Below are 57,671 nucleotides of genomic sequence, written 5' to 3'. Positions count from 1 at the left end.
TTGATCAGCAGGTAGATGTACTGCTGGTTCATCACCAGATTCGTGGCGACGCCGTCGGCTTCGAAAACGACGATGATGCCGCCGTCGAAGGGACCCGGCCGGCCGTTGGATTCGACATGGGCGACCGCTGCGGCAAGATCGGCGAACGTCTCCTTCCGGTCGCCCCACGAATCGGTCGTATAGGCCTCTTTGAAGGCGCCCAGACCTTTGTCCGCGTAGTCGCGGGCGTATTCCTTCCAGATGGCCAGCTGCTTGTCGGCGTCGTTGCGGTCGGCGCTGACGTAGACGTCGATTTCGGAGATTTTCTCGCCGTTCTTGTCGGCGTGTACGTCGACGGTGAAGGTGTTGCCGGCGGTGTCCTTGGCATAGTAGAAGTAGACGTAGAGGTCGCCGAAGGCGTTGATCTTGTTGCCTAGAACGTAGTACTCCGCAGCGAAGGCGGCGTGGTCGCCGCCGAGCCAGCGGCGCATTGCGGGATAGTCCAGCTTAAGGTAGCTGTTCATGAGCCGGGCGGTGAAGGCCCCGTTGTCGAGTTGGAAGACGGCGTATGCGGCCTGTGGAACGACGCCGAAGATCGTGCAGGCGAGCGTTTCGGCGGTGCCGTGCTGGGCGATGTGGTTCAGGGTGTCGTCGATGGTCTGGAATACGCCCGACGAAGAGGGGCTTTTGTATTTGGTGCCGAGGAACGCGCCCAGACGGAGCGTTTCGGAGGCGGTCAGACCGTATTGCCAGACGTCGAGGGATTTGGCCGGATCTTCGGGTGCGACCGTGATCGTTTTCACGTTGTCGTAATCGTCCTTTTCGACGCAGAGGGTGAGCAGGATGCTGTCGGTCGGGGTTTTGAGGTAGCTGCCCAAGTAGAAGACGGAGGGCGGCTGGGGCATGTTCATGCTCGGAGCGGCGGACGACGGCCGCACGGAGAAGGCGTTTTCGGCGGGATCGGCGACGTATTCGGCATACTTACGGCAGAATGCCGTGAAGTCGGTGTTGAGTTCGGCCGCCAGTGCGGGGCCGTCGAAGGCTACCCGAAAATATTCGGGTGCGGGGTCAGGCTCTTTCCCCCCCCCTCGTTGTCGGAACAGGACGCCGCATAGAATCCTGCGCAGAGGAGCGTTGCGTAGAGTAAGGATTTTTTCATGGTATTAAAAATTTAAGTGGGATAAGGCGTCACCATAACGCCTTAAGTGCAAATATAACGAAAAAAAGGAAACGTGGTGCCGGGGCGGGGCGTTTTTGTGCCGGGGCGGGGCAGGGCCGCATGTGGTGGCTGGGTCGTGTAAGGGTGGCTGGGCCGTGTGAGGGTGATTGGCCGTGTGAGGGGCAGGGCGTGTAAGGGGGGTTGGGGCGTGTGAGGGTGGACGGCGGGAGCGGGGCGAGGAACGGGGGATTGGGGCGCGGGATGGGGCATGGCGACGGGGCGTGGCGGAGATGTCGGACCGTGCGCGGGAGGTCAGCCGGGGCGGGGACAGGGCGGCGGAGCAGGGGCAGGGCGGCGGAGCGGGAGAAAACCGGGGCAAGAAAAATCCGGAACGCATCGTGCGTTCCGGATTTGTGTTTGGGGGGGGGACGCTGCGGTCAGAGTTGGGCGATGACGTCGGTGATGCGGGCGAAGACGTCGTCCATCGTGCCTGTGCCGTTTACCGATGCGTATTTGCCCTGTGCGGCGTAGTAGTCCGACACGACGGCCGTCTGCTGGCGGTAGACGTCGAGACGGCCGCGGATGACCTCCTCGGAGGCGTCGTCCGCGCGGCCCGAATCCTTGCCGCGGAGCAGGATGCGCTGGATCAGCTCCTCTTCGGGAACGTGGATGTCGATCATGATGTCGACCTGAAGACCGTGTCCGGCGAGGATTTTGTCGAACTCCTCGGCCTGAACCGTAGTGCGGGGAAAACCGTCGAAAATGCAGCCCTTGGCGTGCTTGTGTTCGGCGACGTAGTTGGCGATCATGCCGATGACGATTTCGTCGGGGGCCAGTTTGCCCGCTTTGATGTAGGATTCCATACTGCGTCCGAGTTCCGTGCCGCGGCGGATCTCGTCGCGGATAACCTCGCCCGTCGAGACGTGCTCGATGCCGTAGTGTGCTTTCAGCCGTTGCGCCTGCGTGCCTTTCCCGCAGCCCGGCGCACCGAATAAGACGATGTTTATCATTATAGAAACCGTTTTTGGGATTTACCGGACAAAAATACGTTAAATTTTTGGGAAAGAGCAAAGATTCCCTAATTTTGTAAAAAAATTTATAATATGGAAAAGAAACGACGTACCGAAATCGCCGAATTGGGAGAGTTCGGCCTGATAGACCTGCTGACCAGCGGGTTCGAGCCGACGAACGACTCGACGCTGCGGGCCGCGGGCGACGACGCGGCCGTCATACTGCCTCCTGCGGGCGAAGCCGTGCTCTGTTCGACGGACCTGCTGACGGAAGGCGTCGATTTCGACCTGACCTATTTCCCGCTCAAACATCTGGGTTACAAGGCCGTGACGGTGGCCGGAAGCGATATTCTGGCGATGAACGCCCGGCCTTCGCAGCTGATGGTCTCGCTGGGCGTGTCGGCCAAGATGTCGGTCGAGGCGTTGCAGGAGCTTTACGAAGGGATCGCTTTCGCCTGCAGGGAGCAGGGGATCGATCTGGTTGGAGGAGACACGAAGGCTTCGGTGACGGGGCTGGTGCTGAGCCTGACGGCGGCAGGGCATGCCCCCAAGGAGCGGATCGTGTCGCGCGGCGGAGCGCAGCAGAACGACCTGATCTGCATTTCGGGCAACCTCGGAGCGGCCTACATGGGGCTGCGGCTGCTGGAGCGCGAGAAGCGCGTGTTGGCGGACGTGGAGAATCCCGAACCGAAGTTCGGGGGATATGAGTACCTGCTCGAAAAATACCTCAAACCCCGTCTGCGCAGGGACATTGTGGATGCGTTGGCGGAGGAGGGCATCGTTCCGACGTCGATGATCGACCTGTCGGACGGACTGGCCAGCGACCTGCTGCAGATTTGCAAGGCCTCGAAGTGCGGGGCGCGGATTTATCTGGACCGGATTCCGATCGCCAAGCAGACGTATGCGCTGGCCGAGGAGCTGCACGCCGATCCCGTGGTGGCGGCCCTGAACGGCGGGGAGGATCATGAACTGCTCTTCACGGTGCCGCTGGCGATGCAGGAGCAGGTGATGAAGATGGGGTGCGTCGATGTAATCGGCCACATTACGCCCGAATCGACCGGGGCCTATCTGGTGACGCCCGACGGGTCGGATATCCGGCTGCGGGCGCAGGGGTTTGCCGAGAAGGAGTAAACCGTGCGGGAATTTCCCGAAAGGGTTGGAGAACGGGCCGTCCGCAGGTGTGCGGGCGGCTTCTTTTTGACGGTGTATGTCGGGATGTCGGACAGCGGCGGTGTGGCGGCTGGACTACGGCGAGGGGGCGGGGTGTTTCCGGAAGCGGTGAGCCGAAAGGTTAGGTGGGGTGATGAAATGAAAAAGCCGCCTTCGTCGGGCGGCTTTGAATTTTGGGCGAAGTGGCTTAGAGCGCGTTCACGTGCAGCTGGATGGCGCTTTTGAGGTTGGCGGCCTTGTTCTTGTGCACGATGTTGTGCTTTGCAAGTTTGTCCAGCATGGCGGTTACCTTGGGAAGCAGGGCCTCGGCGGCGCTCTTCTCCGTGGTGTTGCGGAGCGCTTTCACGGCATTGCGTGCCGTCTTGTGGTAAAGACGGTTGTGGGCGCGCTTGGTCAGCGTCTGACGAATTCGCTTTTTCGATGACTTATGGTTTGCCATAATTCCAGTTTTTTATTTTTTACTTTTTCAGTTGCTAAATCGGTAAACAGCCGTGGCTGCGTGTGGATAGACGCTCGGTCCGCTCCTCGAAAAGTATCACCCGTAGAGATCCGCATGCCGCCGTCCGCCTTGCGGCTTTCCGAAGTTCTGGGATTCGCTTCCCCTCCCCTCGCTGGTTTCGTGCCGGCCCGCAGGTCTCCTCGTTAGTAGCCCATAGGAGAGTCGAACTCCTCTTTCAAGAATGAAAATCTTGCGTCCTAACCGATAGACGAATGGGCCTTTACCACTATTGCTGCCCCTTGTAAGGGTAACTTTAGCGGTGCAAAGGTAAACAAAAAAGTGAGTCGAACAAAAAAAAAGCCGAAAAATATTGAATTCGTTACTTTTTTGTGAGCCGGATCGTCAGCGTCGCGGGGTCGAACGAGATGCCGGCGCCGGCGAAAAGCCGCTCGATATGGCCGCTGGAGGCCATGTCGGAGGCGGGAAGGCAGTGCAGGTCGGGCGTGTCGATCAGCGCGACGGCGTCGCACAATCCCAGCGCGACGTCGAGGTCGTGCGTCGAGAAGAGGATGCATTTACCCTCGTCGTGGGCCAGACGGCGCAGCAGCGTCGCCAGTTCGTAACGGTTCGGAAGGTCGAGGAAGGCGGTGGGTTCGTCGAGCAGGATCACGGGGGTGTCCTGCGCCAGCGCACGGGCGATCAGGATGCGCTGGCATTCGCCGTCGGACATGCGGTCCATCGTTTTGCGGGCGAAAGCCTCCATGCCGACCAGCCGGAGCGAACGGGCCACGATGTCGCGGTCGGTCTCTTGCATGCGTCCGATCCAGTTGGTGTAGGGGGCGCGGCCGAGGGCCACGACGTCTTCGCAGGCGAGGTTGGCGATGCGCACCTTGTCGGTGGTGACGAAGCTGACGGTCGAAGCCCGCTGGAGCGGGGTGAGCGCTGCGAGGGGTTTGCCGCAGAGTTCGATCCCGCCGGACGCGGCGGCGCCCAGACCGGCGACGGCCCGCAGCAGGGTGCTCTTGCCGGTGCCGTTGCGGCCGATCAGGGCCGTGAGCGATCCCGGAGGGACCGAGGCCGAGACGTCGCGCAGCAGGATGCGCTGGCCGTAGGCGAGGGTGATATGGCGAAGGGCGATGCTCATTTCAGAAGAGATTGCGGTTGCGGACGACTACGACGATCACCACGGGGATGCCCATCAGGGCCGTGACGGTGTTGATCGGGAGGGCCAGCGATTTGGAAATAAGGTCGCAGACCAGCAGCAGGGCCGCGCCCGAAAGCATCGACGCGGGCATCAGGACGCGGTGGTCGGCGCTGGCGAAGAGCATGCGCGCGAGGTGCGGCACGGCCAGTCCGATGAATCCTACCGGGCCGCAGAAGGCCGTGACGGTGCCTGCGAGCAGGACCGTGGAGAGGAACAGCAGCGTGCGGGTGCGCTGGACGTTGAGACCCATCGTGCGGGCGTAGTTCTCGCCCAGCAGCAGCAGGTTCAGCGGCTTGATGACGGCGACGGAGAGCACGAGACCCGCGGTGATGACCGGGAGCATCAGGGCGAGGTTGCCGCCCGTGACGTCGCCCAGAGAGCCCATGGTCCAGATGACGAACGATTTGAGCGCCGCTTCGCTCGAAAGGTACTGGAGGATTTCGACCATGGAGCTGACGCCCGAACCGAACATCATGCCGAGGATCAGGATCACCATGATGTCTTTGATGCGGCGGCTGACGGCCATGACGATCAGCAGCACGAGGGCCGCGCCGAGCCACGCCGCGCCCGCGATGCTGAGCGACTGGACGAACGAGTGCGCCGAGACGCCCAGCAGGGGCGCGCCCAAGAGGAACAGCGCCACGCCCAGACCGGCGCCCGAACTGATGCCCAGCACGTAGGGACCGGCGAGCGGATTGCGGAAGAGGGTCTGCATCTGCAGGCCGCTGGCGGCGAGGGCCGCGCCGGCGAAGAGTGCCGTGACGGCTTTGAGCAGGCGGATCTTGAGGATGATGTCGCGCACGGCCGGGTCGCACGAACCGCCCGTGAGCGCGGCCCAGATGTCGTGCAGGGCCACTGCGACCGAGCCGATCAGCAGGTCGGCCGTGAAAAGCGCGGCGGTCAGCAGCGACAGAACGGTGAAAAGTATGGCGGTGCGGCGTCCGGACATTGCGAGCGGGGTGTTTGTTATTCCAGACGTTTGTAGTAGTGGAGTTCTCCCTCTTCGGCAGGCTTGCCGCCGAGGATCAGGCTCAGGTCGCGCAGCACCAGATCGGGGCGTATGACGCCCGATTCCCAGAAGTCGGAGCCGCCGGCCGGGGTCTGGCGGCGGTTGTTGTTGAAGACCATGCGGTTGCGGATGGCCGGGATGCCGGCGAATTTCGGGTTCTGGGCCGTCAGTTCCGCAAGGGTGTTGCACGGGCCTACGTTGAGCCAGACGTCGGCCGAGCTGGCCAGCAGATAGGCCTCTTCGAGGTCTACGGCGACGGAGGTGTCCGAGTCGTTCTTCGTGTAGACGTATTCACCCCCGGCGTCCTCGATCAGGCGGATCATGAAACTGCGCGACGAAGGCATGAACCAAGTGTCGCGATAAGGGGTGTTGAGCATCACTTTGGGGCGGACGGCGGGTGCGGAACCGGCGACGGCGGTTTTGATGGCTCCGTAACGTTCGGCGATGCCGCCGAAGGTTTCGGCGCCCCGGTCGCGGTCGTTGCAGAGTTCGGCGGCGACCATCAGCCATTCGGCTTTGCCCAGCGGCGATTCTTCCATGTAGTCGCCTACATATATATAAGGTATGCCCAGTTCGCGGAGTTTGCCCGTGACGACGGTATTTTCGCCCGTGACGCCGTACAGCAGCATCAGGTCGGGCTGCATGGCGGCGAGCCGCTCGAAGTTGAGATTCGTGTCGTAGCCCACGTCGAGGACTTCGCCGCAGCAGCGGTGTTCGTTGACATAGGCGTTGGAAATGTAGTCGATTCCGGAGACGCCGCAGACGCGGCGTATCTGACCGATGGCGTCGAACATGGCTACGTGGCTCGACGACATGCAGACCACATGGCGTACGGGGGCTTTCACGATCTGGCCGTCGAAACCGGCGGGAGGTTCGATGCCCTCGCGCAGAACGAGCAGATGCTGTTTGACGCCGCTTCCGCCCTGCCACGGGGTGCGGACGGTGACGAGCGTCGCCGCATTGCGTTCCGTGCCGCGGATGTCGAATCCCGAAGCGTATGCAGGGGTATAGACTTCGGTCGTGAAATCGGCCGGAGTGTAGCTCGCGGAGCCTCCGCAGGCGGTGCCGAGAAGCGCCAGCAGGAGCGGTATGAGGGGCGGGAATCTTTTCATCGAGGACAAAATTAGAAAAAAATCTTGCAGAAATGTGCCGGTTTGTGAAAAATATACTATATTTGCACTCCGAAACGCTACGGGGTGTAGCTCAGCCCGGTTAGAGTACGCGTCTGGGGGGCGCGTGGTCGCAAGTTCGAATCTTGTCACCCCGACAAGCTGAGAGTCAGCCGCTTATGTGAAAACATAGGCGGCTGATTTTGTTTTGGCGGCAGTGGCTGAAACGGGCGGCTGACGCCACGGCCGACGGGGAAAAGGGGCGGGGCCGTCGGACGCCGGGCCAGGGAATGTCGATTTTTTTTCGTATCTTTGCACAAAACCCCGTGTTGCGGCCGTTATTATTCATGTCGTGCAGACCGCAGATTTTTGCCTTTATACCCCTTCGATAGCAATTCTGGATGTTTGCGGCGGAAAAAGTGTCGATTTTCCCCGGAATGTTTTTCAAATGCGGAGGAATTTGCCGGGGTTTCTTGCGATCAGCGGATTTCTGCGATTTTTTTTCGCGCCGGGCCTGTCCCGCACTTCGTGAGACGACGCCCGCGATGCGGGATTGCGGCGGTCCCCTGTCAACAGATGCTTAACACGAAAAACAACAGCTTATGAAACAAAGAAAAATGCTTGCGCTCACGCTCTACCAGCTTGGACAGCTTTACCGTCACGAGTTACCCGAACTTGTCGCCGCCGCCGAGGCGAGCGGCGACGCCGCGCAGTTCCGAAGGCGTCTGGGCGAGTGGGTCTCCCGTTCGGAGTCCGCGCAGGGCGATGCGGGCGAGCAGATTCGGCTGCTGATCGATTACGACGGGCGGGAGGTCGATGAACTGTCTACCGGCGAGCGGATGCCGGTGCGGACGCTGACGCTGTTGTGGCAGTTTCTTACGGGCTGTCTGGAGAATGTGGAGATGCGCACGGACCTGTTTATCGACCTGTTCTACCTGTTCAAACGTCTCGGAGGAGCGGAACTGCCGCCGCTTTCGATGCAGCGTGTCCGCATCCGCTCCGAGCGCTGGCCTTCGGGACTCGATGCCGAGGTGCGGGAGATCAGGGCCGACAACAGGGAGCGCATGCTGCATCTGCTGGTGCAGAAGATCGAGAACCGCAAATCGACGCCCTCGCGGTTCCGTTTCGCGGAGGGGATGAGTTATGAAGACAAATACCGTCAGGTGGCCATCTGGTGGAACGATTTCAGGTTTCATCTGGCGATGGCGGTGAAAAGCCCCTCGGAGCTGAACCGCTTTCTGGGCAATTCGCTTTCGGCGGAGACCATGTACCTGCTGTCGAAGGCCCGCAAGAAGGGGATGCCGTTCTTCGCCACGCCCTATTATCTCTCGCTGCTGGACGTGACCGGAAAAGGATACGGCGACGAGGCGATCCGCAGCTATATCCTCTACTCGCCGCAGCTGGTCGAGACCTACGGCAGCATCCGCGCGTGGGAGAAGGAGGACGTCGTCGAAGCCGGAAAGCCCAATGCCGCGGGGTGGCTGCTGCCCGACGGCCACAATATCCACCGCCGCTATCCGGAGGTGGCGATCCTGATTCCCGACACGATGGGACGCGCCTGCGGCGGGTTGTGCGCGTCGTGCCAGCGCATGTACGATTTTCAGAGCGAACGGCTCAACTTCGAGTTCGAGAGCCTGCGGCCCAAGGAGAGCTGGGACCACAAGCTGCGCCGCCTGATGACCTATTTCGAAGAAGACACGCAGCTGCGCGACATCCTTATCACGGGCGGGGACGCCCTGATGAGCCAGAACAAGACGCTGCACAATATACTGGAGGCCGTATACCGCATGGCCTGCCGCAAGCGCAAGGCCAACGCCGGGCGGCCCGACGGCGAGAAATACGCCGAACTGCAGCGCGTGCGTCTCGGTTCGCGCCTGCCGGCCTATCTGCCGATGCGTATCGACGACGGATTGGTGGAGGTGCTCAGGGAGTTCAAGCAGAAGGCTTCGGCGGTCGGCGTGCGGCAGTTCATCATCCAGACCCATTTCCAGTCGCCGCTGGAGGTGACGCCCGAAGCGCAGGAGGCGATCCGCAGGATACTCGCGGCCGGGTGGCTCGTCACCAACCAGCTGGTCTATACCGTCGCGGCGTCGCGACGCGGGCATACCACCCGGCTGCGGCAGGTGCTCAATGCGCTGGGCGTGGTCTGCTACTACACCTTCTCGGTGAAGGGGTTTCAGGAGAATTACGCCGTCTTTACGCCCAACAGCCGGTCGCTGCAGGAACAGCACGAGGAGAAGCTTTACGGCCGGCTGACGCCCGAACAGGCCGGGGAGCTGGATGCAGAGCTGGAGAAGGGCGGCGACACGGCCGAACGGCTCCGCCGCTTTATGAAGAGACACCGGCTGCCGTTCCTTGCGACCGACCGCAGCGTGCTGAACCTGCCGGCCATCGGCAAGAGCATGTCGTTCAGGCTGGTGGGCATTACGCCCGAAGGCAGGCGCATCCTGCGCTTCGACCACGACCGCACGCGCCGCCACAGTCCGATCATCGACCGGATGGGCGAAATCTATATCGTCGAGAACAAGTCGCTGGCCGCCTACCTGCGCCAGCTGGAAAACATGGGCGAGGAGGCGGACGATTACGCCAGCATCTGGAATTATACGCACGGCGAGACCGAACCCCGGTTCGGGCTTTACGTATATCCCGATTTCCCGTTCGGGGTGACCGGGCGGGTGAGCAATCTGGAACTGGAGTGATTCGGTACGAAACGGCGATGAGGAGGCCCGGCGGAAGCGATTCCGGCCGGGCCTCGAAACTGTTGCATATATCAGGAATATTTATTATCTTTGTAAGAACGATAAATGAAGACCGGCGCCGATGTCCGGAGCGCCGTTCGGGGCATGTTCCGGTTTTCGTGCAGGCAGAATTATGAAACAGTCCGAAAGATTGATGTCGCTCGACGCCCTCCGCGGGTTCGATATGCTCTTCATCATGGGGTTCGCGTCGCTCGTCGTGGCCGTGTGCGGCTTGTGGCCTTCGGCCGTGACCGATGCGGCAGCCGCTTCGATGAGCCATGTCGCGTGGGACGGCTTCGCCCATCACGATACGATCTTTCCGCTGTTCCTCTTCATCGCCGGGGTCAGCTTTCCCTACTCGGTCGCCAAGCAGCGTGCGGGAGGAATGTCCGAGGGGCGCATCTATGCCAAGATCGTCCGCCGAGGACTGACGCTCGTCGTGCTGGGCATGGTTTACAACGGACTGTTCAAGCTCGATTTCGAGAATCTGCGGATCGCGAGCGTACTGGGACGCATCGGACTGGCGTGGAGCATCGCCGCGGTGCTGTATCTCAATTTCGGCGTGAAGACCCGTGCGGCGATCGCCGTCGCGGTGCTGGCCGGTTACGGAGCGCTTTCGGCGCTGGTCGCGGCGCCCGACGCCGCAGGCGCCGGGCCGCTGACCTTCGAGGGGAATCTGGCAGGCTATATCGACCGGCAGTTCCTGCCCGGAAAGCTGATATACGGGTCGTTCGATCCCGAAGGGCTGCTCAGCACGGTGCCCGCCGTGGTGACAGCCATGCTGGGCATGTTTACGGGCGAATTCGTAAGGCGCGGCGATATTCGGGGCGGCCGCAAGACGCTTTGGATGGCCGCGGCGGCCGCGGCGCTGCTGGCGGCGGGGCTGGCCCTCAGCGGGGTGCTGCCCGTGAACAAGAAACTGTGGTCGAGCACCTTCGTATGCGTCGTGGGAGCCTACTCGCTGGGGATGTTCGCCCTGTTTTACTACCTGATCGACGTGCGGGGCTGGCGCCGCTGGACGCTCTTTTTCCGCGTCGTCGGACTCAATTCGATTACGATTTATCTGGCCCAGCGTATCGTGGGCTTCGGACGTATATCCGACTTCTTCCTCGGCGGCATCGCGTCGAAATGCCCTGAGGCCGTGGCTGCCGTGATAAGCAGTGCGGGTTATGTGGCCGTCTGCTGGCTGTTTCTCTACTTCCTTTACAGAAAGAACGTTTTTCTGAAAGTGTAGTCGCATCTGCGGATTCCGTAATGTGCCGCGCGGAGGTGCGGCTGGCGCGGAGTTTGCTCCCCGGTCCGTTAAAGTTTAAAATCAAAAAATCCCGTTATGAACAAGACGATTCACCGCGCCGAGTCGCGCGGTTATGCCGACCACGGTTGGCTGCAGACTCACCATACGTTCAGTTTTGCAAACTATTACGATCCCCGCCGGGTGCATTTCGGCGCCCTCCGGGTGCTGAACGACGACACCGTGGCTCCGGGCGAGGGTTTCGGAACCCATCCGCACGACAACATGGAGATCGTGTCGATCGCGCTGGAAGGCGCGCTCAGGCACGGCGACAGCATGGGCAACATGAAAGTCCTGCGTCCGGGAGAGATTCAGGTGATGTCGGCCGGCACGGGCATCACGCACAGCGAGATGAACGCCAGCGAGACCGAGCCGGTCAAGTTTCTGCAGATATGGGTGCTGACCGACGCGCAGGACCACACGCCCCGCTACAATCAGGTCGAGCTGGCGCCTGCCAAGCGCAACGTTCCGCATGTGATCGTGGCGCCCGAAGGCCGCGGCGGCGAGCATGTGGGATGGGTGCATCAGGACGCTTGGTTCTATACGCTGGACCTCGACAAGGATCGTGTGGTCGAATACCGCATGAACACCCGCGGCCACGGCGCCTACGTCTTCGTGATCGAGGGCAGCGTCGAGGCGGCGGGCGAGGAGCTGGGACCGCGCGACGGCATGGGCATCACCGGGGCGGACGAGTTCCCGATCAAGGGAGACACCGACGCGAAGGTGTTGATTATCGAAGTCCCGATGGAGGTTTGACAAGGCGAAGGAAAGGAGCTTTCCGGCAAATTTCTTCCTCCTGCGGGAGCGGCGAACGCTTCCGGATGGGAGTGCGAAGGAAAAGGGCTGTCCCGTGGGGCAGCCCTTTTTGCGTCGGTCGGCGAAGGCACCGGGAAGAGGGGTTTTGCCGGGAGGGGTGTTGCGCCCGGCGCCGCTGCGTCAGAATTCCGAGGTGAAGTGGAACCGGATATCCTTGAAATTCTCCTGCGCGAGGGCGAGTCCGTAGCTCGTGTCGGCGAGGAAGACGTCGCGGCCGTGCTTGTCGACGGCCATGTTGGTGTGCTTGCGGCGTTTGAAGTCGGCCAGCTGCGCGGCGTTGTCGCTCTCGATCCAGCAGGCTTTGTAGATCGAGATCGGCTCCCAGCGGCAGGCGGCGTTGTACTCGTGTTCGAGCCGGTACTGGATGACTTCGAACTGGAGCGCGCCCACCGTGCCGATGATCTTGCGGCCGTTGAGGGAGCTGACGAACAACTGCGCCACGCCCTCGTCCATGAGCTGGTCCACGCCTTTGGCGAGCTGTTTGAATTTCAGCGGGTCGGCGTTCTCGATATAGCGGAACTGTTCGGGGGCGAACGACGGGATGCCCGTGAATTTGAGCTTTTCGCCCTCGGTGAAGGTGTCGCCGATCTTGAAGTTGCCCGTGTCGTGCAGGCCCACGATGTCGCCCGGATAGGCGAAGTCGATGATCGACTTCTTCTCGGCCATGAAAGCCGTCGGCGACGAGAATTTGAGCTGCTTGCCGCTGCGCACGTGCAGGTAGTTTTTGTTGCGTTCGAACGTGCCCGAACATATTTTGAGGAATGCGATGCGGTCGCGGTGGTTGGGGTCCATGTTGGCGTGGATCTTGAAGACGAAGCCCGTCATTTTGGGTTCCGCAGGCTCCACGATGCGGGTTTCGGTCGGAGCCGGGCACGGCGAGGGGGCTATGCGCACGAAGCATTCGAGCAGCTCGCGCACGCCGAAGTTGTTGACCGCCGAACCGAAGAATACCGGGGCCAGTTCGCCCCGCAGGTAGGCCCCGCGGTCGAAATCGTCGTAAACGCCCTCGACCAGCTCGACGTCCGAGCGCAGCTGGGCCGCGAATTTGTCGCCGATCTGGGCCTCCAGCTCCGAAGAGGCGAGGTCCGAGATTTCGACGGTCGAGGCGTCGGCCGTGAGCTTCTCGTCGGAGGTGAAGAGCGAGAGGTTTTTCTCGTAGAGGTTGTATACGCCCTTGAACGTGGGGCCGTTCGAGATCGGGAAGGCCAGCGGCCGCACGCGGATGTTGAGCTCCTTTTCGACCTCGTCCAGCAGGTCGAACGGCTCCTTCGAGGGGCGGTCGAGCTTGTTGATGAAGACGATTACCGGGGTCGAGCGCATGCGGCAGACCTCCATCAGCTTGCGCGTCTGCGACTCGACGCCCTTGGCGCCGTCGATGACGATGATGACCGAATCGACGGCCGTCAGCGTGCGGAAGGTGTCCTCGGCGAAGTCTTCGTGGCCCGGAGTGTCGAGAATGTTGATCTTCGCGCCCTTGTATTCGAAGCCCATCACGGCCGTGGCGACCGAGATTCCGCGCTGGCGTTCGATCTCCATGAAGTCCGAAGTGGCGCCCTTCTTGATCTTGTTGCTCTTGACGGCCCCGGCGACGTGGATGGCGCCGCCGAAGAGGAGCAGTTTCTCGGTAAGGGTGGTTTTACCCGCGTCGGGGTGGGCGATGACCGCGAAGGTGCGGCGGCGTGTGATCTCTTCCTGTAATGTCATGTAACTGAATGTGTGTCTGTTTTATTGCGGGGAGTGCCGAGCGCTGTTCCGCCGGCGGCAATCCTTAGTTCTCCTTCGGGTAGTCGGCGTTGAAGTGGCAGCCGACCGACTCCTTGATTTCGCGGCCCTGCTTGATGACCAGATAGGCCACGGCGATCATGTTGCGCAGTTCGCACAGTTCGCGGTTGGGCTTGGTTTTGTTGTAAAGCTCCTCGGTCTCCTGCCACAGGATTTCCAGCCGCCGCATGGCGCGTTTGAGCGAGAGGTTCGAGCGGACGATGCCCACGTAGTTGGACATCAGCGTCTGCATTTCGCGCTTCGACTGGATGATCATCAGCATCTCCTCGGTGTGCTGCGTGCCTTCGAAGTCCCAGTCGGGAATGCCCTCCTGAATTTCGACCCGGTCGAGCAGCGACGATGCGTGGCGAGCCGCCTGATCGGCGTATACCACCGCTTCGATCAGCGAATTGGATGCCAGCCGGTTTGCGCCGTGCAGTCCCGTGCAGGAGGTTTCGCCCAGCGCGTAGAGCCGTTTGATGGAGGTTTCGCCGTTGGTGTCCACCTTGACGCCGCCGCAGCAGTAGTGCGCCGCGGGAGTGACGGGAATCCAATCCTTGGTGATGTCGATGCCGATCGAAAGGCACTTCTCGTAGATGTTGGGGAAGTGGCTGCGCACGGCGTCGGGATCTTTGTGCGTGACGTCGAGGTAGACGAAGTCCGATCCCCGCTTGGTCATTTCGCGGTAAATGGCGCGGGCCACCACGTCGCGCGGCGCCAGCGATTTCATCGGGTGGTATTTGTCCATGAACTCCTCGCCGCCGGGCAGGCGCAGAATGGCCCCGAAGCCGCGCATGGCCTCGGTGATGAGGAAGTTGGGCTTCTCGCCGGGGTTGTAGAGCGTGGTGGGGTGGAATTGGATGAACTCCATGTTTTCGGTGATCGCCTTGGCGCGGTGGCACATGGCGATGCCGTCGCCCGTGGCGACGACCGGATTGGAGGTCGTGGAGTAGATGTTGCCGCAGCCGCCCGTGGCGACGACGGTGAATTTGGCCAGCATGGTCTCGATTTCGTTCGTTTCGAGATTCAGGACGTAGGCTCCGAAGCAGGTCAGGCCGCGGGTGTGGCGCGTGACGAACTCGCCCAGATGGTGCTGCGTCAGCAGGTCGATGGCGAAGCGGTGTTCGAGTACGGTGATGCCGGGATGCCTGCGGACCGACTCGATGAGCGCCCGTTCGATCTCGGCGCCCGTCAGGTCCTCGTGGTGGAGGATGCGGTGCTCGGTGTGGCCGCCTTCGCGGTTCAGCTCGAAACGCCCGTCGGGAGTCTTGTCGAAGCGCGTACCCCATTCGATCAGGTCCCGAATCAGCTCCGGCGCCCGGCGCACGACCAGTCCGACGGCCTCTTCGTCGCATTTGCCCGCGCCGCAGACCAGCGTGTCGCGGATGTGTTTCTCGAAAGTGTCGGGGGCGTAGGTTACCGAGCAGATGCCGCCTTGCGCATAGTTGGTGTTGCACTCGTTCATTTCGCCCTTCGTCACGATGGTGACGTGTCCGTGGGCGGCGGCTTTGAGCGCGAACGAAAGGCCCGCCGCGCCGGAACCGATAACCAGAAAGTCGGTTTTCATAGTTTTGCAAGCGTTAAGCGTCGCAAAGTTATAAAAAATGCCCGATAATCCCATTTTCGGCCGGAAAAAGCGCACGGAAAAATGGGGCAACGGCTCCGGAACGGATCCCCGGAGCGGTAATTTTTTCGGCCCGGCAGGCGATATTTGGAATTTTTCTCTATTTTTGCCTTAAGCTACCCAAAATAAATTATGAAAAAACTACTTTTGACTCTGGCTGCCGGAATAGTTCTTTGTTCCTGCGGTTCGCACGATCCGCAGATCGCGATCGTGCCCTATCCCAATCATCTCGAAACCGGTCGGGGAACCTATCGGGTGACCGATCGGCCCGTTACGTGTGACAGTCGCACCGACGAGCGGACGCAGCGCGCCGTGGTCGGATTCGCCGCACGGCTGGCGACGGTTACCGGCGGGACGAATCCCGTCACGGTCGCCGACGAGGTGCCCGCGTCGGGCATCCGTTTCGTCACGGACGAATCGCTCCCGGCCGAAGGCTATGAACTGAACGTGGACGGGGAGGGAATCGAAGTGCGGGCGTCGCAGTTTCCCGGCTTCCTCTATGCCCTGCAAAGTCTCGAACAACTGCTGCCTGCGGCGGTTTACGGCACGGAGCCTGCGCCCGATGCGGCGTGGGAGGTGCCCTGCGTGAAGATCGCCGACGCGCCGCGGTTCGCATACCGGGGCATGCACCTCGACGTGGCGCGCCACTTCTTCTCGGTGGACGAAGTGAAGCGGTATATCGACGTGATGGCCATACACAAGCTCAATACGCTGCACTGGCACCTGACCGACGATCAGGGCTGGCGCATCGAGATCAAGCGCTATCCGGAGCTGACCGCCGTGGGCAGCATCCGCAAGGCCACCGTGGTCCGCAAGGAGTGGGGAACCTATGACGGTACGCCCTACGGCGGTTTCTATACGCAGGACGAGATCCGCGACGTGGTGAAATATGCCGCCGACCGGGGTGTTACGGTGATTCCCGAAATCGACCTGCCGGGCCATATGCTGGCGGCGCTGACCGCCTATCCCGAACTGGGCTGCACGGGCGGTCCGTACGAGGTGTGGGGCCGCTGGGGCGTGGCCGACGACGTGCTTTGCCCCGGACGGGAGAAGACTTTCGAATTCCTCGAAGGCGTATTGACCGAGGTGATGGAGCTGTTCCCCTCGGAGTATATCCATATCGGCGGCGACGAGTGCCCGAAGGTGCGCTGGGAGAAGTGTCCGCGCTGTCAGGCGAAGATCCGCCAGCTCGGCCTGAAGGACGACGGAGAGCATACCGCCGAGCATTACCTGCAGAGCTACGTGACCGACCGCATCGGCAAATTCCTCGCGCAGCACGGCCGCCGCATCATCGGCTGGGACGAGATTCTGGAAGGCAGGGCGCCCTCCGACGCCGTCGTCATGTCGTGGCGCGGCAGCGAGGGCGGAATCGCCGCGGCCAAGCTGGGGCACGACGTCATCATGACGCCGAATTCGCACTTCTATTTCGACTACTACCAATCGCTCGACACCGACGCCGAGCCGTTCGGAATCGGCGGTTACATACCGATGGAGCAGGTCTATTCGTACGATCCGGCGTTCCCGGAGCTGACGCCCGAACAGCAGAAACATATTCTCGGCGTGCAGGCCAACCTCTGGACCGAATACGTCTTGAGCGACGAACACCTCGAATACATGCTTCTGCCGCGTCTGGCCGCCCTGAGCGAGGTGCAGTGGTGTCTGCCCGAAACGAAGGACTGGAACCGCTTCATCGGCAGTTTCAGGATGGACGAAATCTATTCTCAGATGGGATATGAGTTCGCCAAGCATATCTTCGGGGTGACGGCTTCGTATGCGGTCGATCCGGAGAAGGGAGGCGTCGTGATGACCCTCACCACGCAGGGCGGCGCGCCGATCCGTTACACGCTCGACGGCTCGGATCCCACGGCTTCGAGTCCGCTTTACAAGGCGCCGGTGACCATCGGCGAAAGCTGCACGTTCAAGGCCGCGGCCCTGCGCGAAGGCATGCAGACGCCGGTTTATGCGCGGAAATTCGATTTCAACAAGGCGACCGGACGGCGCATCGCGCTGAACGCCGCGCCGACGCTCAAATATACCTACGGCGGCGCTTCGCTGCTGGTGGACGGCTACCGCGGAGGTCCCGTCTATTCGAACGGCGCGTGGATCGGGTTCCTGAACGAGCCGCTGGACGTTACGATCGACATGCAGGGGGCGAAGCCCTATTCGGCGGTGACCGTCGAATCGCTGGTCGAGAAGGGCGAGTGGGTTTTCCCGCCTTCGTCGGTGGGGGTCTACCTCTCGGACGACGGCAGGGAGTTCACCGAGGCGGCGCTGATGTCCGTGCCGCAGGAGACGGCCGGCAGCCCCGACGGCGTCAAGCCGTTCAAGGTGCTCTTCCCCGAAACCTCGGCCCGCTACCTGCGCGTGGTGGCCCGTACGGTCGATCCGATTCCGGCATGGCACGGCGCGGCCGGACAGAAGGCCCATATGTTCGTGGATGAAATCATCGTAGAATAAAACCGGGAGTGGACGTGGAGAAGACCGCCGTGCGGATACAGGGACGCGAGTCCGTTGCGATGACGACGGCCGAATTCGGCCGCCTGTTCGCTACGTGGCGCGCGCGCTTCGAAGCGATCGCGTGCCGCTACGTGCGGAGCGCGGCGGTGGCCGAGGATCTCGTCTCGGACAGCTTCATGTCCTTCTGGGAGAACCGCGGCCGGATTCCCGCCGATGCCAACCTGCAGGCCTATATCCTGATTATCGTCCGCAACAAATGCCTCGACTGGCTGCGCGCCCAAAGCCTGCATGCCAAGATCGAGCAGGAGGTGTACGAGCTTCGGCGGCGGGTGCTGGCGGCCGACATACGGTCGCTGCAGGCGTTCAATCCTGAGGAGATTTTCTCGGCGGAGGTGGCCGCGATCGTGCGGCAGTCGCTCGACCGCCTGCCCGAACTGACACGCGAAGTGTTCGTCGCCCGCCGCTTCGAGGAGCTGAGCTACAAGGAGATCGCCGAAAAGTACGGCATCACCGTGCGGCGCGTCGAATTCGAACTGGAAAAGGCCGTGAAGCAGCTGCGCGTGGCGTTGAAGGATTATTTGCCCGTGCTGCTTATGTTGCTGTCGGATAATATTTTGCGATCCTGAATTCGAGAGCGTGAATTATTAAAAATATTTTTTTAGCAAATCCAAGTGCGTCTGATTGGGAATCGGGCGCACTTATTCGTTTTTATAGAAACAGACGAAGAGAGAGATGAATCCGGAACTTATCTATAAATATTTGGAAAATACGGCGACCGATGACGAGATGAAGCAGGTGCTCGACTGGCTCGACGCCGATCCCGCGCATGTGCGCGAATTGGACGAGCTGGACAAAGTGATGGCCGCTTCGGTCATTTACGGTCCCGACGTGCTGTCGCCTGCGCCAGCGAAGAAGGCGGCGCGCCGCATTTCGCTGGGTCGCATTCCGCTGCGCCGCATCGTGCGTTATGCCGCGGAGCTGGCCGCCGTGGCGGTCGTCGGCATCGGCGTGGCCCGGATGCTTGCCGACGACCGGATCGAAGAGTGGACGCGGCGGACGACGGCGCTCGAAGTGCCTGCGGGGCAGTACCTGAGCATGGAGTTGCAGGACGGCACCAAGGTCTGGCTCAATGCGGGAACCCGGCTGGAGTATCCGCTGGTGTTCGCCGGGGGCGAGCGGCGCGTGAAGGTTGCGGGCGAGGCGATGTTCGATGTCGAGCACGATCCCGCGCATCCGTTCGTGGTCGAGACGTTCGCCTGCGACGTCGAGGTGCTGGGAACCAAATTCGACGTGATGGCCGAGGAGCGCGAGGGATTGTTCTCGGCGGCCCTGCTGCGCGGAAGCGTGAAGGTGACCAACCGCCTGACGCCCGGCGAACAGTTCGTCCTCAAGCCCAACGAGGAGGTGCGGCTGGCGGGGCGGCGGCTGAACCTGAATGCGATCGGCAGCATGGACGACTACCTCTGGACCGAAGGGATGATCAGCATCAAGGGCCTTTCGTTCGGGGAGCTGATGCACAAATTCGAAAAGAGCTTCGGCGTGAAGATACGGATCGACCGCGCCCGGATGCCGGAGGTCGATTACAACCACGGCAAGATCCGCATTTCGGACGGCGTCGATTCGGCGCTGCGCCTGTTGCAGATGGCCTCGGATTTCACCTATACGCGCAGCGAAGACAACGGAACGATCGTCATACGATAACCAATTTATAAACCTGAAAAAAACGAAAAGACTGCCTATGAGAAGAGCCGAACAATGACCCTCACCGGTCGTCCGGGGCAAATTAAAAAAACTTGCAGATGGTCGCAACATCCGCAAGCCGCGGTCGGCCGTTAATCAGCTACCCAGCCTACTAACAACTAACTAATTGCAAAAGTATGAACAAAAAACGTATTCAGCAAATTAAATGCCTGTTTACACTCTTTTTTGTCGTGTGCGCATCGTTCTATGCCACACGGTCATACGCTCAGAATAATGCGGTGACGATCCGTCTGTCGGGCGTCAGCATGGAGCGTGTGATGAATGAAATCGAGAACCAAACCAATTATTTGTTCCTGTCGAACAAGGACGTGGACATCAACAGCGTCGTGAGCGTCGATGTGGAGGCGCGCCCGCTTTCGGAAGCGCTCGCGCAGATGGTGCGCGGAACAGACGTGGTCTACCGTTTCGACGGCAAATACATTCTGCTTTCGAAGGCCGACCGCAGGCCCGTGACCGTGAAGGGCGTGGTGACCGACGCCGACGGCGCGCCGGTGATCGGAGCTTCGGTGATCGTCAAAGGTACGACCGTCGGAGCTTCGACCAATACCGACGGCTCCTTCTCGCTGCAAGTTCCCCCCCCCGCGGAAAATGCGGTCCTGACCGTTACCTACTTGGGCTACGAGCCGGTCGATGTGACCGTCGGCAGCCGCACCGATTTCCGGATTACGCTCCGCGATTCGGCTGTGGCGGTGGAGAACGTCGTAGTGACGGCCCTCGGCATCAAACGTCAGGAGAAGGCCCTGAGCTACAACGTGCAGCAGGTCAAGTCCGAGGAGCTGACGACCGTCAAGGACGCCAACTTCATGAATTCGCTGGTCGGCAAGGTGGCCGGCGTGCAGATCAACAGCGGTGCGAGCGGCCCCGGCGCCAGTGCGCGCGTGGTGATGCGCGGCGAGAAGTCGATCGAGAAGGGCAACAACGTCCTCTATGTGATCGACGGTATTCCGATGTATAACCACAGCTTCGGCGGCGACGGCGGCACCTATGCCAAACAGGCCGGTTCGGAGAGCGCCGCGGATATCAACCCCGAAGACATCGAGTCGATCAACATGCTGACCGGCCCTTCGGCTGCGGCCCTTTACGGCAGCGACGCCGCCAACGGCGTGGTGGTCATCAACACCAAACGCGGCGTCAAGGACCGTACGGTGGTGACCGTCAGCAACAGTACGACCTTTTCGAAGGTCTACCGGCTGCCCGACATGCAGAACAGCTACGGAACCAGTTCGGGGCTGATGAACTGGGGTGAGAAGTATGCCAGCACGTTCGACGCCAAGAAGTTCTTCAACACGGGAACCAACATCATCAACTCGGTGTCGGTATCGACGGGCAACGAGAAGAACCAGACCTATATCTCGGCTTCGACGACCAATACGGCGGGCATCATTCCCGAAAATACGTACGACCGCTACAACTTCACGGCCCGCAATACCACCTCGTTCGCCAAGGACAAGCTCGTACTGGACTTGGGCGCCAGCTTTATCATCCAGCACGACGAAAACATGGTGACGCAGGGCAAGTATTACAACCCGCTGCCCGCGCTCTACCTCTTCCCGCGCAGCGACGACTTCGACGAAATTCGCCTTTTCGAGCGCTGGGACCCCGTGCGCGGCTATATGGTGCAGTACTGGCCTTACGGCGAGGGCGCGCATTCGCTGCAGAACCCCTATTGGATTCAGAACCGCATGAACCGCGAGACGAGCAAGCGCCGCTACATGCTCAACGCATCGCTGCGGTGGAACATCACCGACTGGATGAACGTTTCGGGCCGCGTGCGGGTCGATAATTCGGAATACCGCATCAAGCAGAAGCTCTACGCCTCGACGCTGACCACCTTCTGCGGAACGAACGGCGGTTACGAAGACCAGACGCAGCACGACCGCAGTTTCTACGGCGACGTGATGCTCAACATCGACAAGACCTTCGGCGACGACTGGACGCTCAACGCCAACATCGGCGCTTCGATCAACGACCAGCGCTACGAGCAGGCCGGCGTGGCGGGCGACCTGCTGCTGACCAACCATTTCGCCATGAACAACCTCAACTATCAGGAGAAGTTCAAACCCCTGCAGGAGGGGTGGCACGACCAGACGCAGGCGATCTTCGCTTCGGTCGAGGTGGGGTGGCGCTCGATGCTCTACCTGACGGTGACGGGCCGCAACGACTGGGCTTCGCAGCTGGCCTATTCCAAAAACTCGTCCTTCTTCTATCCTTCGGTGGGTCTGTCGGCCGTGGTTTCCAACATGGTGAACATGCCCGAATGGTTCACCTTCCTCAAGGTGCGCGGGTCGTATTCGAAGGTGGCGTCGGCTTTCGCCCGTTACCTCTCCAATCCGGCCTACTCGTTCAACAACCAGACCCACAACTGGAGCAAGCCTTCGACCTATCCGGCCTACAACCTCAAGCCTGAGGATACCAAGTCGTGGGAGATCGGCCTGAACGCCCGTTTCCTCAACCACATCAACCTCGACGTGACCTATTACCGTTCGAACACTTACCACCAGACGATCTATGCGCCGCTGCCCTCTTCGTCGGGTTACAACCAAGTGGTCGTACAGGCCGGCGACGTGCAGAACCAAGGCGTCGAGCTGGCGCTGGGCTACAACAACAAGTGGAACGACTTCACATGGAGCAGTTCGTACACCTTTACGCTCAACCGCAACGAGATCAAGCGGCTGGCGGCCGGCGAAGTGAACCCCGTGACGGGCGAGACCATCACCGACAACGAGATTCAGAAGGACTGGCTGGGCGCGAGCAACGTGGCGCCGCAGGTCATCCTGCGTCCGGGCGGTTCGATGAGCGATATTTACGTCAATCACGAGCTTAAGCGCGACCTGAACGGCAACATCGAGATCGATCCTTCGACGGGCAACCTCTCGATCGCCGAAACCGACTTCCGCAAGGTGGGCCAGCTCTCGCCCCGCTACACGATGGGCTGGAGCAACAGCTTCGGCTACAAGGGCATCGAACTCGGTGCGGTCCTCACGGCCCGAATCGGCGGCCTGACCTACTCGGCCACGCAGGGCGTGCTGGACTACTACGGCGCGTCGCAGGCCACGGCCGACGCGCGCGACCGCGGCGGCATTCCGATCAACTACGGCACCGTCGATCCCCAGAAGTACTATTCGGCGATTTCGACGGCCGAGGGCGGTTACGGAGCCTATTACCTCTACAGCGCCACCAACGTACGCCTGCAGGAGCTGAGCCTGCAGTATACGCTGCCGGCGCGGTGGTTCCGCAACAAAGCCAGACTGACGGTCGGATTCGTCGCCAAGAACCTCTGGATGATCTACTGCAAGGCGCCGTTCGACCCCGAAATCTCGGCGGCGACGGACAACGCCTACTATCAGGGCGTGGACTACTTCATGCAGCCGAGCACGCGCAATTTCGGCTTTAACGTGAAACTGCAATTCTAACCGAACCAAAGCTATGAAAAATATCATTAAACTTACCTGCCTCTTATTGACGGTATGCGGTTTTGCGGGTTGTACGGGCAATTTCGACGAGTACAACACCGATCCCTATGCCCTTTACAAGGGAGACCCCGCCGTGCTGATTCCCACCATGCTCGACGCCATGATGTACGTGCAGCAGAACGACTCGCAGATGGTCGATCAGATGGTCGGCTCGCTGGGCGGATATTTCACGCTGTCGAACCGCTGGGGCGGTCAGAACTTCGATACGTTCAATGCGTCCGACGCATGGAACGCCACGCCGTACAATACGATGTTCGAGGATATTTACGCCAACTTCTTCGACATCGAGAAATCGACCAGCAAGTCGGGCCACTACTACGCGATGGCCCGTCTGGTGCGCGCCGCCGTGATGATGCGCGTCGCCGACTGCTACGGCCCGATCCCCTACAGCAAGGTAGCCGACGGCTCGTTCTATGTCGAGTACGACTCGGCGGAGGATGTCTACAAGCATATCATCGAGGACCTCGCGGGTGCGGCGACCACGCTCTACGCCTATGCGCAGGAGTATCCGGCGTCGAAACCGCTGGCTAACAACGATCCGATTTTCGCAGGCGACTATACGGCTTGGGCGCGTCTGGCCAACTCGCTCTGCCTGCGTGCGGCGATCCGCTCAAACGACCGCGAGGCCGCCGAGAGCGCCTGCGGCCATGCCGCCGGCCTGATCGAGACCAACGCCCAGAACGCCATGATGAGTCCCGGCGTGCAGGGAAATCCCTATCAGCTGGCTTCGGCGTCGTGGGGCGACCTGCGAATCAATGCTTCGATCGTCGATTACATGACCGGGTACGACGATCCCCGCTGCGAAGCCTATTTCCAGAAATCGACCTTCGACAACACCCGCTATATCGGCATGCGCGCCGGTACGGCCGGATTCGAAAAATCGGCCGTAAGCGGTTATTCGCTGCCCAACGTGCAGTCCGGCTCGTCGCTGCCGATTTTCGTGGCCGCCGAGACCAATTTCCTGCGCGCCGAGATGGCGCTCAGAGAGTGGACCGTAGGCGGTACGGCGCAGTCCTACTACGAAGCCGGCGTGCGTCTGTCGATGGAGCAGAACGGCGTGGCGGGCGAGGACATCGACGCCTATCTGGCCGATGAAACGCTCGTTCCCGCCGGACATCTGAACGATCCGCGCGGCGCGAAGTACAACTACGACCGTCAGACGGACGTCAAGATCAAGTGGAACGACGCGGACGGTACGGAGAAGAATCTGGAGCGCATCATCACCCAGAAATGGATCGCAAACTTCCCGATGGGACTCGAAGCGTGGGCCGAATTCCGCCGTACGGGCTATCCCGAACTGGCGCCGGCCATCGACAACCTCAGCGGCGGCGTTATCTCCGACAACTTCCGCGGTCTGCGCCGGCTGCGCTATCCCTATACCGAGCGTAACCTCAACAAGAGCAATTACGACAAGGCGGTGGCATTGCTGGGCGGTACGGACAACGAGTCGGTCGATCTTTTCTGGACGAAGAAAAAATAGTGTCGAAACCTAAACGAAAGCATACATTATGAACATAAAGAAAAATATATGGGCATTGGCGGCGGCGCTGCTTTTCGCGACTGCGTTTACCAACTGCAGCGACTGGACGGAGGTCGAAGCCGAAAAGAAGGTCGATTACGGCAATACCGAGACCTCGCGCCCCGAATCCTACTACCAAGCTCTGCGCGAGTGGAAAAAGACGGATCACTCGATTTCGTTCGGGTGGTTCAGCGGCTGGGGCGATCCTGCCGTTCTGACGGCCAGTATGCTGATGGGACTTCCCGACAGTATGGATATGGTCTCGTTGTGGGACAATTCGAGCAACCTTTCGCAGGGCAAGATCGAAGATCTCCGCATGGTGCAGCAGAAGAAAGGGACCAAAGTGCTGATGTGTACCTTTATCCAGTATGTCGGCAAGGGGTTCACTCCTGCCGAATATGATGTCGATGAAGCGACCCGCGAAGCGTTCTGGGGCTGGGTGGACGACGATGAAGCGGCCATCAAGACCTCGATGGAGAAATATGCGCAGGCTATCGCGGATACCATTTACAAGTACAACTACGACGGTCTGGATATCGATTTCGAACCGAATGTCGATGGAGTTGTGGGCAAACTCGATGAAAACGATACTTATGTGAGATGGTTCCTCGATATTTTGTGCAAGCACCTCGGCCCTCAGTCCAATTCGGGTAAAATGCTCGTTATCGACGGCGAACTCTGGAAGGTTCCTGTGAGCGCGGCGACTTATTTCGACTATTTCATCGGACAGGCCTATTCGGTTTCCGGCGGCACTCCGTCGCCCAATGCCGGACAGAGCGAGTCGAATATGGACTCGCGCCTGACGCAGATAATCAATAGATTTGGGGGCGTGATGTCCGAGGAGGAGATCACCAAGCGCTTCATCGTTACGGAAAACATGGAGAGCGCCATTGACGCATTGAACGGCGGTTATTTCTGGACGCTTCGCAACGGAACCAGACTCGACAAGGCCGAGTGCCCGTCGTTGCTGGGAATGGCCAGATGGCAGCCCGTCAACGGCTTCCGCAAAGGCGGTTTCGGCGGTTACCGGTTCAGCAACGAGGCGGTGAACAAACCCTCCTACAAATGGATGCGAACCGGAATTCAGGCGCAGAACCCCGCAGTCAATTAGTCCGAACAACCAAAAGCAAGAAAAAGATGAAAAACAGCATTAAAACAGCAGTTCTCGGTCTCGCGGCGCTCGTTTCGGGATTCTCGGCCTGCAACGATGCCGATTACGATACGCTCGGAGTGCACGCCTTCGTCAGCGAGAGCGCGTCGAATAAAAGCACGAAAGTGACCATTACGGAACTGGGCGCCGACGCCGAAATCACGGCCTGCCTGAGCGAGGCCGCAACGAAAGACGTAAAGCTGAAATTCGTGGTCGATTCCGAGGTGCTGGACCGTTACAACCAGAAGCAGGCTTCGAGTTTTCTCGTACTGCCCGAAGAGATCTACGAGATGGACTCCGAAGTGACGATCAAGGCCGGAGAATTCAGCGCTCCTGCAACCAAGATCCATATCAAGCCGCTGCCCAAGGAGTATGTCGGCGAGAGCTATGCCCTGCCGCTGCGTCTTGTCAGCGCCGACGGGTCGGTTCCGGTGACCTCGGTGACCTCGACCTATGTGATTACGACCGAAGCGATCGTCGTCTCGTCGCTCCCGATGTTCGTCGGCGGCGCGGGACTTGCCGCCGACGGTTTCCCCTTGACGCTTCCGCAGTTTACGGTCGAGGTGCGTTTCCAAGTGAGCAATACGGCCAACCGCAACCGTGCCGTATTTACCAACGGCGGTTCGGTGCTGCTGCGCTTCGAGGACCCGCAGAACGACACTTCGGACCATAAGGCCCATTCGCTGGTGCAGTTCCAAGGCGACGGCTGGTATCTCAATCCGTCGTTGTCGTTCACGCCCAACAAATGGCAGCATCTGGCGCTGACCTATGACGGAACCAAGGTGACCCTTTATGTCAACGGCACTTTTGCCGGAAGCAAGGAGGGCGTGTGCGATCCCAACTTCGGATCGGCCAACTGGTTCGGCGGCGATGCCGGCGGCGGACACGGAACCGGCGATTCGTGGTGGAGCGGATGCAAGATACTGATGTCCGAGGCGCGTATCTGGTCGGTATGCCGTACGGAAGCGCAGGTGCAGAACAACATGACCACGACCAGCGCCAAATCGCAGGGCTTGGAGGCTTACTGGCGCTTCAACGAAGGCGAGGGCAATACGTTCGAGGACTGCACGGGCAACGGGCATACGCTGAAGACGTCCAAGACCCCGACGTGGGTTGCCGGCATCAAGTCCACCGATACGGAAACGCCGTGGCCTTAATCCCGTAATTATGGCGCAGGCGCGCCCGGTGCGTGCCTGCCGCCATGCGGTTCATTGAAATTGTTTGTTAAATACGATTACATTATGATGAAAAAATTGAAATATCTTTTGGCCGGAGTTCTCGTTTCTGCTGTTGCGGGTTGTTTTGTCGCATGCGACGACGATGAGTATGCAACAGACGAATGGACGGCCGACTATGTTTATTTGGAACGTCTGAAGCTCGGAATCGGCTCTTTGGAGTTCAATCAGACGCATTCGTCTTTGGGAATTGCAGGCGATACGGAGGTCTCGATGCCGTTTGCGGTTTGTCTTGCCAAACCATGGAAGTCGGATGTCGCCGTGAAGTTCGCTTATACGATCGAAGGCGATATGCCGGAGGAGATCGTTACTTTCCGCGAAGGCGGTGCCGTCGTGATTCCTGCCGGGGAGTTGGTAGCCAGAGATACGATGGATCTCAGGACGGATTGGAGTTTTGTTCCGCAGGAGGCTGCCACCTACAAAGTGACGGTCGGGATCGGATCGGTGCAGCCTGTTTCCGGACAATTGCGTATTTCTTCGAAACAGAAGGAGCTGTCCGTTCAGATAAACAAAGCCAAATCCATGGATATACAGGCCGGCGTGAAACCTTCGGGCAGCCGGATTGCGGATTACAGCGGTTGGTCGGTTTATGCTACCAATGTGGATGATAATAATGCAGACTGGGGAGCCCATCAACCTAAATTGATCAATGGGAATACCGGAGATTATATATGGTTCAATACTCCCCATCTCGGTGTAAAAATCGACATGGGTGCTACAAAGACTGTTACCGGATTGGAGACGTTCAGTGCTTACGGTGCGGCTTATGCGATGAGTTCTTGTGCTGTTTATACCAGCGATGACGGGGCCGGGTGGAAACTCGTAACGCCTGAAGAGGGCTTGTCGATGACGCCTGCCGGAACGCAGTATGTTTCGTTTATCGCGCCGATAACCGCTCGTTATATAATTTGGCATATGTATGGGTCGGCGCCTCTCAGCTCCGAGATTTATGTTTATTCCAAATAGAGGTGGGCTTTGAATAGTTTTTGAGGGGAAGCCGTCCGGTCCGAGACCGGGCGGCTTTTTTGACCGAGAGGGCCTGTGGGATATGGTATATGGGCGATTATCGGCCGGAGCGTGTGCGACGGATGCGAAAAAAAACGTACATTTGTGTCCATGAATGAACGGCATATAGACATAAACGAATTCGATTACGACCTGCCCGACGGGCGGATCGCCAAGTTTCCGCTGGCCGAGCGCAGCGCCTCGAAACTGCTGGTTTACCGCGGCGGGGAGATCGGCGAAGCGCATTTCGCCGACATCGGCGACGTGCTGCCCGAAGGCCAGCTGCTGGTGTTCAACAATACGAAGGTGATTCGCGCACGGATCATCATGCACAAGCCTTCGGGTGCCCGCATCGAGGTGTTCTGTCTCGAACCGCACGATCCGGCCGATTACGAACGGGCGTTCGCCGTCGTCGGGCGGTGCGAATGGTCGTGCATCGTGGGCAACCTCAAGAAATGGAAAGAGGGGTATGTGGAGATCAACTTCGAGCACGAAGGCCGCCCGGAGCATCTGCGGGCGTGGCTCGTCGAGAACCGCGGCCGCGAGCATACCGTGCGCTTCGAGTGGTCGGCGGCGATGACGTTCGGGCAGTTGCTCGAATACCTCGGACGGATTCCGATTCCGCCCTACCTGAACCGCGAAAGCGAGGAGATCGACTATACGCGCTACCAGACCGTCTATTCCAAATTCGAAGGATCGGTGGCCGCGCCGACGGCGGGGCTGCACTTCACGCCCGAACTGATCGAAGGGATGAAGGCGCGCGGCTTCGGGTTCGAGGAGGTGACGCTGCATGTCGGGGCCGGGACCTTTCTGCCCGTCAAGGACGACGATGCCGCGCGGCATCCGATGCACACCGAGCATTTCGAGGTGCGGCGTGCGGCGGTAGCCCGCCTGCTGGAGAAGTGGGGGCGGATCACGGCCGTCGGCACGACCTCGGTGCGGACGCTCGAATCGCTCACGGCGCTGGCGTGGCGCATACGTACGGCCGGAACGCCCGATGCGGAGCGGGTCGTCGGTCAGTGGGAGCTGTACGACGTGTCGGCGGAGTTTTCCGGGCGCGAGGCGCTGGAGACCCTGCTGAAATACATGGATGAAAAGGGGCTGGAACGCATCAAGGCGGCGACGCAGATCATGATTACGCCGCTGGGGTACGAGTTCCGCATCGTGCGCAATATCGTCACCAACTTCCACCAGCCCAAATCGACGTTGCTGCTATTGGTGTCGGCTTTCGTCGGCGGGGACTGGAAGCGGATTTACGAATACGCCCTCGGACACGGCTTCCGTTTCCTGAGTTACGGCGACTCGTCGGTGCTGATGCGCTGACGCTGGGAGCGAGGCTGAGGGAGAAAGCGCGGCTGCCGGCCGGTCTTCGGCGGTCATCAGACGGTCGTTCGGCGGGGGCGGAAAGTCTCCGGGGAGTCCGGGGAGAAGATCACGTGCGGAGCAGTGTTTCGCGGATGCGCCGCAGGGCTTTGGTGATCTGCGCTTCGACGGTCTTGACCGAAATCCGCATCTGGTCGGCGATCGCGGCGTTGGAAAGCCCCTCTTCGCGGCTTTTGCGGAATACTTCGCGGCAGCGGTCGGGCAGTTGCGAGACGGCTTCGGCGACCAGCATCATCATTTCGTCGGCTTCGAGCTGCAATGCTTCCGGGTTCGTGAAGAGCGGCTCAGGTCCCTCGATGGGGATGCCGTCGGTGCGTTGGTCGCGAAGCCGGTTGAGCGCGCGGTTGCGCACGGCGCGGAACAGATAGGCCCGGACGGAAGTCGAGATGCGGAGTTCCCCGGCATGCTGCCAGATATGCGTAAAGGTGTCCAATACGATCTCTTCGGCAGAGGTGCGGTCGCGGAGCCAGTAGGCCGCGAACCTGCAAAGCGGCGCGTAATAACGGTCGAACAACTCCCTGAAGGCGGCGGTTTCCCCCCCCCTCGGCTGATGTGTTTCCACAAAACCATGTCGTGTTCGTTTTCCGGCCTCATCGTATCGCTAAAGGAAATTCAGACTAATAAAGATAGGCATTTTCGGGGATAAAACGGATGCGGAACGTATGAATTTTTCGTTTCGAAATCCTTTAGTTCCTGTTATCCTGCGGAATGCGGGACGCCCGAAATCGGGACTGCGTTAAAAAAAGGGGCCTGCTGAAACACTTCAGCAGGTCCCTTTGCTGGTTCATACGTATTATTCGAGCAGTTCGTTGTTGCCCCAGACATTCAGCTCTGCGATGCACCATCCCCGGAAAGTCGGGTTATAGGTTTTGTTCGTATAGCTGGCGTGAATGCGCAGGCGGACGTAACGCGCATGCTGGTAGTCGTCGAGCATCGGACTGATGACCACACCCATCGGGTCCAGCGGCGAGTCGGGATCGGTCCGGTAGTCGCGGTATGTCTGGGTGTAGGTCCAGTTGGCGTCGTTCGCAGCGCCGAGGCCGTCGCCGGTGATCTCCTTCGCGGTCCAGACCTCCAAGTGGGCGATGCCGTAGCGCGCGCCGGCTTCCGGTTTGCCGGTAGTCATGTAGCGCTGATTGAACTGGAGGCCGCGTACGGTCACCTCTTTGCCCAGATCGATGACGAAGTCGTAAGGCGGATCGGCCTTCTCCTCGTCGGCGTTGCAGTAGCCGAAGGTGTTGATGTCTTCGTCGAACATCTTCTCCACTTCGTAGTTGGGTTTGGCCTTGGGGGCAGCGAGCATCTTCCAGCCGCTGCGGTCGAGCAGCACGGGTGCGGGCGGTCCCGGCTTGACGAACTTGTTGAAGAGGATGTAGCGGACGCCGCCCGTCGGCGAGACCGTCGCCCGCGGGTCGCCCTTGATCGAATCGATGGCGATCGGGAGCAGGTACGGCTCCTCGTCGGGCATGCGCTCGCTGAACAGCTCGACTTTCATTGTCGAGGAGACCGTGTTGTAGCGGGGCAGCATGACTTCGGTGGTCGAGAATGCGTAGGCCTCCGAGGGGCAGAGCTTGTACGAGGTGCCGTGCGCCGCGTTATAGGTCTCGACCAGTTCGGGGTCGGTCTTGAATACGACGGTTATGTAGTTGCCGCTGATCTGCTCGGCCTCCACGCGGATGTTGAGGGTCTGCTTCTTGGGGCTTTCCACCGTAATCACTTCGGCGTCGGCCGCGGCGTCCTGAATGCTCAGCAGGGCAGGCTGCTTGAGCGCCGGACCTTCGTCGTCCTTGCAGCCCGCCGTTGCGACGAGCAGGGCGACGGCGGCCAGAAGACGTATGTTTGCATATCGTTTCATAATCGTTTGCGTTTAAGGGTTCGTCTCAGCATTAGAATTTGACATCGACCAGCACGGGAATATGGTCCGAGGCCCGCTTGATGTCGCCTTTGTTGAAGTCGAGCATGATCTTGGTGCCGACCACGTCGCACTTCGCGCCGTTGCCGTTCCAAAGCAGGATGTAGTCGATACATTTGTTCGGCGCCTGCGAGGAGTGGGTGAAGTCGCTTGCGCCGTGGGGCGTGAGGACCGTCCAGCCCGTCTTCAGTTTGGAGATGGTGGGCGAATCGGGACGGGCGTTGAAGTCGCCGCCGAGGAAGACGGGTTTCTTCGAGCCGCCGAATTCGCGTTCGATGACCTTGTTGATCTCGTCTACCTGTCCCGCCTGAGCCAGCGTGGATACATGGTCGAGGTGGGTGGTGGCGAAGACGTATTTCTCGAACTCCATGACGACCATCACGCGGGGTTCGGCGCCGTCGCCCTTCGGCAGCGGAGCGGCAAAGGTCCGGACGGGTTTCTCACGGCTGGCGATTCCGTCGCCGTAGGCTCCGCCCTGATAGGCCATCGCCCGCGAATATTCGTAACTCCACTCCTTGCCCATCAGTCCGGCGAATTTCTTGAGCTGGAAGACCCGGCCGGTGCGGACCGTGCAGCTGTCCAGTTCGCTGATGCCCACCAGATCGGCCTTGCCCTCGGTCATCATGTCGGCGATCATCTGGTAGCTGCCGTCGCTGATGTACTTGGTGAAGACGCCGACGTTGTAGGTCACTAGACGCGTCGCGCCGTCGGCCTTGGGGTAGTAGTCCCGACCCGGTTCCTCCGGGGTTTCGGGTTTCAGATGGGGCGGAACTTCGTCTTCGGAGGAGGAGCTGCTGTTGCAGGCCGTTGCCGGGCAGGTCAAGCCGAGCAGCAGCATGATGGTAAGATATTTTTTCAGTCTGTTCATCGTTTCGTTCGTTTTTGAAGTTAGTATTGGGAATTAAAAGTCGAGCCCGTCGTTCCAGCCGGGGTTTTGCGTCAGGGCGCCGCCGGTCAGCGAGCGGTCGTCGGTCGGAATCGGGTAGTAGTAGTCGCGGGCCTCGTTCCACTCGCCCGGATTCTTCTTGTGGGGCGAGATGTAGCCGTGGTCGCCTTCCGAGAGGAAGATGTCCTGATCGATCTCCATGATGAGCGGGGCTTTGGTCGAGGGCGTCTCTCCCTTGGTCTTGAGATAGATGTCGGGCGTGCCGTCGCCGTCGAGGTCGTATTCGCCCTTGGAGGGGATGTAGAGGCCCAGCAGCGGCTGCGTGAAGGTCTTGCCCTCTTTCCAGCGGATGAGGTCGTAGTAACGGTGGCCCTCCTGAAGCAGTTCGATGGTGCGTTCGCGGCGGATTTCGAGCAGTACGCCTTTGTTCGAACCCGTCACGTTGGGGTAGCCTGTCTCAGGGGCCGAAAGGTACGGGTCGGGGTTGGCGTTGGCTTGGGCCATGTCCAGATTGGGCATGCCAGCTCGGTCGCGCAGCTTCTTGATCGTCAGGTCGATGTCGTCCTGCGTCAGCGTGCCCAGCTCGGCTTTGGCTTCGGCGTAGTTGAGATAGATCTCGGCCGTGCGGATGATCGGCAGGTCGGTGTACGAGAGGTTGTAACCGTCGGAACCGAAATCGGCGGGCGCGACGAACTTGATGGGCTGGTAGCCCGTCATGCAGGTCGAAAGGCTCGGCACTTCGACCTTGGTGGAGTTGATGCGCGTGTAACCCGGCGTGCGGATCGACTGCGCCAGACGCGGATCGCGGTTCTGGCACTCGTCCCGGAACTCCATCGTTTCCCAGCCCGCCTTGTCCGTGAAGCGCGTGCCGTCGGCCATCAGATAGCTGGCGACGATCTTGCGCGTCAGGCCCGGACGCCCGTAGGAGGTGTTCAGCGAGTAGAAGGTGCTGTTGTGGAATACGCTTAGCCCCTTGTTGTAATCGCGGGCGAGGACGACCTCGATCTGCTGGGCGTCTTCCGACACGAACAGGTCGCGGTAGGCGGTCTGCGTGCCGCCCGATGTGTAGAGTCCGTAGCCGCTGTTGGTGATGAACTCTTCGGATGCCTTCGCCGACAGGTCGAGGTAGTATTTCCAGTCGTTCTCCGGAAGGTCGATGCCGTGGTATTTGCGGAACGTGCCTTCGAAGAGACAGAAACGCGATTTCAGGGCCAGTGCCGTCCATTTCGTGATACGGTAGAGGTCGTGTTTGGTAGGCAGGTAGCGGATGGCGAAATCGATGTCCTCGATCATGCGCTGCATGACGTATTCACGCGAATCGCGCGGACGCTTGAGCTCAGGATCGGCCGAGCCGATCGGTTTCGAGTACCATGGCACGTCGCCGAACCGCTTGATCTTTTCGAAGTAGAAATAGGCGCGGAAGAAACGGGCCAGCGCGTCGTAGCGGTTACGGACGTCGAGGTCCTTGCAGTTGACCGAGTATTCGAGCAGCGTGTTGATGTCGCGCAGGCTGGTCCATGTCCAGCCGCCGCCCGACGCGGGGATCGTGCGGCCGCCGCGCATCTCCTGAGGCAGGTCGTTGTGAATGATGTTGTCCCAGTACTCGTTGTAGAGCCCGTCGGACGGGAAGGCCGTGTAGAATTTGTTGCTGAAAGCCTGCAGCTCGTTTTCGTTCGAGAAGAAGGTTTCGGGCGACATTTGGGCCAGCGGGTATTTGTCGAGCCACTCTTCGCAGGAGACGAGCGCCATGGTGCAGCCTGCGGCCAGTATCAATAATATTTTTTTCATGGTTCTGCTTGTTTGATTAGAATGTGACATCTACGCCGAACATGTAGGTCTTCTGCCACGGGTAGGTGCGCATCTCGTCGTTCATGGCGGCCATTTCGGGGTCGATATAGTCCGAGCGGATGGGCGACCATGTGGCGAGGTTCTCTCCCGTGAAGTAGACGCGAAGGTTGTCGATCAGCACTTTGCGGGTCCATTTCTTGGGCAGCGTGTAGCCTATCGTGAGGTTCTTCAGACGGCAGTAGCGGATGTTCTGCATATAGCGGTCGTTGACGGCCGTCAGCTCGCGGTTGGTACCCGACAGGGCGACGTAGCCGCGCGGACGGGGGAAGTAGGCGTCGGGATTCTCTTCGCTCCAGTACATCTTGTGGAAGTCTTTGGGAATCCAGCTCGCATACGGACGGGCGTAGGGACCCCAGAAGGCGATCGTATTGGCTTTGGGATACCAGTGGCGGCGTCCGATGCCCTGAAAGAAGATCGAAAAGTCGATGCCCGCCCACGACATGCTCAGCGTAGTGCCGTAGTGGAACCGCGGCTGGCTGTTGCCGATGATCTCCCGGTCGCCCGGATCGTCTACGGTGTTCTTGCCGATGGAGATGATGTTGTCACCGTCCAGATCGAGGAACTTCAGGTCGCCGGCGTGCAGGCCGCGTTCCGAGCCGGCCGCGGCGTTGATCCGGTTGTTGACGGCCGTCTGATCGACGGCGTAGCCGGCAGCCTCGGCGTCCGTGGCGAAGAGTCCGCCGATGCGGTAGCCCCAGATCTCACCCCAGCGCATGCCTTCGTAGTAGGACTTGGCGAACGTGCGGTCGGGGTTGTCGTATTTGGTGATGTTGGTCACGTAGTCGTTGAAGGTGACCGTCACGCTGTAGGTGAACGGCCGGCGCAGGAGCTGGAACTCGTCGCGCCAGCTGAGCGAGAGCTCGTAACCCTTGGTGCGCAGGTCGGCGCTGTTCATCTTGGGCGAATCGGCGCCGTAGACGCTCGGCAGTGCGACGCCGGCGGTCAGCATGTCCTTCGTATCGCGGATGTAGAAGTCGGCGCTGAAAGCCAGCCGGTTGTTCAGGAAGCTCATGTCTACGCCCAGATTGTTGTGGATCGAGGTTTCCCACGAGAGGTTCGAGGCCACGGGGGCCGAAATGGTGGCCGTCGTGGGTTTGTCGCCGCCGAACAGATAGTTCTGGTTGCCGATCGAGATTTTGCGGATATAGTCGTAGTAGCCTACGTTCTGGTTACCCAGCTGTCCGTACGAATACCTGATTTTGAGGTTGTTGAAGTTTTTGCGGATGCCCTCGAAGAAAGGCTCTTCCGAGATGCGCCATCCGAGCGAGAGCGAGGGGAAGAAACCCCAGCGGTGACCGCGCTTGAAGCGCGACGTGCCGTCGTAGCGGCCGCTCACCTCCACGAGGTATTTGCCTTTGTAGTCGTAGTTCAGACGGCCGAAGAAACCCATCAGGGCGTATTCGTTCTGGCCGCCGCCGACCTCCATGCGCTCGTTGCCGTCGGCGCCCTGTCCCACCAGATTGAGGTCCATCAGCGTTTCGGAGAGCAGGTTGTAGCCCGTGGCCGACACGTCCTTGAGATACTTGGTCTCCCAGTTGAAACCGGCCATCGCCTTGAAGTTGTGCTTCTCGTTCCACGTGTGTGCGTAGGTGGCGTAGACGTTGGCCTGATAGTAGTTGTGCATCATGGTCTTTTCGTAGAGCTTGTCTTGGAAGCGGCTGCCCGTCGAGAGGGTTTGCACTTCGCCCGGATACTGCGAGTATTCGGTATTGACCTGACGGTTGAGGTTGTGCTGGGTGTTGAACATGTAGGTGAAGTTACCCTTGATCTCCAGCCCTTTGACCGGGGTCCACGTCAGCTCCGTGGTGGTCGACATGTTGTCGGTCTTGTCCTTGTTGTAGTGGCCGCCCTTGTTCATGATCGTGGGCAGGCCGTCCATGATCGAGTATTTCGACAGCGAGGTGTAGTAGACGCTCGTGCCGTCGGGGTTGTAGGGCATCATCGAAGCCAGTCCGTGTACCGTGCCCAGCGAGAAGGCGGTATTGACTCCGCTGGGGCCGGGGTAGTAGTACTGGTAGTTGTAGTAGCTGGTGTTGTTGCTGATCTTGAGCCACTTGTTGATGTCGAACGAGATTTTCGAACGGAAGTTGATCCGCTGCAGACGGTCGGGGTCCTGACGGAAGAGTCCCTCTTCGCTGTAGTAGTTGCCCGAAAGCATGTACTTGACCTTCGAGTTGCCGCCCGACAGCGAGACGCTGTGGCTCGTGTTGGGGTGTTCGTCCTTGAACAGGTAGTGGTACCAGTCGAAGTTGGCGTAGTAAACATATGTGTCGCGGCCGTCGCGCTGGTCGATCTTCACCCACGGACGTTCGGGGTTTTCGACCTTGTCGTTGCGGCGGGCCCACAACTCCATCATGTCCTGCTCTGTGTAGTTGGTGTAGTTGGTGCCTGCGTCGGCGTGCCAGAACAGGTCGTTGACGTAGACCGAGTAGTAGCCGCGGGTCTCGTAGTCGGTCGAGGTGGTGGGGGCGTTCCAGCCCCAGCGGCCGCTGTACGACACGCGGGTTTTTCCCGAATCGTCGCCCTCCTTGGTGGTCACCAGCACGACGCCGTAGGCCGCGCGTGCGCCGTAGATGGCGGCTGCCGAGGCATCCTTGATCACCGAAATCGAGGCCACGTCGTTGGGGTTGAGCTTCATCAGGTCGCCCTCGGCGCCGTCGATCAGCACGAGCGGCGAACCGCCGTTGATCGAGGTGATGCCGCGGATGTTCAGGTCGGCCGAGTTGCCCGGACGGCCCGATGTGGTCGAGATCGTCAGACCCGGAACCGCACCCTGAAGCATGTGGGCTACGGAGGGCGCCGAGCGGCTTGCGAGCTGCGTGTCGTCCACCGTGGCGATGGCTCCCGTCAGATTGACCTTCTTCTGGGTGCCGTAACCTACTACTACGACGTCCTCCATCCTCACGGCGTCCTCTGCGAGGAATACCTTGAGGCTGTTCTGCGAGACGGGAACGGAGACTTTCTTGGAGATGTAGCCCAAGTAGGTGAAACTGAGCACCGCATCGGTGTCGGGAACGGTGATGGTGAAACTGCCGTTGTTCTCGGAAACGGTGCCGCGGGTATTGTCGCCCTCCAGCGTGACGGCGACGCCGGCCAACGGCAGTTCGTGGGAGTCGTTGACCGTACCGGTGATCGTGCGCGATCCGGCCGGGGCCTTGCGCGCCGCGGGGATCAGGGCGATCTGGCGTTCGGAGATCGTGAAATTGAGACCCGTCGGGGCGAGCATCTGGCGCAGGGCGGCGGAGATCGGCAGCTGTTTGGCGCGGAGGCTGACGCGCCGGGTCAGATCGGTCTGTTTGGCGTCGTAGAAGAACGTGTATTTGCTGCTCTTCTCGATGCGCGAAATGGCTTCCGAGAGCGGTATGTCGGTGAACTCAAGGTTGATCGCCGGCTCCTGCGTCTGGCCGTGTGCAACCGTTGTCCATCCGCAGACGAGCAGCAAAAGAATTGCGAATAGTCTAAAATGTTTCATGGTTGAAGTTTTAAGTTAGCGTGTGTTTGCGGCGGCTGCCGCGGGAAGGATAGCGTGCGGTTCAGGTCTGTTCGGTCATAGGCATTCGGAGTTTGGTTGGTGTTTGGTAGGTTTACGGTTTTATTCTATCTCGGAGATGGATACCGAGCGGTTGTCCGAGAAGGTGTAGACGATCGGATTGATGCGGCTCATGATGCGCAGAATCGCTTCGAGCGGTTCGTCGGTGAGGGTGAACGTGTAGGCGTAATTGTGGGCGAGTGCCGGGGAGATGTCGATCCGGATGTCGTACCAGCGTGAGAGGTAGCGGCAGATTTCGCCCAACGACTGCCGCTCGAAGACCAGTTTGCCCGCGGCCCAGCAGGATTCCAGCTCGACGTTGCCCCTGCGGATATTCAGCTCTTGGGTGGCGGGGTCGTAGCAGGCTATTTCTCCGGGGTGCAGCCGGCGCGTCTCCCCGTTGCCGGAATCGAGGGCCACCGAACCCTCAACGAGCGATACGGCGACGGTCCGGTCTTCGTGCGAGGTGTTCACGTTGAATTTCGTGCCGTGAACCCGTATGCGCAGCCCTTCCACTTCGACCGTGAAAGGGCGTTCGGGATCTTTGGCGATGTCGAAAAATCCCTCTCCGCGGAGTTTTACGTTGCGGCTTTCGGCGCCGAAGGAGCTGTCGTAGGCGAGCGTCGAGCCGCTCTGGAGCCATACGGTCGAACCGTCGGTCAGATGCGCCAGCGACTTGCCGCCGAAGGCGCAGAACTCCTGTCTGGCCGGAACCGGTGTGCGGGAGAGGTCGGGACGGACCGCGAAGAGCGTGACGACGACGCCCGCGGCGACGGCTGCCGCCGTGCGCAGTATCGGCATCCAGCGGCGTTTCGGCGCGGGCCGTTCCGCCCGCTGCGGCGTTCCGCAGACTTCGATGCGGGACTGCAACTGCTCCCAGAGCCGGTCGCGGTCGGGATTGTAGGCCGAGGTGCGGCGCTGTACGTCGTCCCATATGCGGAGGGCGTTTTCGTAGATGCGGCGGTTGTCCGCATCCGCGACCCATAGGTCGAATTCGCGGCGCGATGCGGTGTCCAGCGTGCCCTTCAGCGCACGGATCAGGAGGTCCCGGTAATGTTTGTCCATGACGGTATTCGGTTTTTACCCGAAGACACGAAAAAGGCGGCCGACCCTTACGGCCGACCGCCTTTTTTCCGATTTTTTTAGCGGAATGTCTCCGGATATTCCTCCGCGGACGCTTCGTATATGCCGGGAACGGCGATGCGGAGAGGCTGTTTCCGCAGGATTCCGGGCCGGTTATCCGACGACCGCGGCGAACAGATCCAGATGCCCGTCCACGTAGCGGGCGAGCGTCTCCGTGACCTCGGCTTCCATTTCGCCGTACTCCTCCTCCAGCTCGTCGAAGGCTTCGTACTGCTCGTACATCGCCATGAACTCCTCGTCGGTGCGCTCCCGTTCCAAATCCTCCCGGTTGGCGTCGTAGATCTTCTTGGCGCGGTAGACCAGCTTCGAGAAACTCTCCGCACCCCACAGGCGCATGACTCTGGCAAACGGATTGCCGAAGATATAGGCCCCGTAGCCGTTCTGGATAAGCTGGCAGAAACCGCCTTCGGTCACCTCGTCCCGGAAAATCCGGTAGGCGAGCAGCGAGTGCTGTTCGCCGCTGAGCAGCGGCATCGTTTCGGCCGTCGGGTCTCCGCCGACCGTCTCCTTGTATTTGTCCGTAAAGACCCGGAGGAATTCGTCCATCCCTTTGGCGGCTGCCGTTTGCAGGGCCTTGTCTGTAATTTCGATCACGGTTTCCGTCGTTTGATTGTGAATATGGGGTTGTTTAGCCGGGTTACTGCTGCGCTTCGGGCGCGTAGGTGCGCAGGGCCAGTTTCTTGACCCACACCACGAAGCCGCCCGTGAGGATCAGGTTCAGCACCAGTGTCAGCACCGAGATGATGAGCGCCGGGCCGCCCAGACTGTAGCCCAGTGCGATGAAGATTACGCCCGCGCCCACCTCGCCGCGGGTGAACATGCCGATGGAGAGGGCGAGGCGTTCGCTGATCTTGCGGTCGCGGTAGAAGAAGAGCGGCACCAGTTTGCCGATATTCGAGAGCAACGATACGGCCAGCACATGCAGCGCCAGCGTGCCCCACGGCATCATGGGCTGCGAGCCGGTGACCGACGTCGCGGCGGCCGTGTCGCCCGGCGCTCCCGTTACGAGCGGCATGCTCAGCCCCACGAGCAGCATGAAGAGGAACGAGATGCCGGTGGTGATGCGCCGTTCGGCGGCGGTGTCGATCTCCTTGTGTTTCATCAGCATGCCGACGACGAACGCCGGGAGCAGGACTTCGATATGGATGCTGTTCTCCGGTCCGTAAAGCCGGGCCGTGACGATGTGGACGAGCTGGGTCAGGGCGCAGACCACGACGGCCAGCCCCAAGATGGTTTTCCAGTCCTGACGTACGTTCCACGTCGCCTGCCAGCGCCAGCCGACGGCCAGCAGGAGGGTGACGACGGCGATGATGGCGAACATTTGCCACCGCAGGCCGATCATCAGGATTTGCAGGGGGATCATCAGCAGGATGGTGTCCAGATCGTCGAAGATGGCCAGCACCTGTATCTTTTTGTAAATCCAGCTTTTCTTGAGACTGAGGGCTGCGAGCATCGTGAAGAGGATGCCGGCCGAAGTCGGCGCGGCGAAACGGCTCAGCAGCAGGTTTTCCTTCCACGCCTCGCCGCTGGTCCAGAGTTCGGGCGGAAGCAGTGCGAAGACGTAGTAGAGGACGATGAGTATCCACGGCAGCGCGGCCGTGGCCATGGCGATGAAGTAGTCCGCAGTGTAGGAACGCCAGCGGGTTTTGTCGATTTCGAATTCGCGGCCGACGTTGATCATGATGAATCCGAGGCAGATGTAAAGCAGCGTGTCGGAACACTTCTTGAACGCCGCGTATCCTGCACCGAGCGTGCCCGGAAGCATTTGCGAGACGATGAGCCCCAACATCAGGAAAAGAGAGAATGAGAGAACTTTTCGCATTAATTGATAGTTGTTTACAAGTGAGAGGAGTGCATTCGCCGGCAAAGATAATATATTCTGCTTTATTCCCGAAACCGCATCCGTCTTTCGTGAAAAAAATAACAATAATGAAACCGCAATTCACAATTATTTCTTACCTTTGCGGTCGAAAACGGCATATCAGTATTTAAAACCATAAATTAAACATTTACAACTATGCAGATTGTAGAGATTCACGCAAGAGAGATCCTCGACTCGCGAGGCAATCCGACCATCGAGGTCGAAGTACGTACCGTATCCGGCGCATTCGGCCGCGCAGCCGTTCCGAGCGGCGCATCGACGGGCGAGAACGAGGCCCTCGAACTTCGTGACGGCGACAAGAGCCGTTATCTGGGCAAGGGCGTTCTGAACGCCGTCAAGAACGTAAACGAGGTGATCGCTCCCGCCGTTATCGGCATGAACGTGGCCGATCAGGTGGGCATCGACAAGGCCATGATAGCCCTCGACGGCACGAAGACCAAGTCGAAGCTGGGTGCTAACGCCATTCTCGGCGTGTCGCTGGCCGTGGCCCGCGCTGCCGCCGACTACTTCGGCATGCCGCTCTATCGCTATATCGGCGGAGCAAACGCCAAGACGCTGCCCGTTCCGATGATGAACATCATCAACGGCGGTTCGCACTCGGACGCTCCGATCGCGTTCCAAGAGTTCATGATCCGTCCCGTGGGTGCTCCCACCTTCAAGGAGGCTATCCGCATGGGCGCCGAGGTGTTCCACAACCTGAAGAAAGTGCTTCACAACCGCAACCTCTCGACGGCTGTCGGTGACGAGGGCGGCTTCGCTCCCGCGCTGAACGGCACCGAGGACGCTATCGAGTCGATCATCGAGGCCATCAAGATGGCGGGTTACAAGCCCGGCCGCAAGGAAGAGGGCGGCGACGTGTCGATCGGCATGGACTGCGCTTCGTCGGAGTTCTACAAGGACGGCGTTTACGACTACACCAAGTTCGAAGGCGAGAAGGGCGCGAAGCGTTCGTCGAAGGAGCAGGTAGAGTACCTGAAGGGACTGGTTGCCAAATACCCCATCGACTCGATCGAGGACGGTATGTCGGAGAACGACTGGGACGGTTGGCAGATGCTCACCGAGGAGATCGGCGGCAAGTGCCAGCTCGTGGGCGACGACCTGTTCGTGACCAACGTGGACTTCCTGAAGAAGGGTATCGAAATGGGCTGCGCCAACTCGATCCTGATCAAGGTGAACCAGATCGGTACGCTGACCGAGACGCTCGACGCCATCGAGATGGCTCACCGTGCGGGCTACACTTCGGTTACGTCGCACCGTTCGGGCGAGACCGAGGATTCGACGATCGCCGACATCGCCGTGGCTACCAACTCCGGTCAGATCAAGACCGGTTCGGCGTCGCGTTCGGACCGTATGGCCAAGTACAACCAGCTGCTCCGCATCGAGGAGGAACTCGGCGATGAGGCTATCTACGGCTACACGAAGATCTACCGCAAGTAATTCCGATTTCGAAGGGCTTGACAGCCCTGTTGCATCAGGTTCCGGGCGAAGCCCGAACCGGATCATAAATGAAAGGGCCGGACATATTGTCCGGCCCTTTTTTTGTGCGGCGGCGTGCGGTCGCTCAGGCGCCGACCGCGGTCAGACCGCCTTTATCAGCGAACGTCCCAGCCATACGAGTACCAGTCCCAGAATGAAGCTCAGGCCGACGTAAAGGCCGAAATAGAGCCAGTGTTTCTGTTGGAGGAGCAGGTACATGTCGTCGGCAAACGACGAAAAGGTGGTGAATCCGCCGCAGAAGCCGGTGATCAGAAAGACGTTCATCGACGGCGAGATGACGTGGGTCTTTTCGGCCAGACCGAAGAAGATGCCGATCACGAAACTGCCGATAATATTGACGGCGAACGTACCCCACGGGAACGCCGAAACCGTAATGACATGGGCCAGTTTTCCCGTCAGAAAGCGCAGGCATGTGCCGATAAAACCGCCTAGCCCCGCAATAATCATCGCTTTAAACATAATTCACACATTTTTAGTTGATTCTACCATTCGGGTTCTTCCCCGAACAAATTTGATGCCACCGGGCTTCCGTATTTTGCCGCGGATCGCCACGGGGGGGCGGCTTTTGGCATCCTATTTGGAACCTCCGCTGATCAGTACCGGCGGACCGCTGCCCCGGCGGGATATGTATGGCCTTCGGGGATGCGGAGCCGGATTAACTATAAAAATCGTTTACTATGCACTTGACACCGAAAGAGATTGACAAGTTGATGCTGCTTTCGCTCGGTATGGTCGCCGAACGGCGTATGAAAAAAGGGCTGAAACTGAATTATCCGGAGGCCGTAGCCTATATTACGTCCACGGCACTGGAGGGAGCGCGTGAAGGCAAGACCGTGGAAGAGGTTATGAAAGGAGCGGCCAGCGTGCTGAAGAAAAGCGACGTCATGGAGGGCGTCGCCGACATGATCGACCTGCTGCAGGTCGAAGCCGTGTTTACGGACGGTTCCCGTCTGGTGAGCATCCACCATCCTATTAAGTAATTTTAAACATCCTGAGTATGAATACGAAAAATCCCGCCCCTGCGAAAAATCAGGCGCAGGCGGCGAGTCTCTATCCGAATAAACCCGGCTTCAAACCCGCAAAGCCCGTCGTCGTCGGTGGAGAAATCCTGATGAACGTTCCGATCGAGTACAATACCGGCCGCAAGACCGTGAAGCTTGTCGTGCGCAATACCGGCGACCGCCCGATTCAGGTCGGTTCGCATTTCCATTTCTTCGAGGTCAACCGTTATCTGGAGTTCGACCGCGACGCCGCTTTCGGCTGTCACCTGAACATTCCCGCAACGACCGCCATCCGTTTCGAACCGGGCGACCAGAAAGAGGTCGAGGTCGTGGCCTATTCGGGCAAACGCCGCGTGATCGGCTTCAACGGTCTGGTGATGGGATATACGGGCGACGAGGATGCGCCCACCTATTTCCCGGCACGTATGCATGCCGTGCGCAAAGCCCGGCATGCAGGGTTCAAGAACATTTCGGAAAGCGATGCCGAGGCCGCTATGAAAAAAAGCAACAACACTAAAAAATAGAGGATATGGCAACAATTTCACGTCAAGAATACAACAACCTTTTCGGTCCTACCGTCGGCGACAAGATCCGGCTGGGTGACACCGATCTTTACGTCGAGATCGAAAAAGACCTGCGCGAATACGGCGACGAGGTCGTCTACGGCGGCGGCAAGACCATCCGCGACGGCATGGGGCTGGCCAATACGATGACTTCGGAGGAGGGGGCGCTCGACCTCGTGATTACCAACGTGACGATCATCGACGCCAATCTGGGCGTCGTGAAGGCCGACGTGGGTGTCAAGGACGGAAAAATCGCCGGTATCGGCAAGGCGGGAAATCCCAATATCATGCACGGCGTGCATCCCGATCTGGTGACCAGCACCGCAACCGACGCGATATCGGGCGAGCACCTGATCCTGACGGCAGCCGGCATCGACGGCCACGTGCACATGATCTCCCCGCAGCAGGCTTACGCCTGTCTGAGCAACGGTATTACGACCCTGTTCGGCGGCGGAATCGGCCCTACGGACGGCAGTAACGGAACCACCATCACTTCAGGCCGCTGGAACATCGAACGCATGCTGGAGTCGATCGAGGGGCTTCCGGTGAACGTCGGCCTGCTGGGCAAGGGCAACTGCTCGATGAACCAGCCGCTCGAAGAACAGATCGAGGCCGGAGCCTGCGGCCTGAAGATTCACGAGGACTGGGGCTCGACTCCCGCTGCGATCCGCGCCGCGCTGGGCGTCGCCGATCGTTTCGACGTGCAGGTGGCCATCCACTCCGATACGCTCAACGAGAGCGGATACGTCGAGGATACGATCGCCGCCATGGACGGCCGCACGATCCATACCTACCACACCGAAGGCGCCGGCGGCGGACACGCCCCCGACCTGCTGAAAGTGGCGTCGATGCCCTACGTGCTGCCTTCGTCGACCAATCCGACCCTGCCGTTCGGGGTCAATTCCCAAGCCGAGCTGTTCGACATGATCATGGTCTGCCACAACCTAAATCCGAAGATCCCGTCGGACGTGGCCTTTGCCGAGAGCCGCGTGCGGCCCGAAACGCAGGCCGCGGAGAACGTGCTGCACGATCTGGGCATACTGTCGATGGTTTCGTCCGACTCGCAGGCCATGGGCCGTATCGGCGAATCGTTCATGCGCACGTTCCAGATGGCGTCGTTCATGAAGAACGCCTGCGGCAAGCTCGCCGAGGATGCCGACGGGAACGACAACTTCCGCGTGCTGCGCTATATCGCCAAGATCACGATCAACCCGGCCATCACCTACGGCGTTTCCGACTACCTCGGATCGGTCGAGAAGGGCAAGGTCGCCGACCTCGTACTCTGGGAGCCGCAGTTCTTCGGCGCCAAACCCAAGATGGTCATCAAGGGCGGCCTAATCAACTGGTCGAACATGGGCGATCCCAACGCATCGCTCCCGACGCCGCAGCCGTGCTATTACCGTCCGATGTACGGCGCTTTCGGCCGTACGCTGCCCGAAACCTGCCTTTCGTTCGTATCGGGCGCCGCGTTCCAGAGCGGTATCAAGGAGCGTCTCCACCTGCATCGTATGGTGCAGCCCGTGCGGCGCACCCGCCAGCTTACCAAATACAACATGGTGCGCAACGGAGGAATGCCGAAGATCGACGTGAATCCCGAAACGTTCGACGTGCTGGTCAACGACATCCGCGCTTACGTCAAGCCTGCCGACAAATTCCCCCTGAGCCAGCTGCTCTGGTTCAGTTAGCCGGGAGGGCCTCTCCGATCCGGGGCGGTTTGTTGTTCCGCCTTCGGATCCGATCCGGCCCCGGATCGGTTTCCTGTTTCCGGGGGCATGCCGCAGGGGATGCTCCCGGAAATTAAAAACGAATATTAAAAACGAATCCGATGAAAATATATACGGAAATCATAGGCAATCTGCAGGACCCCGAATGGGTGAAGAAAGCGCGGGAAGCCGAAATCGAATATATCGATCTCGACCAGTGGACGGCCCAGAAAAGCCGCTTCGTGGTCAAAGGCGACCGGGAAAACGAATACGCCGTGGCATTGAAACGCCACTCGCAGATGCTCGACGGCGATATTATCGAGTATCTGCCCGAACAGCGCCGCATTGCGGCCATCCGCATCCGGCTCAACGACGTGCTGGTCGCGGACCTTTCGGATCTGGCGCGTCAAACGCCGGAAACGATCATCCATATCTCGGTGGAACTCGGTCATGCCATCGGCAACCAGCATTGGCCCGCAGTGGTCAAGGGGACAAAGGTCTACATTCCGCTGACGGTGGATAAAAAAGTGATGGACAGCGTAATGCGTACGCACCATATAGAAGGTGTCGCCTACTCGTTCCAGCCCGGTTCGGAGGTGATTCCCTACTTGGCGCCCCACGAAATCCGGCGTCTGTTCGGCGGCACGGGGCCCGACAGCGACGTACACCACCATCACGAACATGTGCACGCGCATTAAACCCGCCCTTATGACCGACGACGCAACAACCGTCATGCGGCTGCTCGAATTCACCGACTCGGCCTTTCCGGTCGGGACCTTCTCCTTCTCCAACGGATTGGAAACGGCCGCCGAGGAGGGACTGGTGCACGACGCCGCGACGCTCGAACAATATACGCAGGACATTGTCCGGCAGGCCGCCTTCACCGACGGAGTCGCGGCGCTGCACGCTTTCCGCAGCTATAACCTCGGTTATTACGAGGGTATCCTCAATGCCGACCGTCAGGCCGTTCTCTGCAAGATGAACGCCGAGGCGCGGCTGATGACCCGACGCATGGGCAAGAAACTGGCCGAGCTGTCGAAACATGTCTTTCCCGATGAAACCGCAGCGAAGTGGCTCGGCGACATCGCCGGCGGCCGTACCCCCGGCACTTATCCCGTGGCGCAGGGCATCGTATTCGCGGCCTGCGGAATCTCCGAAAAGGGGCTTTTCTGCTCCCACCAGTACGGTGTGGTCAATATGGTCGTCAGCGCGGCTCTCCGCTGCGTGCGCGTGTCGCACTACGACACGCAGCGCATCCTGTTCCGGGCCGCCGAAAAGCTCGGCGAGCTCTATGACACGGCGGGCGACATGGATTTCGACGACATGTATACCTTCGTGCCGCAGATCGACATTCTCGCCTCGCTGCACGAAAAGGGAACCAAACGCATGTTTATGAATTGATCCGCCCCAAAAGCGGAATAACCGAATAAACGAATAGATTATGAACGAAAATACAACTTGCAGAATCGGAATCGGCGGTCCCGTAGGCTCCGGCAAAACGGCACTCATCGAAGCGATCACCCCGCGGCTTCTGGACATGGGCTACAAAGTGCTGGTGATAACCAACGACGTGGTAACCACGGAAGACGCCAAACACGTGCGTAAAATGCTGAAGGGCATCCTTGTCGAGGAGCGGATCATCGGCGTTGAAACCGGCGCGTGCCCGCATACGGCCGTGCGGGAAGACCCTTCGATGAATATTGCGGCGGTCGAGGAGATGGAGGCCCGATTCCCCGACGGCGACGTGGTGCTGATCGAATCGGGCGGCGACAACCTCACCCTCACCTTCAGCCCCGCGCTGGTGGACTTTTTCATCTACGTGATCGACGTGGCCGCAGGCGACAAGATTCCACGCAAGGACGGACCGGGGATATCCCAGTCCGATATTCTGGTCATCAACAAGACCGATTTGGCCCCCTATGTCCGTGCTGATCTCGAAGTGATGCGGCGCGATTCCGAGCTGATGCGTCCGGGCAAGCCGTTCGTATTCACCAACTGCATGACGGGCGAAGGGATCGACGAACTGGTCGCCCTGATCCGCCGGATGGCGCTTTTCGACCTCGGCAACAACAAGGAGAAAGTTTCGGAATCCCTAACCGGCGCCGTACGATGAATTTCGCAGCAGCCAAAGAGATGAGTCCCTACCTCGAAGAGCCGAAGGCGATGCCCGTCGGCACTCCGGGCAAGATGGGGTATCTTTTTCTGGGATTCGAACTCGACGACGACGGCAGGTCGATCATGCGCGATCTGGAACGCCATGCCCCGCTGATCGTCCAGCAGGAACTCTATTTCGACGAAGGCATGCCTGAGATGCCGTGCGTCTACATCCTCTCGTCCGGAGGTCCCAACGTGGACGGCGATCGCTATGAACAGCGTTTTGTCGTCCGCGAAGGCGCCTACGCCCATATTTCGACCGGTGCGGCGACCAAGCTGGCCGAGATGCGCTACAACTATTCGGGGCTGACGCAGGCGTTCGAACTCGAAGAGGACTCTTATCTGGAATATCTGCCCGAACCGACGATTCCGTGCCGTCACACGCGGTTCATCGCCGACACGGCAATCCGCATCGCACCCTCGGCCACGCTGTTCTATTCAGAAATCTACATGAGCGGCCGTAAGTATTTCGACCGGGGCGAAACTTTCCAGTACGACATTCTGTCGGTCTGCTCCCATGCCGAACGTCCCGACGGGGAGCAACTGTTTCGCGAAAAATTCATCATACGGCCCGAAATGTATCCGCCTTCGACGCTCGGCGCGATGAACGGATACGACGTTTTCGCCAACGTGATCGTGCTGACGCCGCCGGAGAATGCCGACAACATCTACGAGCGGACGCAGGCCTTCATCGACCGCGAACGCAGGCTGGCGGCCGGCATTACGCGCCTGCCGAACGATGCGGGGCTGCTCTACAAGGTCTTGGGCGAGGAGACGGCTCCCGTGAAACGCCTTGTCCGCGAATTCTGTTCCTCGGTTCGGCAGGAAGTCAAGGGCAAGCCGCTGCCCGAAGAGTTCCCGTGGCGATAGAAACTTTGTTAACGGTTAAATAATTGTAAGTATGGCAAATACGATCGCTCGATCCGGAGGGGCCGGCGGAGGCTCTTTCGATTTTATCAAAATTCTGCTGCGCGGTACCGGGCAGGTGATGTTTCAGAACAGCGCGTGGACGGGACTTCTGTTTATGATCGGCATTTTCTGGGGCGCCTATGCCGAGGGACAGGGACTTGTGGGCTGGGGCGCCCTGCTGGGCGTGACCGTCTCCACGGTGACGGGGTATCTGCTCGGCTTTCCGGCCAAGGACGGCGAGCAGGGACTCTGGGGCTTCAACGGCGTGCTGGTGGGGTGCGCGTTTCCTACGTTCATGGGCAATACCGTCTGGATGTGGCTGGCGCTGGTGCTCTGTTCGGCGCTGACGACATGGGTGCGTGCGGGATTCAACAACGTGATGGCGCCTTGGAAGGTCAATTCGTTCACTTTTCCGTTCGTCTTTTGTACGTGGATGTTTTTGCTCGCGGCGCGCGCCATGCACGGACTTCCGACGACGCATATGGCCGATCCGGCGCTTCCGGCGGCTTTCTCGTCGCTGGAGAGCATCCGTTTGGGCGATCTGGCGGTTTACTGGCTGAAAGGCATCGGGCAGGTCTTTCTGATCAATTCGTGGGTGACGGGAATCTGTTTCCTCGCGGGACTGTTCCTTTGCAGCCGCTGGGCGGCGCTCTGGGCCGCGATCGGCTCGGCGCTGGCGCTGCTGACGGTCATCGCGCTGAAAGCGTCGGGCTCCGACATCTCCGACGGACTTTACGGATACAGCCCCGTGCTGACGGCCATTGCATTGGCGACGGTGTTCTACAAGCCGAATTTCCGCTCGGCGCTCTGGGCCGTTCTGGGAATTCTGGTGACGGTGTTCATTCAGGCCGGCATGTATATGCTGATGGCGCCCGTCGGAATCGCCACCCTGACCGGGCCGTTCTGCATCACGACATGGCTCTTCCTGCTGCCGCTCGTCAGGTTCGACGACGAGGAGAAGCCCGACCATTCGAACTGGTATCCGGAGAACAAGAAGCATCTGGCGGCGCAGCAGCCGGGCGCGAAAACGGAATAACCGTCCGTCCGGTCCGGCAGGGGCCGGACGGGGCGATCTGAAAACCTGAAAAACAACAGACTATGCACATGTCCGACGCACTGGTCTCCCCGCCGGTATTCGCCGTTACGGGAGCCGTATCGCTGGTCCTGCTCGGAACGGCGATCTGGAGAGTCAAGCATCCGCGAAACGACCGCCGCGAACCCGATGCGCGGGACGAGCACATCGTTCCGCTGATGGGCGTGATGGGCGCCTTCGTCTTTGCCGCCCAGATGATAAATTTCTCTATTCCGGGAACGGGTTCGAGCGGCCATCTGGTCGGCGGTATCCTGCTTTCGGCGATACTGGGCCCATGGGCGGCGTTGCTTACGCTGGCTTCGGTGCTGGTGATCCAGTGCCTAGTTTTCGCCGACGGCGGTTTCATGGCTTTGGGCGCCAATATCCTCAATATGGCGGTATTGTCGTGTCTGGCGGCCTATCCGCTGTTGTTCCGGCCGTTGATCAAACGCGGCGCATCGCCGGGACGGATCATCGCCGCGTCGCTGCTCGCCTCGGTGGTCGGACTCGAACTGGGCGCATTGGCCGTGACGATCGAAACCGAAGCGTCGGGCATCACCGCGTTGCCGATGGGGCGGTTTCTGCTGTTCATGCTCCCGATCCATCTGTTTATAGGTATCGGCGAGGGGCTGGCTACGGCGGCGGTGATCTGCGTCGTGCAGCGTTATAAGCCCGAACTGCTGTACGGTATCCGTCGGGAACGCGCCTCCGGAAGACGGAGACTCGGAAAGGCCCTTGCGGCGATCGCACTCTTGGCGCTGTTGATCGCCGGGTCGTTCTCGTGGATCGCTTCGTCCGATCCCGACGGACTGGAGTGGTCGATCAAAAAGACGGCGGGACGGTCCGAATTGGAACCTGCGTCCGACGGCCTGCACCGCAGAGCCGCCGCCATTCAGGAAAAGACGGCCGTGATACCCGATTACAACACGACATTTGCGGGAATCGTAGGGAGCGGAGCCATTCTGCTGGCCGTATTCGGCGCCTCCTGTCTGTTCCGCGCCGGACAAAAGCAGGGATGAAAAACAGATTGCAGCACGTACTTTGCGCATTGGATGCGATGGAGCGGACGGCGCGGATGCAGAGTCCGCTCCATCGCACGGACGCCCGGTCCAAACTGCTCGTCACGGTGGTTTTTCTCGTGACGATGCTCTCCGTGCCGCTCTGCAGGCTTCCGGAACTGCTGCTGTTTTTCGTCTTTCCGATCGTTGCCTGCGCGATGGGCGGCCTGAGTTACGGAACGATTTTCCGGCGGTCGCTTGTCGTGCTGCCCTTCGTCGTCTTCATCGGCGTTTTCAACCTGTTCTACGACCGCGAGCCGGTTTTCCGTATCGGGACGCTGGCGGTCACCGCAGGGTGGGTCTCGTTCCTTTCGATCGTACTGCGCGGACTGCTGTCGGTGCAAGCGCTGCTCGTGCTGATCGGAAGCACCGGCTACTACGGTCTCTGCCGGAGCATGCAGCGGCTGGGGGTGCCGGCTGTTTTCACCACGCAGCTGCTTTTCGTCTACCGTTACCTTTATGTCTTGATCGAAGAGGCCGCGGCCATGCAGCAGGCCCGCGACGCGAGGAGTTTCGGGCGCAGATCCTATCCGCTGAAGATTTGGGGAACGCTCGTCGGGCAGCTGCTGATCCGCACTTTCGACCGGGCCGAGCAGATCAGCCGGGCGATGCTGGCACGGGGATTTTCGGGGCGCATCCCAGAGGGGGTGTTCGAACGCCCGGCATGGAAAATGCGCGACACCCTGTTTCTCGCCGTGTGGTGCTCGGCGTTCGTCCTGCTGCGCTTGTGCCGTCCGGCCGAAAACCTTTCGATGCTGATAAACAACCTTTGAGATGAGCCACCACTACCTCCGGTTCGACGATGTGCATTACCGTTATCCCAACGGCTATGAAGCGCTCTGCGGCGTCTCGTTCTGCATCACGCACGGGGAGAAGGTCGCCTTGGTGGGGGCGAACGGAGCCGGGAAATCGACCCTGCTGCTGCACACCAACGGACTGCTGACGCCCTCGCAGGGGGTGGTGGTCATGGGCGGGATCAAGCTCACGCGCAGGACGCTGCCGTTGGTGCGGCAGTCGGTGGGGCTTGTGTTTCAGGATTCGGACAACCAGCTCTTCATGCCCACGGTCGAAGAAGACGTGGCCTTCGGACCTTCGAACATGCGTCTCGAACCCGAAGAGATACGCCGCCGCGTCACGGAAGCCCTCGATGCCGTCGGCGCGCTGCATCTGCGCGGGGCGTCGCCCTTCCGGCTTTCGGGCGGACAGAAGAAGCGCGTTGCGATAGCGACGGTCCTTTCAATGGAGCCGTCGGTGCTCGTCATGGACGAGCCGACCTCGAATCTCGACCCCCGCGCCCGGCGGCAGATCATAGACCTGATACGCCGTTTCGGCCATACGACGCTGATCGCTACGCACGATATGGAAATGGTGCTCGACCTTTGCGACCGTACGATCGTAATGAAGCAGGGACGGATCGTGGCCGACGGCAGTACGCGTCACGTGTTCGGCGATCTGGCTCTGCTCGAAGAGTGCGGGCTGGAGCAACCTTGCGAACTGCGGATGAAACGTGCGTTGAAAAGGGAGTACGCCCTTTGACGGTCAGTCGCGCCGGATTTCGGGACGAACGGACCGCCCCTTGTCGGGAAGCACCTCCCGGCCGACGACGGCCGTAACCAGCGCCCCGGCGAGCAGCACGCCGATCGTCACCCAAAGCACCAGCGAAGCGCCGCCCCATTTGAGCAGTATCGGAATGACGACGACGCCGGCGACGGCGCCCAGTTTGCCGAAGGCCGCGGCAAGTCCCGCACCCGCGCCGCGCTCGGCGACGGAATAGATTTGGGGCGGAATGATGAACGTCATCAGGTGGGGGCCCGCATTGAGGAACAGTTCGAAGAGCATGAACCCGGATACGGCGATCCAGACCGGCCAGTGGAATTCGTAGGCCGCCAGCAGGATGCCCATGCCCGCGGCGCAGAGGATAAATCCCCACGTCTGGGTCCGCACGTGGTACCAGCGGTTCACGAGCAGCAGACCCAGTACGAATCCCGGCAGGATGCAGAGGTTGATCCATGTGGTCAGCAACACCGAATCGGTGATTCGTGAAAAGGCCGACTCGGTCCCCGTTTCCAGCCCCAGCGCCATGACCAGCACGGGCAGGAATACCCCGATGCCGTAGACGCCCAATCCCTCGCAGGCCCACGGAATGCCGCTGAAAATCAATTTCTTCACCTGACCGGGTTTGAAAAGGTCGCTCCAAGCCACCTTCGGCATCTGCGTTTTATTCGGGCGGTTGCGGATTTCGCCGATCTCCACGTCGGGGCCCAGAAAATAGCGCACGGCCTTTTCGGCTTCGGATGTGCGCCCGTGGGCGATGAGCCATCCGGGACTTTGTTCGAAACGTATGCGGCAGAGCAGCATGACGACCGCCATGACTGCGACGAGCAGCAGCAGCCGGTTCCACAGGTGCGGATCGTGCCACTCCCGCAGCAGGGAAAAACAGATGGCCGCCGCTGCGATGCTGCCCAACGACGAAGCGGCTTTCGCTACACCGACCATCAGCAGTTTCCACCGCCGGGGCATGATCTCGGAGATGTAGTCCGAATCGAGGCTGTAACCGCCGCCGATGCCCAGTCCCATAAAAAACAGCCCCGTGATCAGCCCGAAGAGGTCGGCCGTGAAAAAGGTGAACAGCGAGGCCGCGAGGATGAGTGCGGGGCAGAACCGGAAGAAAAACAGGTATCCCTTTTTATCGCTCCACGCTCCGAACAGCACCGAGCCGACCATGATGCCGACGAGGCTGGTCGCCGCCACGAGTCCCTGCTGCAGGGAGGTAAGTCCGGGATGCCGGAAAATCTGGATCATCGGCAGTATGACGCCGACCAGCGTCGCCAGCCCTGCTCCGGTGATCTGTCCGAGCGAAGCGACGATAAGCACTCTGAAGTGGCCCCAACGCAGGGGCATCGTGTCCATGTTCATATTTTTATCGGTAGCTATGTTTGCATGCTCCTGCGGTTCGAGCCATCGTTTCCACCGTTCGAGCACCCACAGCAGCGCAACGCCCACTCCCACGCCGACGACCGATTCGGTAAAGCGCAGCAGGCAGTTTACGGCCGGCGAGACGTGGGGCGTCATCTGCGAGACGAGCAGGATGATGAGCAGCGTGATGGTGGCGATACGGTTGTTCTGGTAGATTCCGACCAGCATGCAGAGCATCTCCAGCACGAAGACCGAGGCGAGCATCCCGACGATCGAAAAGGGCCATATCTTGAGGTATATGTAGGCGACGAGCGCTCCGAGGAAGGTTCCCAGCACCCGGGTCCATCCGGCGCGCAGCGAATCCTTGTAGTTGTGCGATTGCAGGACGACCACCAGCGACGTGCAGGCCAGCATGGCCCCCATCCAGCGCGACGCCTCGTGGAGCGATCCCGTTATGTAGACGCCCGTCAGATAGGCCAGCAGCACACCGATGCAGGAGACGAACGAGACGGAAGGGTGCATGCGTCCGACGGCATCGCGCAGGTGCTGCCGGATCCGTAACGGGATCGGTTGCCGGGTGTTTTCCATAATGAGCGTTTATCCGGCTTAGAACAAGAAACGCGCCGAAAGGGACGCCGTTCGTCCGATTCGGAGCGTTTCCGGGATTTGCACTTTCTTCGCTCCGCGGGGGGATTTTGGAACAAGAATTGGTAAAGGAGGAGGGTGCGCTGCAAGAAGAGAAAACAAATGTCCAAATAAAACATAATGCGAGAAAATGAAGTCTAAATTGTTTGTCCTGCTGCTGTTGGGCGGTATCGTCCCCGTGTGTGCCCTGCGGTCCGAGACCGCCGACAGCCTGCGTAACGGGAAAACCTACCCGATCGGGGAGGTCGTGGTCACGGGAACCCGGCATGAAACCGACGTCCGGCATCTGCCGATGACCATTTCCGTCGTCGGACGGCAGAAGATCGTCGAGGGATTCCAGCCGTCGCTGCTGCCGACGCTGACCGAGCAGATTCCGGGACTGTTCGTTACGGGACGCGGCATCATGGGGTACGGCGTTTCGGGCGGGGCTGCCGGGCAGATGACGCTGCGCGGTGTCGGCGGAGGTCCCACAACGGGTCTGCTGGTGCTGATCGACGGCCATCCCCAGTACATGGGGTTGATGGGGCATCCCATTGCCGATGCCTACCAGTCGATGCTGGCCGACCGGGTCGAAGTCGTGCGCGGCCCCGCTTCGGTGCTGTACGGCTCGAACGCCATGGGTGGCGTCATCAATATCGTGACGCGCAGGATGCACGAGGACGGGGTGAAAACCGATCTCCATGCCGGTTACGGGTCCTACAATACGCTCGAAACCGAGGTTGCGAATCAGGTTCGGGCAGGACGTTTTACGAGTACGGTGACCGGCTCTTACAACCGCACCGACGGGCATCGCAGGAACATGGGCTTCGAGCAGTACGGCGGTTACGCCAAGCTGGGTTACCGGATTGCCCAAGCGTGGGATCTCTACGCCGACGTGAACCTCACGCATTTCAACGCCCGGAATCCGGGCTCCGTTTCGGAGCCCATTCTGGACAACAGGCAGCGTATTACCCGCGGCATGACGTCGTTCGCACTGCGCAACGATTACGGCAGGACTTCCGGAACCCTGAGCTTCTTCTACAACTGGGGACGACATAGGATCAACGACGGCCACTCGCCCGGCGAAGAGCCGCTGAACTACCGTTTCAACTCCCGCGACAGGATGCTGGGCGTATCGTGGTATCAGAGCGTCGCGCTTTTCAGGGGCAACCGCCTGACCGTGGGCGTCGATTGGCAGCATTTCGGCGGCAAGGCGTGGAACGTCTTTACCGACGGGGCTCCGGATAAAACCACGGCCGACAAGACGATGGACGAAGCGGCCGGCTATGTCGATTTCCGCCAGAGCCTGACGCACTGGCTGACGCTCGATGCCGGACTGCGCCTCGATCACCATTCGCATGCGGGTACGGAGTGGGTGCCGCAGGGCGGACTGTCGTTCCTGCTGCCGCACAACGCCCAGATCAAGGCGATGGTCAGCAAAGGATTCCGTTTCCCGACGATCCGCGAAATGTATATGTTTCCGCCGCAGAATCCTGATCTGAAACCCGAAAAACTGATGAACTGCGAACTTTCGTTCACGCAGCGCGTTTCGGGCGGGACGCTTTCGTACGGAGTCAGCGTCTACTATATCGACGGCGACAACATGATCCAGACCGTCCCGGTGGACGGACGCCCGAAAAACATCAATACGGGCCGGATCGAGAACTGGGGCGTCGAGGGCGACGCGGCCTGCCGCATAAACCCCGTGTGGGCTGTCTCGGCCAACTACAGCTACCTACATATGGCCTACCCGGTGGTTGCGGCTCCCGAACACAAGCTCTACGCCGGGGTCGATTTTTCGCGCAGACGTTGGAAGGCATCGACGGGCGTGCAGTATGTTCACGGACTTTACACTTCGGTCAAACCCGTAGCGAAAGATAATTTCGTGCTGTGGAACGCCAGCGTCACTTTCCGCGCGACCCGGTGGCTCGATCTGTTCGTGCGGGGCGAGAACCTGCTGGCGCAGCGTTATGAGATCAACGACGGGTTTCCCATGCCGAAAGCAACGGCGCTGGGCGGTATGAATGTTAATTTCTAATACGATCCGAGACCATGACAATTCGTCAGTGCTTTTTCTGCCGGGGCCTGTTGGCGGTCATACTGTCAGCGTTCCTTGCTCCCTGCCATGCGCATTCGGGCAAAGCCCGTTTCCATGCCGTCGTCGACACCGACGGCGCCGCCGACGATCTGCGCACCCTCTGCATGCTGCTGGGCAACCGCGAAGTGGAGGTGCTCGCCGTCACGACTTCGGAAGGGGCGCTGCTTCCCGACAGCGCCGCCGTACGTGTGCGTGCGCTTCTCGATTCCTTCTACCACGAAGGCGTTCCGGTCGGTGCGGGACGTGCGGTGAATGCCCCCGCGCCTGCGTGGCGCGCCCATTCCGGAACCGTAGACTGGGGCGATGCCGCAACCGCAACCTCCGGAGCCGGCTTCCCCGCGGCGTCGGCATTGATCGCCGAAACCCTCGGAGAAGAGGAGGAGAAGGTCGTTTTCATCGCCCTCGGTGCTTTGACGAATCTATACGACGTTCTGCGGGAAAATCCTGCCTCCGGCGACCGGATCGACCGGATCGTCTGGTACAACAGCCGGGCCGAACCGCTCTCCGGAGCCAATTTCGAAACGGACAGCGTCGCCGCCCGTTATGTGCTGGCGAGCGGCGTGCCCGTAACTGTCGTGTCGGCAAACCCGGTATGTCCGGTCGTCGTTACGCCCGCCCTGATCGATTCGGTGGCGGCCGTGCCGAACGTCTACGCCCGGAAGATCGCCGCGACACACCGTACGCCTCCGCTGGCAAAACTGGTCGGGGAGCGTCATCTGGAAGCTTGGGACGATCTGGTCGCGGTTTATCTGTTCGCTCCGGAGCTGTTTTCCATCCGGGAACTGAACGGGACGGTTCGGGCGTGCGAACTGTCGGACAAGAGCGCGGCGGCGGAGGTGCAGACACGACTGACGGCGATTCTCCGGGGCAAGCCCGACAGCGAGAGCCGGGTGTTTTACGGCTTTCCGATCGGCGGCGCACTCTATGCGGCGGATGTCGTTCCGATCATCGACTCGGCGGTTGCCCGTCACGGATTGAGCGAATGGCGGGCGGGCGTGCTGACCAACGAACTGCACGGCCATCTGGGGATTTACGCCACGATCGGCGTCAAAATGGGAATCCGTGCCCGCGAGTATTTCAATATCGGCGTGGACGACATTCTCGTCACGACTTATGCAGGCCATAAACCGCCCGTGAGCTGTATGAACGACGGCCTGCAGGTCGGAACGGGGGCCTCCGTCGGACATGGGCTGATTACCGTTACGGAAATCGACACGCCGCGGCCCGAAGCGCGTTTCACCTTCAAGGACAAGACGATACGGTTGGTCCTGAAACCCCGGTATGCCGACCGTATCCGCAGGGATGTGAAGCGGGGGATCGAACTATACGGCGACCTGACAGAACCTTATTGGCAGTACGTGAGAGCGCTGGCGCTGCGGTACTGGCTCGATTTCGACCGGCATGAAATCTTCGACATGTATGTCGGGGATTAGTGCGCGCAGAGTCCGATTAAAATAAAAAATACTAAATATTGTATAAATTTTTTGATGAAAACGATTAATTTTAGTCATTAGTGTCCCGTTAAAATTGGGACGAAGTTAATATTAATCAAATAGTCCCTCCAAGAGGGGATAATCGAGTTCT

Annotated in this window: 44 protein-coding genes, 2 tRNA genes and 1 pseudogene (1 of these 47 running past the window's edge); 28 read left to right on the top strand and 19 right to left on the bottom strand. The window is 60.1% G+C overall.

Features of this window, described 5'->3' with window-relative positions; genetic code table 11:
• Together ACESTR_RS14285 and ACESTR_RS14280 are read right to left on the bottom strand one after the other, a co-directional pair.
• Positions 1–917, bottom strand: partial view of a hypothetical protein gene (locus tag ACESTR_RS14285; RefSeq protein WP_373179386.1) — the 5' portion only. Its footprint begins 25 nt before the window's first position; only the first 917 of its 942 coding nucleotides appear in the window; the start codon lies at positions 915–917; its stop codon lies off the left edge, out of view.
• 658 nt (positions 918–1,575) lie between these two features.
• Positions 1,576–2,148 carry an adenylate kinase gene (locus ACESTR_RS14280; protein ID WP_014775089.1) on the bottom strand — a complete coding sequence of 191 codons (573 nt, stop codon included), beginning with the start codon at positions 2,146–2,148 and terminating at the stop codon, positions 1,576–1,578.
• Positions 2,149–2,241: 93 nt separating this feature from the next.
• On the opposite strand from ACESTR_RS14280, the gene thiL reads away from it, so the two are divergent.
• Entirely contained in the window at positions 2,242–3,279 is a 1,038-nt protein-coding gene (gene thiL, locus ACESTR_RS14275; protein ID WP_009596671.1) for a thiamine-phosphate kinase, read from the top strand.
• Positions 3,280–3,505: 226 nt separating this feature from the next.
• Here the strand turns inward: thiL and rpsT are convergent, their stop codons facing one another.
• The 5 genes from rpsT to ACESTR_RS14250 form a co-directional block, all read right to left on the bottom strand.
• Entirely contained in the window at positions 3,506–3,757 is a 252-nt protein-coding gene (gene rpsT, locus ACESTR_RS14270) for a 30S ribosomal protein S20 (protein ID WP_009596675.1), read from the bottom strand.
• A 207-nt stretch (positions 3,758–3,964) separates the two neighbouring features.
• Positions 3,965–4,036 (bottom strand) — tRNA-Glu (locus ACESTR_RS14265).
• Between the two features lie 100 nt (positions 4,037–4,136).
• Positions 4,137–4,901: an ABC transporter ATP-binding protein gene (locus ACESTR_RS14260; RefSeq protein WP_302269434.1), complete on the bottom strand. Its 765-nt coding sequence runs from the start codon at positions 4,899–4,901 to the stop codon at positions 4,137–4,139.
• 1 nt (position 4,902) lies between these two features.
• Positions 4,903–5,910 carry an iron ABC transporter permease gene (locus tag ACESTR_RS14255; protein ID WP_302575984.1) on the bottom strand — a complete coding sequence of 336 codons (1,008 nt, stop codon included), beginning with the start codon at positions 5,908–5,910 and terminating at the stop codon, positions 4,903–4,905.
• Positions 5,911–5,927: 17 nt separating this feature from the next.
• Complete coding sequence (locus ACESTR_RS14250; protein ID WP_302575985.1) at positions 5,928–7,082, bottom strand: ABC transporter substrate-binding protein; 1,155 nt, start codon at positions 7,080–7,082, stop codon at positions 5,928–5,930.
• Positions 7,083–7,162: 80 nt separating this feature from the next.
• Between ACESTR_RS14250 and ACESTR_RS14245 the strand changes: the two genes are divergently transcribed.
• The 4 genes from ACESTR_RS14245 (at position 7,163) to ACESTR_RS14230 (ending at position 11,864) form a co-directional block, all read left to right on the top strand.
• Positions 7,163–7,237 (top strand) — tRNA-Pro (locus ACESTR_RS14245).
• A 444-nt stretch (positions 7,238–7,681) separates the two neighbouring features.
• Complete coding sequence (locus ACESTR_RS14240; RefSeq protein WP_373179385.1) at positions 7,682–9,778, top strand: KamA family radical SAM protein; 2,097 nt, start codon at positions 7,682–7,684, stop codon at positions 9,776–9,778.
• A 172-nt stretch (positions 9,779–9,950) separates the two neighbouring features.
• Complete coding sequence (locus tag ACESTR_RS14235; RefSeq protein ID WP_270388490.1) at positions 9,951–11,051, top strand: acyltransferase family protein; 1,101 nt, start codon at positions 9,951–9,953, stop codon at positions 11,049–11,051.
• Positions 11,052–11,147: 96 nt separating this feature from the next.
• A complete protein-coding gene (locus tag ACESTR_RS14230) occupies positions 11,148–11,864 on the top strand; it encodes a pirin family protein (protein WP_270388491.1) in 717 nt (238 codons plus the stop codon).
• Positions 11,865–12,044: 180 nt separating this feature from the next.
• On the opposite strand, the gene ACESTR_RS14225 is transcribed toward ACESTR_RS14230, so the two are convergent.
• Positions 12,045–13,628, bottom strand: coding sequence for a peptide chain release factor 3 (locus ACESTR_RS14225; RefSeq protein WP_009597160.1), 1,584 nt, complete (start codon positions 13,626–13,628; stop codon positions 12,045–12,047).
• A 64-nt stretch (positions 13,629–13,692) separates the two neighbouring features.
• Positions 13,693–15,252 (bottom strand): L-aspartate oxidase, encoded by a 1,560-nt coding sequence (gene nadB / locus ACESTR_RS14220; protein ID WP_014775082.1) that lies wholly within the window; start codon positions 15,250–15,252, stop codon positions 13,693–13,695.
• Positions 15,253–15,441: 189 nt separating this feature from the next.
• Between nadB and ACESTR_RS14215 the strand changes: the two genes are divergently transcribed.
• The 9 genes from ACESTR_RS14215 (at position 15,442) to ACESTR_RS14175 (ending at position 29,232) form a co-directional block, all read left to right on the top strand.
• Positions 15,442–17,766, top strand: coding sequence for a family 20 glycosylhydrolase (locus ACESTR_RS14215; RefSeq protein WP_373179384.1), 2,325 nt, complete (start codon positions 15,442–15,444; stop codon positions 17,764–17,766).
• A gap of 14 nt (positions 17,767–17,780) precedes the next feature.
• Positions 17,781–18,392 (top strand): RNA polymerase sigma-70 factor, encoded by a 612-nt coding sequence (locus ACESTR_RS14210; protein ID WP_014775080.1) that lies wholly within the window; start codon positions 17,781–17,783, stop codon positions 18,390–18,392.
• A gap of 106 nt (positions 18,393–18,498) precedes the next feature.
• Positions 18,499–19,467 (top strand): FecR family protein, encoded by a 969-nt coding sequence (locus tag ACESTR_RS14205; protein ID WP_014775079.1) that lies wholly within the window; start codon positions 18,499–18,501, stop codon positions 19,465–19,467.
• A gap of 176 nt (positions 19,468–19,643) precedes the next feature.
• Entirely contained in the window at positions 19,644–22,940 is a 3,297-nt protein-coding gene (locus ACESTR_RS14200; RefSeq protein WP_014775078.1) for a SusC/RagA family TonB-linked outer membrane protein, read from the top strand.
• Positions 22,941–22,953: 13 nt separating this feature from the next.
• Entirely contained in the window at positions 22,954–24,480 is a 1,527-nt protein-coding gene (locus ACESTR_RS14195) for a SusD/RagB family nutrient-binding outer membrane lipoprotein (RefSeq protein ID WP_009597092.1), read from the top strand.
• Between the two features lie 28 nt (positions 24,481–24,508).
• Complete coding sequence (locus ACESTR_RS14190) at positions 24,509–25,630, top strand: glycoside hydrolase family 18 (RefSeq protein WP_009597080.1); 1,122 nt, start codon at positions 24,509–24,511, stop codon at positions 25,628–25,630.
• A gap of 26 nt (positions 25,631–25,656) precedes the next feature.
• Complete coding sequence (locus ACESTR_RS14185; protein ID WP_278433936.1) at positions 25,657–26,826, top strand: DUF1735 and LamG domain-containing protein; 1,170 nt, start codon at positions 25,657–25,659, stop codon at positions 26,824–26,826.
• Between the two features lie 84 nt (positions 26,827–26,910).
• Positions 26,911–27,870 carry a discoidin domain-containing protein gene (locus tag ACESTR_RS14180; protein ID WP_237959159.1) on the top strand — a complete coding sequence of 320 codons (960 nt, stop codon included), beginning with the start codon at positions 26,911–26,913 and terminating at the stop codon, positions 27,868–27,870.
• Positions 27,871–28,020: 150 nt separating this feature from the next.
• Positions 28,021–29,232: an S-adenosylmethionine:tRNA ribosyltransferase-isomerase gene (locus ACESTR_RS14175; RefSeq protein WP_130063454.1), complete on the top strand. Its 1,212-nt coding sequence runs from the start codon at positions 28,021–28,023 to the stop codon at positions 29,230–29,232.
• Between the two features lie 109 nt (positions 29,233–29,341).
• On the opposite strand, the gene ACESTR_RS14170 is transcribed toward ACESTR_RS14175, so the two are convergent.
• The 8 genes from ACESTR_RS14170 to ACESTR_RS14135 all read right to left on the bottom strand — a co-directional run bounded on the left by ACESTR_RS14170 (position 29,342) and on the right by ACESTR_RS14135 (position 40,432).
• On the bottom strand, positions 29,342–29,854 hold the full coding sequence (locus tag ACESTR_RS14170; protein WP_022044403.1) for an RNA polymerase sigma-70 factor: 513 nt from the start codon (positions 29,852–29,854) through the stop codon (positions 29,342–29,344).
• Between the two features lie 231 nt (positions 29,855–30,085).
• On the bottom strand, positions 30,086–31,147 hold the full coding sequence (locus tag ACESTR_RS14165; RefSeq protein ID WP_022044402.1) for a BT_3987 domain-containing protein: 1,062 nt from the start codon (positions 31,145–31,147) through the stop codon (positions 30,086–30,088).
• Positions 31,148–31,178: 31 nt separating this feature from the next.
• Positions 31,179–32,072 (bottom strand): endonuclease/exonuclease/phosphatase family protein, encoded by an 894-nt coding sequence (locus ACESTR_RS14160; protein ID WP_022044401.1) that lies wholly within the window; start codon positions 32,070–32,072, stop codon positions 31,179–31,181.
• A gap of 33 nt (positions 32,073–32,105) precedes the next feature.
• A complete protein-coding gene (locus ACESTR_RS14155) occupies positions 32,106–33,878 on the bottom strand; it encodes a RagB/SusD family nutrient uptake outer membrane protein (RefSeq protein ID WP_009597106.1) in 1,773 nt (590 codons plus the stop codon).
• A 16-nt stretch (positions 33,879–33,894) separates the two neighbouring features.
• Positions 33,895–37,410, bottom strand: coding sequence for a TonB-dependent receptor (locus ACESTR_RS14150; RefSeq protein ID WP_302269460.1), 3,516 nt, complete (start codon positions 37,408–37,410; stop codon positions 33,895–33,897).
• Between the two features lie 120 nt (positions 37,411–37,530).
• Positions 37,531–38,532 carry a FecR family protein gene (locus ACESTR_RS14145; RefSeq protein ID WP_009597089.1) on the bottom strand — a complete coding sequence of 334 codons (1,002 nt, stop codon included), beginning with the start codon at positions 38,530–38,532 and terminating at the stop codon, positions 37,531–37,533.
• A 171-nt stretch (positions 38,533–38,703) separates the two neighbouring features.
• Complete coding sequence (locus tag ACESTR_RS14140; protein ID WP_009597090.1) at positions 38,704–39,204, bottom strand: DMP19 family protein; 501 nt, start codon at positions 39,202–39,204, stop codon at positions 38,704–38,706.
• A 43-nt stretch (positions 39,205–39,247) separates the two neighbouring features.
• Positions 39,248–40,432, bottom strand: a complete 1,185-nt coding sequence (locus ACESTR_RS14135) for a sodium:proton antiporter (RefSeq protein WP_130063464.1) — start codon at positions 40,430–40,432, stop codon at positions 39,248–39,250.
• Between the two features lie 195 nt (positions 40,433–40,627).
• Here ACESTR_RS14135 and eno point away from each other — a divergent pair, with 195 nt between their 5' ends.
• On the top strand, positions 40,628–41,929 hold the full coding sequence (eno, locus tag ACESTR_RS14130; protein ID WP_009597099.1) for a phosphopyruvate hydratase: 1,302 nt from the start codon (positions 40,628–40,630) through the stop codon (positions 41,927–41,929).
• A gap of 141 nt (positions 41,930–42,070) precedes the next feature.
• On the opposite strand, the gene crcB is transcribed toward eno, so the two are convergent.
• Entirely contained in the window at positions 42,071–42,448 is a 378-nt protein-coding gene (crcB, locus tag ACESTR_RS14125) for a fluoride efflux transporter CrcB (RefSeq protein ID WP_009597086.1), read from the bottom strand.
• Between the two features lie 218 nt (positions 42,449–42,666).
• On the opposite strand from crcB, the gene ACESTR_RS14120 reads away from it, so the two are divergent.
• The 11 genes and pseudogenes from ACESTR_RS14120 (at position 42,667) to ACESTR_RS14070 (ending at position 51,985) form a co-directional block, all read left to right on the top strand.
• A complete protein-coding gene (locus tag ACESTR_RS14120; RefSeq protein ID WP_009597094.1) occupies positions 42,667–42,969 on the top strand; it encodes an urease subunit gamma in 303 nt (100 codons plus the stop codon).
• Positions 42,970–43,094: 125 nt separating this feature from the next.
• Positions 43,095–43,373, top strand: a pseudogene (locus tag ACESTR_RS14115) (urease subunit beta); the annotation flags it as partial.
• A gap of 146 nt (positions 43,374–43,519) precedes the next feature.
• Positions 43,520–45,238 carry an urease subunit alpha gene (locus ACESTR_RS14110; protein ID WP_014775044.1) on the top strand — a complete coding sequence of 573 codons (1,719 nt, stop codon included), beginning with the start codon at positions 43,520–43,522 and terminating at the stop codon, positions 45,236–45,238.
• A 140-nt stretch (positions 45,239–45,378) separates the two neighbouring features.
• The gene (gene ureE / locus ACESTR_RS14105) at positions 45,379–45,954 is read left to right on the top strand and encodes an urease accessory protein UreE (RefSeq protein WP_009597096.1); all 576 of its coding nucleotides are present in this window, start codon (positions 45,379–45,381) and stop codon (positions 45,952–45,954) included.
• A 10-nt stretch (positions 45,955–45,964) separates the two neighbouring features.
• Complete coding sequence (locus ACESTR_RS14100) at positions 45,965–46,657, top strand: urease accessory protein UreF (RefSeq protein ID WP_014775043.1); 693 nt, start codon at positions 45,965–45,967, stop codon at positions 46,655–46,657.
• A 40-nt stretch (positions 46,658–46,697) separates the two neighbouring features.
• Positions 46,698–47,369: an urease accessory protein UreG gene (gene ureG, locus ACESTR_RS14095; protein WP_009597079.1), complete on the top strand. Its 672-nt coding sequence runs from the start codon at positions 46,698–46,700 to the stop codon at positions 47,367–47,369.
• Complete coding sequence (locus tag ACESTR_RS14090; RefSeq protein WP_022044360.1) at positions 47,366–48,280, top strand: urease accessory protein UreD; 915 nt, start codon at positions 47,366–47,368, stop codon at positions 48,278–48,280. Before ureG ends, ACESTR_RS14090 begins: the two co-directional genes overlap by 4 nt.
• 31 nt (positions 48,281–48,311) lie before the next feature.
• Positions 48,312–49,355: an urea transporter gene (gene yut / locus ACESTR_RS14085; protein ID WP_278433945.1), complete on the top strand. Its 1,044-nt coding sequence runs from the start codon at positions 48,312–48,314 to the stop codon at positions 49,353–49,355.
• Positions 49,356–49,423: 68 nt separating this feature from the next.
• Positions 49,424–50,410: an energy-coupling factor ABC transporter permease gene (locus tag ACESTR_RS14080; protein WP_302576041.1), complete on the top strand. Its 987-nt coding sequence runs from the start codon at positions 49,424–49,426 to the stop codon at positions 50,408–50,410.
• On the top strand, positions 50,407–51,222 hold the full coding sequence (cbiQ, locus tag ACESTR_RS14075) for a cobalt ECF transporter T component CbiQ (RefSeq protein WP_009597087.1): 816 nt from the start codon (positions 50,407–50,409) through the stop codon (positions 51,220–51,222). The genes ACESTR_RS14080 and cbiQ overlap by 4 nt, the downstream gene beginning before the upstream one ends.
• 1 nt (position 51,223) lies before the next feature.
• Positions 51,224–51,985 (top strand): energy-coupling factor ABC transporter ATP-binding protein, encoded by a 762-nt coding sequence (locus ACESTR_RS14070; protein ID WP_279067113.1) that lies wholly within the window; start codon positions 51,224–51,226, stop codon positions 51,983–51,985.
• Positions 51,986–51,988: 3 nt separating this feature from the next.
• On the opposite strand, the gene ACESTR_RS14065 is transcribed toward ACESTR_RS14070, so the two are convergent.
• Complete coding sequence (locus ACESTR_RS14065) at positions 51,989–53,953, bottom strand: MFS transporter (protein WP_302576043.1); 1,965 nt, start codon at positions 53,951–53,953, stop codon at positions 51,989–51,991.
• 187 nt (positions 53,954–54,140) lie between these two features.
• On the opposite strand from ACESTR_RS14065, the gene ACESTR_RS14060 reads away from it, so the two are divergent.
• Together ACESTR_RS14060 and ACESTR_RS14055 are read left to right on the top strand one after the other, a co-directional pair.
• Positions 54,141–56,027 (top strand): TonB-dependent receptor, encoded by a 1,887-nt coding sequence (locus ACESTR_RS14060; protein ID WP_373179383.1) that lies wholly within the window; start codon positions 54,141–54,143, stop codon positions 56,025–56,027.
• Between the two features lie 14 nt (positions 56,028–56,041).
• Positions 56,042–57,520, top strand: coding sequence for a nucleoside hydrolase (locus tag ACESTR_RS14055; RefSeq protein WP_315975932.1), 1,479 nt, complete (start codon positions 56,042–56,044; stop codon positions 57,518–57,520).
• Positions 57,521–57,671 lie beyond the last annotated feature (151 nt).

The sequence above is a fragment of the Alistipes sp. DJF_B185 genome (assembly GCF_964250025.1).
GTDB classification, from domain to species: Bacteria; Bacteroidota; Bacteroidia; order Bacteroidales; family Rikenellaceae; genus Alistipes; species Alistipes finegoldii.
This window is presented reverse-complemented; position numbering and strand designations above follow the sequence as displayed.

Excerpts from the sequence above, each read along its gene's own strand:
- ACESTR_RS14280 (WP_014775089.1), bottom strand. The coding sequence starts at position 2,148 with ATGATAAACATCGTCTTATTCGGTGCGCCGGGCTGCGGGAAAGGCACG.
- thiL (WP_009596671.1), top strand. The coding sequence starts at position 2,242 with ATGGAAAAGAAACGACGTACCGAAATCGCCGAATTGGGAGAGTTCGGC.
- rpsT (WP_009596675.1), bottom strand. The coding sequence starts at position 3,757 with ATGGCAAACCATAAGTCATCGAAAAAGCGAATTCGTCAGACGCTGACC.
- ACESTR_RS14260 (WP_302269434.1), bottom strand. The coding sequence starts at position 4,901 with ATGAGCATCGCCCTTCGCCATATCACCCTCGCCTACGGCCAGCGCATC.
- ACESTR_RS14255 (WP_302575984.1), bottom strand. The coding sequence starts at position 5,910 with ATGTCCGGACGCCGCACCGCCATACTTTTCACCGTTCTGTCGCTGCTG.
- ACESTR_RS14250 (WP_302575985.1), bottom strand. The coding sequence starts at position 7,082 with ATGAAAAGATTCCCGCCCCTCATACCGCTCCTGCTGGCGCTTCTCGGC.
- ACESTR_RS14240 (WP_373179385.1), top strand. The coding sequence starts at position 7,682 with ATGAAACAAAGAAAAATGCTTGCGCTCACGCTCTACCAGCTTGGACAG.
- ACESTR_RS14235 (WP_270388490.1), top strand. The coding sequence starts at position 9,951 with ATGAAACAGTCCGAAAGATTGATGTCGCTCGACGCCCTCCGCGGGTTC.
- ACESTR_RS14230 (WP_270388491.1), top strand. The coding sequence starts at position 11,148 with ATGAACAAGACGATTCACCGCGCCGAGTCGCGCGGTTATGCCGACCAC.
- ACESTR_RS14225 (WP_009597160.1), bottom strand. The coding sequence starts at position 13,628 with ATGACATTACAGGAAGAGATCACACGCCGCCGCACCTTCGCGGTCATC.
- nadB (WP_014775082.1), bottom strand. The coding sequence starts at position 15,252 with ATGAAAACCGACTTTCTGGTTATCGGTTCCGGCGCGGCGGGCCTTTCG.
- ACESTR_RS14215 (WP_373179384.1), top strand. The coding sequence starts at position 15,442 with ATGAAAAAACTACTTTTGACTCTGGCTGCCGGAATAGTTCTTTGTTCC.
- ACESTR_RS14205 (WP_014775079.1), top strand. The coding sequence starts at position 18,499 with ATGAATCCGGAACTTATCTATAAATATTTGGAAAATACGGCGACCGAT.
- ACESTR_RS14200 (WP_014775078.1), top strand. The coding sequence starts at position 19,644 with ATGAACAAAAAACGTATTCAGCAAATTAAATGCCTGTTTACACTCTTT.
- ACESTR_RS14195 (WP_009597092.1), top strand. The coding sequence starts at position 22,954 with ATGAAAAATATCATTAAACTTACCTGCCTCTTATTGACGGTATGCGGT.
- ACESTR_RS14190 (WP_009597080.1), top strand. The coding sequence starts at position 24,509 with ATGAACATAAAGAAAAATATATGGGCATTGGCGGCGGCGCTGCTTTTC.
- ACESTR_RS14185 (WP_278433936.1), top strand. The coding sequence starts at position 25,657 with ATGAAAAACAGCATTAAAACAGCAGTTCTCGGTCTCGCGGCGCTCGTT.
- ACESTR_RS14180 (WP_237959159.1), top strand. The coding sequence starts at position 26,911 with ATGATGAAAAAATTGAAATATCTTTTGGCCGGAGTTCTCGTTTCTGCT.
- ACESTR_RS14175 (WP_130063454.1), top strand. The coding sequence starts at position 28,021 with ATGAATGAACGGCATATAGACATAAACGAATTCGATTACGACCTGCCC.
- ACESTR_RS14165 (WP_022044402.1), bottom strand. The coding sequence starts at position 31,147 with ATGAAACGATATGCAAACATACGTCTTCTGGCCGCCGTCGCCCTGCTC.
- ACESTR_RS14160 (WP_022044401.1), bottom strand. The coding sequence starts at position 32,072 with ATGAACAGACTGAAAAAATATCTTACCATCATGCTGCTGCTCGGCTTG.
- ACESTR_RS14155 (WP_009597106.1), bottom strand. The coding sequence starts at position 33,878 with ATGAAAAAAATATTATTGATACTGGCCGCAGGCTGCACCATGGCGCTC.
- ACESTR_RS14150 (WP_302269460.1), bottom strand. The coding sequence starts at position 37,410 with ATGAAACATTTTAGACTATTCGCAATTCTTTTGCTGCTCGTCTGCGGA.
- ACESTR_RS14145 (WP_009597089.1), bottom strand. The coding sequence starts at position 38,532 with ATGGACAAACATTACCGGGACCTCCTGATCCGTGCGCTGAAGGGCACG.
- ACESTR_RS14135 (WP_130063464.1), bottom strand. The coding sequence starts at position 40,432 with ATGCGAAAAGTTCTCTCATTCTCTCTTTTCCTGATGTTGGGGCTCATC.
- eno (WP_009597099.1), top strand. The coding sequence starts at position 40,628 with ATGCAGATTGTAGAGATTCACGCAAGAGAGATCCTCGACTCGCGAGGC.
- crcB (WP_009597086.1), bottom strand. The coding sequence starts at position 42,448 with ATGTTTAAAGCGATGATTATTGCGGGGCTAGGCGGTTTTATCGGCACA.
- ACESTR_RS14120 (WP_009597094.1), top strand. The coding sequence starts at position 42,667 with ATGCACTTGACACCGAAAGAGATTGACAAGTTGATGCTGCTTTCGCTC.
- ACESTR_RS14110 (WP_014775044.1), top strand. The coding sequence starts at position 43,520 with ATGGCAACAATTTCACGTCAAGAATACAACAACCTTTTCGGTCCTACC.
- ureE (WP_009597096.1), top strand. The coding sequence starts at position 45,379 with ATGAAAATATATACGGAAATCATAGGCAATCTGCAGGACCCCGAATGG.
- ACESTR_RS14100 (WP_014775043.1), top strand. The coding sequence starts at position 45,965 with ATGACCGACGACGCAACAACCGTCATGCGGCTGCTCGAATTCACCGAC.
- ureG (WP_009597079.1), top strand. The coding sequence starts at position 46,698 with ATGAACGAAAATACAACTTGCAGAATCGGAATCGGCGGTCCCGTAGGC.
- ACESTR_RS14090 (WP_022044360.1), top strand. The coding sequence starts at position 47,366 with ATGAATTTCGCAGCAGCCAAAGAGATGAGTCCCTACCTCGAAGAGCCG.
- yut (WP_278433945.1), top strand. The coding sequence starts at position 48,312 with ATGGCAAATACGATCGCTCGATCCGGAGGGGCCGGCGGAGGCTCTTTC.
- ACESTR_RS14080 (WP_302576041.1), top strand. The coding sequence starts at position 49,424 with ATGTCCGACGCACTGGTCTCCCCGCCGGTATTCGCCGTTACGGGAGCC.
- cbiQ (WP_009597087.1), top strand. The coding sequence starts at position 50,407 with ATGAAAAACAGATTGCAGCACGTACTTTGCGCATTGGATGCGATGGAG.
- ACESTR_RS14070 (WP_279067113.1), top strand. The coding sequence starts at position 51,224 with ATGAGCCACCACTACCTCCGGTTCGACGATGTGCATTACCGTTATCCC.
- ACESTR_RS14065 (WP_302576043.1), bottom strand. The coding sequence starts at position 53,953 with ATGGAAAACACCCGGCAACCGATCCCGTTACGGATCCGGCAGCACCTG.
- ACESTR_RS14060 (WP_373179383.1), top strand. The coding sequence starts at position 54,141 with ATGAAGTCTAAATTGTTTGTCCTGCTGCTGTTGGGCGGTATCGTCCCC.
- ACESTR_RS14055 (WP_315975932.1), top strand. The coding sequence starts at position 56,042 with ATGACAATTCGTCAGTGCTTTTTCTGCCGGGGCCTGTTGGCGGTCATA.